A 57,671-nucleotide genomic window follows, 5' to 3' on the forward strand; every position below is an offset into this window, starting at 1 on the left:
CTGCTTGAAGTGCTTTAACTGCATCTTCGAAATTGAATTGATTTGTCATGTGTCATTCCTGTTTTTACTAGTTTACTGAAATGACACAGATTTTTGAACACTACCGTATTCATATAATTACGGTACATATCGGCACGTACCTTTTGAGATATCCAATTTTGATCTAATTGTTTATTCGAATAATTAAATTCATCACTCCACTCTAGGTGCCATTGACTCAGGTTTATCATTTCATCATTGGCTAGTAACGTTTGAGAAAAGGATAAAACAAATAAAAATACGGTAATAATATTTCCAATTACAATTTGTTTTTTCATGCTAATACCTATTAATTTCCACTCTATTTAGTTCTATAAAAACTAAATAATATGTTTGAGTTAATAGGTAATGTAATAAACAAAAATAAGTGACACTTATTTTTTATATTAAAAATAAGATAATGAAAAATTATTAGCAGGAAAGGCTTTACTTATTTAACTTGAACTTGGCATAAAATGAGTACGTCCATTATCAAGAGTTCATGTTATTTAGCTTTTTTTGCAACCTTTTATATTTTGTTTACGTTAATAGTTATGAAAACGGTAACAACCTAATATTTACTACCGTATTAACAATGAATAAATTCAATATATAAAGGTGTTTTTATGAAAATTAAATTAATCTCAATCGCAGCAATTTTAGCCCTTACTACAGGATTTACAGTAAGCGCTTTTGATACACACAACACAGCAACCGATGTTAAAAAGTCAGCATTTAAACACGGCCATAAAATGAAACATCACCATAAAGGTAAACATCATATCAGCGAGATAGTTCGCGACTATATGTTACAGCAAGGTGATATTACCCAGGGTGAGATTGACCTTCAAAAACTTGAACGTGAAACAACACGCTCTGAATTAAGAGCCTTAAAAAAGGCTGGGGATACTGAAGGTTTAGCGATTAAAAAAGCTGAATTAAAAGCTAAGTATGAAGCTCGTAAAACAGCCATGAGGTCATACATTGATAACCATGAAGAACTAAAAACATTGATTGAAGAAAAGAAGAAAGAATTTCGTTCTAAAATGAAAGATCGTACAGAAAAAAGAGAAGCGCAAGTGAATGACACTACTGCAAGTTAATATTTAACTAGCACTTAACGAGCAAAATGGAAAACTTTCATTTTTGCTCGTTAATATTTTTTGTATTTCCTTATAATTTTTCCCTCTACATATCCCTAAAAATAAATCACTGTAAATACTATTTATTCATCAAGCCATTTTTCTTTAATACTCAAAATTTTATCTAGTTCATTTTCTATTACAATAACCAGTTCTGGATCAAAGTGTTTACCGCTTTGGCTACGTATATAATCCATAGTTTTTTCAACCGACCAAGCTTCTTTATAAGGACGTTTACTCGTAAGCGCATCAAACACATCCGCCAAGGCAACAATACGACCTTCAATAGGAATTGCTTCACCTTTTAATTGATTTGGATAACCGGTACCATCCCATTTTTCATGATGGGTCAACGACACTACTTTTGCTAAACATAAAAGCTCTGAATCTGTTTCACCTAAAATTTCAGCGCCTATTTGAGGGTGAGTTTTCATAATAGAAAACTCTTCATCGGTAAGCTTTCCAGGCTTGAGCATTATACTATCAGCAATACCTATTTTACCTATATCGTGCATGGGAGCAGCGTTAAGAATATTTTCAGAATGAGCTTTAGATAGTCCATAAGATAAGGCGATAACTTGTGAATAATGACTCATGCGCATAACATGCATGCCCGTTTCATTATCTTTATATTCAGCCGCTCGCCCTAAACGCTGAATAATTTGTAAACGTGTTCGTCTTAGTTCTTCTGCATGAACTAACGATAAATGTGTTTTTACTCTAGCCCTAACAACTGCAGGCGACACAGGCTTAGTGATATAATCTACGGCACCTACTTCAAAACCTTTTGTTTCATCTGTATCGTCGTTCAAGGCTGTAACAAAAATAATAGGAATAGATTTTGTTTTATCTAAACTTTTAAGCTTAGAGCACACTTCAAAGCCTGTCATACCGGGCATCATTACATCAAGTAAAATAAGATCCGGTAAGTCTTTCTCTGCAAAGTTGATCGCATCTTCGCCATTTTTAGCAAAAGACAAACGATAACGCTCTTGAAGAATTTGTTTAAGCACCCGTAAATTAGTAGGTTCGTCGTCTACTATTAATACTTTATACTGATGCTCTTTCTCATTTCTCATTTACCGCTCCATTGCCTTTTACTTGGGTTATTAGCTCTTGCATTAAATGTTTTGCACTTTCATACTCAAAATCATTCATTGCTAGTATGACTTTTTGACTTAATTCGTATATTGATGGATAAGCTGCGTCACTTAAAGCTTTAAGTAAAGATTCATCAAAACCTTGTCGTTCAATCATTTTTTCAAGTTTGTAGAGTAAATTTAACCATTCACCTTCAGTTAATTTCACCCAATTTTCTTGTGTTTGCTCAATACTGTCAGCACTTTCTTTTTCAACAATAAACTCTTTTAAACTATTTAATGTTAGCTCAAGATCTTCTATACATACACGACACAAAGCTTCATCTTTCTGATTGGCCGATTGCTCAATACTTGAAAAAATACGATGTAATTTAGTTAAGGCTAAATTACCAGATAAGCCTTTAAGTTTATGGCTTTCTTCAGCTAATTTTTTCCATTGCTGAGTTTTACATAAATTTATTAACTCTTCGGTTATATCACCATAGTTTTTAACAAATAAACTAAGTTCTGTAAGTAGTTTTTGTTGGGAACCCCATAATGCCACACCTTTTTCACAATCTATTAATGCAGAAGGAGACACTTCATTTACGTCAATTATTTCAGTGTGATCAAATTTAATTCCTATTGAACGAGCTAACTCAATATAAATTTTATCGATATCTATCGGTTTACTTGCAAAGCCATTCATTCCTGCACTTTTAGCTGCACGTTTATCATCTTCAAGTACACTAGCCGTTAAAGCAATAATAGGGATATTTGGAATGTTATTATTCGTTTCATATATTCTTCGAGCTTTTGCCGTAGCTAAGCCGTCCATAACGGGCATTTGAATATCCATTAGCACGGCATCGAATGTGTGTTCTTCCATATGCTGTAAAGCTTTTTTTCCATCCAAAGCTGAAATAACACTATGTCCATCGCGCTCTAAAAGCCTTGTAAGTAATTCAATATTTTGCAAAATATCGTCTACCACTAAAATATTAAGTGGAGGTAAATTAATTTTGGTAACGGGTTTAATTAGCACCTTACTTTTTGATGTTTTAAGTGGAATTACAAAGGTAAATGTAGAGCCTTTATTTTGTTCACTAACCGCAGAGAGTGTTCCTCCCATAAGCTCAACTAGTTGTTTACTTATAGTTGTACCTAGCCCAGTTCCCCCATAAATACGACTCATAGAAGCATCTGCTTGAGAAAAAGCATCAAAGACTTTATCAAGCTGCTCAGGAGACATTCCAATACCTGTATCTGTTATCGAAAATTCAACGGCATTATTTTCCACGGGTTTTACACTTAACGTGACCTGCCCTTTTGCCGTAAATTTTACTGCATTGCCAATTAAGTTAGTAAGTACTTGGCGTATTCTATCTGACGCTCCGTGGTAAATAGGAACAAGTTGCGGCGATATATCAAGCGATAACGCTAAACCTTTGTGTCTAGCTTGGAGCCATAAAGTTGAAACTACCGTATCTATTTCTTCAATAAGTGAAAAATCTCTAAACTCAAGTTCAAATTTACCTTTGTCCATTTTAGCACTGTCTAAAATGTCGTTAAGTAAATGCAGTAATGACTTGGCCGACTGATTAATACTTTTTAAATGTTTCGTGTCTGATGTTTCTTTAGCTTCGTCTAACATGATGTCGCTAAAACCAATGATGGCATTCATAGGCGTGCGAATTTCATGACTCATATTAGCCAAAAATGAGGTTCGTGCTGCGACGGCTTCTTCAGCTCTATTTTTTTCATTGACTAACTCTTCTTCCATTTTTTTACGATCAGTAATGTCCATGATAAAACCGTCTAACCAATTCATATCGCTCGATGAGCTATTTATGTAACTACCGTACCCCAGCATCCACTTAACTTGGCCAAAACGGTCAATAATACGATATTCTAAACGGAAACTTTTTTCGCCAAGCGCCATTATGTCTGCAATCCCCTGTATATCATCAGGGTGTACAAGGTCTGCAAAGTTAATTTTAGGATTAGGTAATATAAAATCTGCAGCAGGATAACCTGTAATATTCTCAACGGCATCACTAATAAAAATCGTTGGCCAATTGCCTGATGCTAAACAACGGTAAGCTATTCCTGGAATGTTAGTAATAAGAGAGCGATATTTTTCTTCGTCTTCTTGTCGTTTACGCTCTAAATATAGTCGTTGGCGTATGTCGGTTACAAAGGCAATAAAAAAATTATTATTATCAATTTTCACATGCCCTATTGATAACTTTACAGCCAGAGTTGAGCCGTCTTTATGTAAAGCTTGAATATCTCTTTCTACGGCCACGGTTGTCGCTTTATTGGTTTCTAGAAAACGTTCAAAGTAATTTTCATGTTCAACTTTAAAAACTTCTGGTGCTATAACGTACACATTTTTACCAACCAGCGCTTCACTAGACCAACCAAGCAGACGTTCCACCGCTTTATTTGAGCTAATAACCGTACCTTGCGAGTCAATAGTTAAAATACCGTCAGCTGCGGTATCCATCATTGCGCTTAATCTAACTTCTCTATTTCTTGCCGTTGCAGATATATCTTTGTATTTTAAAAGTATATTAGCGCCTAAAACTAAAGTAATAATAACAAAGGTTGCAACCGTGACTAAAACAGCCAAATACATTGAAATATCTGAAGACTGATCTGAAAGTTCAAAGCCTGCAGGGCGTACAAAGCGAGCTGCAGCCATTCCCGTGTAATGCATACCAGCTATAGCAGATCCCATTACAATACTCGCCAAAAGAGATATTGTTGTATCACCTAAATAGCTGAATCGACTATTGCGTAATCGGGTATAAACCCACAAAGAAAGCATAGCTAAAACTGCTGCAACAACAATAGATAAGGAAAACATACGTAGGTCGTAACGCAGTAATAATGACATTTCCATAGCTGCCATACCTACGTAATGCATGGTACCTATGCCTAAGCCCACTAAAGTACCGCCCACGACTAATTGGCCCCATGTGATTTTGGAACGAGTGATCATATTAAGTGTTAACCACGACGCTAAAACACTAGGTAGCATAGAAATTAACGTTAATTGAAATTGATAGTTAACCGGGGTACATAACTGAAAAGCAATCATACCAATAAAGTGCATTGACCAAACACCACCGCCCAATGCAATACTGCCAATTAACAACATGAATTGATGCCAAAAATCGGAACGATTATTAGTGGCATGCGAGGCTACATGCATTCCCATAAAAGAAGAAAAAATAGCTATAGCAATAGATAAAACAACTAACCAAGGTTCAAAGTTTCCAAAAATGAGTAAATTATCTGAAGGGTACTGAAAAAGAGCTGAAATAGTATCGAGCATGTAATAATAGGCCTTTATGTTGATATAAAGATAATAGACTATTAAAGCCTTTTTATAAAATTTAGAAAAATAGAAACTACATTGAAATTTTAGTCTCTTACTTAAGTTATCGTCCATATGGTTAATTTCTTAAGCTTAAATACTGACTAAATCTTAATAAGATATTGCGTTAAAAATAACGATATACATATATTATTAACGACAAATTTAGCATAACTATAATCAAACAATAATTTAATAAAAATTCGGTATAAATTAACTTTAACGAAAATAATTCAATAAAACGCTATTACATCCTTTAATTTCTGTATTTAATAAGTATAGTAAGCAATATAACCACCTAATTTAACTAAAGTAATTTATATTGCTTAATGAACCGCTGTTGAGGTAAATAATTTTTGAAAAAGTTAGACGATATAGATTTACGTATTTTAACTCTGCTCTATAACAACGCAGACATTAATAATAAAGACTTAGCCGCTAAAATAGGCATTGCCCCTTCTACTTGCTTAGAGCGTGTAAAACGCCTTAAATCTAGCGGTATTATTAAAGGTTCATTTATCGAAGTTAATCTTAAAAGTATTGGTGGCAATATAGAAGCAATAGCCGCGATTCGTTTACAACCATATTCTGAAGAAATTGTGAATAAGCTTCGTGATGATTTACTTCAATTACCTGAGATTATTAGTTTATATCATATGGGGGGGAACTACGATTACTACATACATATGTCGGTAAGCGATAGCGAACATTTAAGACAATTTGTTTTCCAGGAAATCACCTCGCGTGATGAAGTACAAACGGTTGAAACCTCTTTAGTATTTGAGCACAGTAGAAGTTCAGTATTACCTCAGTTTGACGATTAATCTTAATTCTCTTCAATGGTTTATTACCCACTTTACCCTTATTAGAAACAAAAAACGGAATAACTTATCATTTAAACTTAATAAGTTATTCCGCTTTATTTTAGCTATCGACTATTACCAACTAACGACGTTCGTGATGACCGCCTCGTGAATGTGATTGCCCTTGACTCCTTGTCGATGAATGAGATCTACGAACTTCTGTACGTTGTGTTCTTTGTGGCTTAGAGCGCGTTTGTACTGTTGTTTCTCTTTTTACAACACGAGTTGGCCTAGTTTCTTTAAATACGGGTCTTTCAGTTCTGTGTTGCACTGTGCTTTCTTTACGTACCACTGTCGTTTTGTTTACAACACTACGCGGTGACGTCGATTTATGTGCAGGTAAAATATTACGCGTTTTAAATTTACTTTGTAATGCTTCATGCTTGGTTATTTTATGACTCTTATCTTTATAGCGTTCACCTTTATACTTAACAACTGGCCTGTTACTACTTTGATGAGTTCTATAATCCTTTTTATGTGGATAAAGTTTAGGACTATTGTAGTGTGTAGTTACCGTTTTATGCACAACTGGACGATTACTTGTATATCGTTTGTTTACAGCTTTATTACGATAAGTTACACCTCTTCTATGTTGTGGGTTATGTACCCATCTGTGTGCATAACCACTACTAACCATTTTTCTTTTAGGTGTATAGTGACGCGTATTTCTATGATTGATAACAACTACGTGTCTATTACTCCAATGGAAGTCACTAAAAAAATAGTTCCACGAAATATGTATTCCACTGTGCCAGCCAAAAGGTCTACGATGTGAGTAACTAACCCTATGTCCCCAATCCCAATATATTGGTGGGTTTAATGACCAATGCCAATGTCCGTATACCTGACGAGTATCATAATAAGGTACGTAAACCACTTCTTTTTGAATAGGTTGAATAATAATATTTTTATCTTCGCGACTTACTTTTACATTTTCCATTTTGTCTAAGTTACCAGCTTCTTGTGCTTGGTAACGTAAGTCTTGAATAGCCTGAAGAACATTTTCTTCACTTTGTAAAAAAGCATCACCTAATTGTTGGGTCCAACTTAAATCTTCACTCAAGCGCTTAAGCACTTGAGGAAAAATAACTAATGCTTTTATTGAAGGTTCCCAATCTTCATCTTCTAATTTATTTTCTATTTGAGATGTTGATAGATCTTTGTTTTTTGTGATCCAACGATCTGCTTCAACCACTTCAATAGGATAAGTTGATGCTATAAGAATATGCGTTAATAAACTGTCAGGATATAGCGCAACAGGTGCTAACATTTGAGCTAACTGCGCTTCGTTAAATTCAGTGTCAGTCGAGATTTCTTTGGCACTTAATGTGGTACTTAATAAACTAAACGTTAAAGTAAAAAATAATCCGATACCTAAAATTAATTTTTTCATTGTTATGTCCTTTAGGGAAAATACATTACATAGGCTATATTAAGGAAAGTAAACTGAACACTTCCTGAACAGAAAAGTAGAGATGATTTTTATTTATGGAAAGTCAGTACAAACAATGCGCCACCTAAAGCGGAAGAATTTTGAATAGTAAGTTCTCCCTTATAGCTACTCACTAAGTCTCGCACTATAGCTAAACCAATACCGTGACCTTTATCGTAAGTATCGGCACGTGTTCCTCGCTCTAAAATAGCTTTTCGTTGTGACTCTTCAATACCTTGTCCGTCGTCAGCAATAGTAAAACGTAAACAATGGGCATTAAAACTTACGTCAAAATCAATACGTGATTTAGCGGCTTTGCAGGCGTTGTCGAGTAAGTTGCCTAAAATTTCCATTAAGTCAGCTTCGTCACCTTTAAATAAAGCTTTTTTTTGTATATTAACGGATATAGTTAAGTATTTATCTCGGTATATTTTATTCAGGGTATTAACAAGTTTGCTTGTGGTTTGTTCAACACTAACACCTAAATGCCAAGCAGATTCTCCCGCACTTTGCGCTCTTTTGAGTTGATGCTCTACCATATTGCTGATATTACTTATTTGCTCTTTAGTTTCTTGTGGTAGCGCTTGTTGGCTTTGAATAACAGCCAAGGGTGTTTTTAAACTATGCGCTAAATCAGATAAGGCATTTCGATACCGCTTACGCTGATTTTGCTCGGTACTGAGTAAAGTATTTAACTGAGAAGTCACTTGTTCAAGTTCTAATGGGTAGCTTTTTTCAAGGGCGTTTTGCTTGCCTTGTTCCACTTGTTCTAACTCAACAGTTAAAGTGTTTAATGGTTTTAATGTCCATTTAAGCCAAATGAATTGCGCAATAATAAAAATAACAATAAGTAAAATTAACCATGTCCAAAGTTGTTGCTTAAAACCGTTAGTAATTGCAAGAAACTCAGCTTGGTTTTTAAAAATATGTAACGTAACAGGAAAGGCTTGTTCTAATTCGCCAAAACTTACACTAATGCTGTAAGCCATATGCGGCTGATTTTCTATCAACATTTCGGTAAATACAGAATTACCTATTTTAGGCGACGGTAAATCATTACTAAGGTGAACACCTAATAATGAATCTGATTGCCATAAGTTTTTTGAAACACGTGTAGGTTGAGTTTTTTTATCTTTAAATGCATCTAAGTCTATACTTGTTATTTGTGCGTAAAGACCCGATTGAATTACGTTAAATTGATTTTCAAGTAACATTTCTGGCATAACGAGTTGATTATCTTCCACTTCAGCTACAGAGAATATTGAGTAACTGTAAGCCCGTAATTCATTTTCTAGCGCACTTTGCAATTGATCGTTAAACGCATTACTCAACGTGATACCAATCACAGGTAACATAACCACTACCATAAACATAGCGCTTAGCGTAAGGCGTGCTTTAAGGGATTGTGTTAACCAATGTTTAGTCGCATGAAGTTTATTGAAGATATTCAATTTTCACTGCTCAAATTAAAGTAATAATAGAGAAAAAGTTGATTGTAGATTTAATGGCATAACTACCCGTTAAACTGTAAAAGCTTTCATTTTATAACCTTGGCCACGTAAGGTTTCGATAAAACCATATTTACTTTCAGGATCCAGTTTTTTACGCAAGCGTCTGATAAATACTTCTATTACATTCGAGTCTAAATCAAAGTCTTGATCGTAAATATGTTCAGTTAAAACTGTTTTCGATTTAACTTCATTAATATGTAACATAAGGTATTCAAGTAATTTATATTCATAACTACTTAAACTTACGTCACTACCATCAACACTTACTGACATGCTTTTAGTATTGATACTAATAGGTCCATTTTCTATTACGGGGCTTGCTTGCCCTACCGAGCGTCTAATAAGAGCGTTTAAACGCGCTGTTAGTTCTTCAGGATGGAATGGCTTAGTTAAGTAATCGTCTGCACCAGCGTCTAAGCCGGCAACCTTATCTTGCCAACTATCACGTGCCGTTAATACAATAATAGGGAAGGTAAATTGTTTATCTCGCAAAGCTTTAATTACGCTAATACCATCAATAATAGGTAAACCGATATCAATAATTGCCGCATCGTAAGGATGTTCCGTCCCTTGAAATAAACCTGACTCACCATCACTTGCTACATCTACTGAGTAGTTTTCAAGCATTAGCTGTTTTTTTAAATTACCTTGTAATTCCAAATCATCTTCTACTAAAAGTAAACGCATATTATTTCCCTTTATTATCTACCCTTTACTCGGCCTGACTTTGCATCAACCGTAACATTAATAATATGACCATCATCTTTTATGACTTTAACTTTATAACCTGAACGCCCATCATTTTTAACTTTTAGTACCTTGCCGCCTACTCGACTTTTTACAATACGGGCTGCTTGACTAGAATTTTGAACTTTATTTTGTTTAGACGACGAACCATCTGCTCTTATAAATGGCACACCATCTCCAGCCAAGGCAAACACTGGCAAAGAAGAAAATAAAATAATGGAAATAACCAACACAAAGGCTGTAGTGTTTTTCATTGTGCTCCTCAAAATCTTTTAGAAAGCTTTCTAGCAATAGACTCATAATAACAGTGTAAGAGATTGCCTCTTCTAAATAAACTAAAGCTTTTCTTTAAGCTATGTTAACAATAAATAACTGAACCATAGCTGAACGAATAAAAGCTTTAAAATGTTCAGGTTACGTTCAGATTAAATGAGTTTTAATAGCATCATCAAAAATGCTCAGTGAATAAAATTAATGCAATAAACGAGCTTTTAAAACGATTAAGGATGTTTGTTATGAATAAAAATTCAATCACATTAAATACAGAAAAAAAACCAACACAACAAAAAACTATGCATAAACTTCATATAGTAAAAGGCATTGCGCTTTCATTGGTGGTTTTAGGGTTTATTGGTTTTAGTATTAACAATGTATCTGCTGGCGAATTAAGCCAAGCGAGTATTTCGTATGGCGGTAAAACAAATCAACTTGACGACGACACGCGTAATTTAGTCATTGCACAAAACAGCCATTCAAAAGTTTATGACCAATTAATTGGTAAAGCTAAAACAAAAACCAGAGATCAAGTCATCGCTGAAAAACAAACAATGCCTGCGACCAAATCAAAAAAATTTAATGGGGTTGAAAAAAGCTTTGCACCTTTCAATACGCGAGTTTATACACCTGAATTTACTGTATACGACGCTACTTCGTTTCTAGAAGATGATATTGACGGCGATGGCTATTACCAAACTTTTGGTGTGGTATTTGATGTAGATGTATATAACCCTAACGGTAATGAAAACAGCGTAATTTATGCTGAGCTATACATCAGTTCAGACGGTGTTAACTGGGAACATTACTACACTACGGACGATTTTTTAATTCAAGGAAGTAATGACTTAGATCAGTTTGAAGTGATCACCACATTTGCTGAAGGTTACCGTGCTAATCATTACGATATTTTAATTGATATTTACGAAGTAGGCTTTGCCGATATTGTTGCAACTTATAGCTCTGACGATAACAATGCGCTTTATGCACTACCTTTAGAAAGTGCTGAATACGATCGAGTTTATGTAGAAGAAGTAGTGGTTCATGCGGGTAGTAATTCGATACCTTTTGTACTATTTATTGTGTTAATGACTTTAGTAAGAATAGTAAAAGTTAGATCAAAAAAAGGCACAACAACAAAATAAGTTAATTAACCTCAACTCGGGTTAATGAATGTTAGATAATGAATTAAAAATCTTATTTATCAAAATCTTAATCTGTATCGTTGTTTTCCTAAGTTATATTAGTCTCTCAACATTGATATTTTTGTGTATAACAAGGCGAATTTTTCTATCTAATAGCTGGCTATTAGTAATAAATTCGACGAAGTTAGGCATAAAAATAACTTGTTGAGTAACTTTGCTTATCCCGAGCTGAGGTTAATTAAGTAACACTCAAAAACTTTATAAAAAAATCCCGCTTATTATTAAATAATAAGCGGGATTTTTTATTGATTAAACCGAGTTAGATTTTAAGTAAATATGATAAAACTTAACCTTTTAAGTCATCAAAAAAGCTTTTTACACTATCAAAAAATCCTGACTCTTTAGGGCTATGTTTGCTATTAGTTCCCATTTTAGTTTCAAGCTGTCTTAATAAATCAGCTTGGTCACCAGAAAGGCTAACCGGTGTTTCTAATACCACTTTACACATTAAATCGCCTGTTACATGACTACGTACTGATTTAACACCTTTACCACGTAAACGGAACATTTTGCCTGTTTGTGTTTCTTTAGGTATTTTAAGTTTAACTTTACCAGCAAGTGTCGGTACTTCAATTTCACCACCTAATGCTGCAGTAGTAAAGCTGATTGGCATTTCGCAATATAAGTCGTTTTCATCACGTTCAAAAATCTTATGTGCTTTTACATTAGCTTGAACATATAAGTCACCTGCAGGTGCCCCATTCTCACCTGCTTCACCTTCACCCGATAAACGAATGCGATCACCCGTATCAACACCCGGTGGAATTTTAACTGATAACGTTTTGTTCTTCTGTACACGACCTTGACCATGACATGAATTACAAGGATCAGAAATAACCTTACCTTGACCATTACACGTCGGACATGTTTGTTGAACAGCAAATAACCCTTGGCGCATTTGCACTTGGCCATGACCATGACAAGTAGAACACGTTTTTGCACTGCTACCTTTTTTAGCACCACTACCATCACATGGCTCACACGCCACATAAGTAGGCACTTTAATTTCTAACGTTTTACCTTTTACGGCTTCTTCAAGCGTTAGTTCTAGGTTATAACGTAAGTCAGAACCACGTTGCTGACGTTGACGTCCGCCACCACGGCCACCACCAAAAATATCACCAAAAATATCACCAAAGTCTTGAGCACCACCGAAGCCGCCGCCAAATCCACCGCCGCCACCGTGACCACCTTGTTCAAACGCTGCATGACCATATTGATCGTAAGCTGCACGTTTTTGATCGTCGGTTAATATTTCATAAGCTTCTTTAACTTCTTTAAACTCTTCTTCTTTACCTTTATCACCTTGGTTTCTATCCGGGTGAAGTTTCATAGCTAAGCGTTTATAAGCTTTTTTAATATCTCTTTCAGATGCATCTTTTGATACACCAAGTACTTCATAGTAATCGCGTTTTGACATAGTGAATTCTTTTACTTACTTTATAGTTAATACCAATTTTCTTAACAACTTTTATCTGTAAAGATAAAACGGGTCGTTGTACCCTTTCGATTAAATTCGGCTAAGAAAATTAGAATTAATATTAAACGGTTAACATAACAAAGCGCCGATATATCGACGCTTTGTAATTGAGTAAAGTTCAACAATATTGTTGATGATTCAGATTAAGCTGTTTCTTTTAAGTTCAAGGAGAAGGCACGGAGCTTAGTTCACTAAGTGAGTACCTTCGACAAAGAAATTAGAATGAAACAGCGACAGCTGAATCTATCAACTTATTTGTCTTCTTTTACCTCTTCAAACTCAGCGTCTACAACATCATCGCCAGCTTGACCAGCATCAGATGCTTCTGGAGCTTCGCCACTTTGTGCTTGCGCTTTAGCTTGAGCAATTTCCATTAACTTAGCTGAAGCTTCAATTGCCGCTTGTTGTTTCGCGTCAATATCTTCTTTACTATCGCCTTTAATTGCTGTTTCAAGCTCAGATAATGCAGTTTCGATCTTCTCTTTATCTTCAGCAGGTAAATCATCACCAGCTTCAGTAATTTGAGTACGAGTTGCGTGAATCATACCATCAGCTTGGTTACGAGCCGTTACTAGTTCTTCAAACTTTTTATCTTCATCAGCGTTAGCTTCTGCGTCACGTACCATTTGATCAACTTCTTCATCAGATAAACCAGATGAAGCTTTAATAGTGATCTTCTGCTCTTTACCTGTATTTTTGTCTTTCGCCGTTACATGTAAAATACCATCAGCATCAATATCAAAAGTTACTTCAATTTGAGGTGTACCACGTGGAGCAGCATCAATACCTTCAAGGTTAAATTGACCTAAAGATTTGTTTGCAGACGCTTGCTTACGCTCACCTTGTACAACATGTACAGTTACTGCTGACTGGTTATCTTCAGCTGTAGAGAATGTTTGTGACTGTTTGGTTGGGATAGTTGTGTTTTTATCGATAACTTTAGTCATCACACCACCCATAGTTTCAATACCTAGTGATAATGGTGTTACGTCTAATAATAAAACGTCAGTTACATCACCAGCTAAAACACCCGCTTGAATCGCAGCGCCCGCAGCTACCGCTTCATCAGGGTTAACATCTTTACGAGGTTCTTTACCAAAAAAGTCTGTTACTGTTTTTTGTACTAGTGGCATACGTGTTTGACCACCCACTAATATCACATCGTTTACGTCACTAATAGATAAGTCAGCATCTTTAAGTGCTTGTTTAAGCGGTTCTAAAGTCGCTTTAACCATGTCTTCAACTAATGATTCTAATTTTGCACGACTGATCTTAATGTTCATGTGCTTAGGACCAGAAGCATCAGCAGTAATGTAAGGTAAGTTTACATCTGTTGATTGTGCTGACGAAAGTTCACATTTAGCTTTTTCAGCGCCTTCTTTAAGACGTTGCATTGCTAATGGATCTTTTGTTAAATCCATACCTGAATCTTTCTTAAATTCAGCTACTAAGTAATCAATTAAACGGTTATCAAAATCTTCACCACCTAAGTGAGTATCACCGTTAGTCGCAAGTACTTCAAATGTGTGCTCGCCTTCAACTTCATCAATTTCAATAATTGAGATATCGAATGTACCACCACCTAAATCGTAAACAGCAACAACTTTATCGCCTTCCTGTTTATCCATACCATAAGCTAATGCAGCAGCAGTAGGTTCGTTGATAATACGCTTAACATCTAAACCAGCGATACGACCAGCATCTTTAGTTGCTTGACGTTGTGAATCGTTAAAGTATGCAGGAACCGTAATTACGGCTTCAGTTACTTCTTCACCTAAGTAATCTTCTGCAGTTTTTTTCATTTTCTTTAAAACTTCAGCAGAAACTTGTGGTGGAGCTACGTTTTTATCACGAGCTGTAACCCATGCATCACCGTTATCAGCTTTTACAATACCAAATGGCATGATGCCGATATCGCGTTGAACTTCTTTATCTTCAAAACGACGACCGATTAAACGCTTAATTGCGAATAATGTGTTTTTTGGGTTAGTTACTGCTTGACGTTTAGCAGGTTGACCAACTAATGTTTCGCCTTCTTCTGTGTAAGCGATAATTGAAGGAGTTGTACGATCCCCTTCTGCATTTTCAATAACACGCGCTTTACCGCCATCTAGTACAGCAACACAAGAGTTTGTTGTCCCTAGGTCAATACCAATTATTTTGCCCATCTTTAGGATCTCCGAATACTATTATAAAAAATATGGTTTAATCTTTCGATGAACAATTAGTGGGGGCAGTAAAAAGTGTTTTCAATAGAAAAATTAAAAAAAAGTGTTTTTTTTGAAAGAAAATATGAAAACTACGGTGGAATGCCGACAATAGCGCAAATAAAGAAAAATAATTAGATCAAAAAAGCCAAACAATTTGTTTGGCTTTAATAATAAAACTTGATATTACAAGTTAATTAAGCGCTAGTATCAACACTCGCTGCTTTTGAAACCATTACCATTGCAGGACGAACTAAGCGACCATTTAATTCGTAACCTTTTTGCATAACAGCAATAACAGTATTAGGCGCTACACCTTCTACTTCTTGCATAGACATAGCTTGATGTAACTCTGGATTAAAAGGTTGGTCTTGAGGATCAACAACTTTAATACCAAATTTATCTAATCCAGCTAATAAACCTTGTAACGTTAACTCAACACCTTCACCGATAACTTTTTGCTTCTCGTCTTCAGCATCAATGCTAGCAATAGCACGTTCTAAATTATCAACGGTTGGTAATAATTCAGCCGCAAATTTTTCTAAAGCAAATTTACGTGCTTTTTCTACGTCTTGTGCTGCGCGTCTGCGTACGTTATCGACTTCAGCTTTAGCGCGGATCACAGAATCTTTTTGATCAGATACTGTCGCTTGCGCTACAGATAAAGCTAATTCAAGCTCATTAATTTTTTCTTGCTCTTCACTAATGTTCTCAGCAGCGGCTTCAAACTGTTCTTCAACTTGTTCTTCAGCTTGTTGAACGATTTCATCAGCTAAAATTTCTTCAGCGCTTCTATTATCTGTTGACTCATTTGTCATGAAAAACTCCAAGGTAAAACGTACTTTTAATAAAGTATATAAACGTAATTTAAAATATAATTAAGGCTAATTATGGGGATTTGTTTCCACGATTCAAGCTCAAATGTGAATCATTTATAAAAAAGTCGACTTTACAATGAGATAAATACCAGCGAAACTTTGTATACTACTTCGCATAGCCTAGCTAAATTATACTAAAAAACACTATGTCTCATTTATATAAAACCGTAGGATTAATTGGTAAACCTCAACATGAAGGTGCGAAAGCAACTATTGAGGCATTACATGAATATTTACATTCAAACCATTATCATGTGGTTGTTGAGCACTCTGTCGCTCAATCGGTAGATATTAAAAATATGTCTGTTCATCCGTTAACTGAGATTGGTGAATTAGCAGATCTTGCCATTGTAGTTGGCGGCGACGGTTATATGCTAGGCGCGGCTAGAGTTTTAGCTTGCTACAATATTGGTGTAATTGGTGTAAACCGAGGTAATTTAGGTTTTTTAACAGATTTATCCCCCGATAATGTATTAGAACCCCTTGAAGCTATTTTAAAAGGCGAGTCACGATCTGAACAACGCTTTATTATTGAAGCAGAAGTTTACCGACACGGTAAACTGAAAAGTTCTAACAGTGCCGTAAACGAAGCGGTTTTACATGCAGGTAAAGTTGCTAACATGATCGAATTTGAAGTGTATATCGATAATAGCTTCATGTTTAGCCAACGCTCAGATGGCTTAATTATTTCTACACCTACAGGTTCAACCGCTTATTCGATGTCGGCAGGTGGACCTATATTAACACCCAATTTAAACGCTCTATCATTAGTTCCCATGTTTCCACATACCTTAACAAGTCGGCCTATTGTGGTTGATGGTAATAGTGAAATTAAATTAGTACTCGCAAATGAAAACTACGAAAATCTGCAAGTAAGTTGCGATGGTCATGTAATTTTATCTGTAATGCCTGGTGATGAAGTTATTATTAAGAAAAGTGAGAATTCTATTCGATTAATTCATCCACTTGATCACAACTACTTTACTGTATTACGTAATAAATTAAGCTGGGGCAATAAACTGTATTAAAACCTGTTTAACCTGAATTCGGATTATTTATTCTTTACGTCTACACAGCTGAATAATTTTTCAGCTGTGTAACACTCATAAATTCTTATTTCCTTAGCCATAAATTCCTTCCTACTTTAATATAGTATTCAAATAACGAACGATTTGATTAAAGAACCAACTAAGTCGAAAAAATATCATAAAAATGACATAAACTAGTTGCAATATTCTTTAACAATCCTTAGTATACGCCTCGTTCTCAGGGGACAGGTTTAAAACCTACTTTTGTTAACTTTCTTTAGTAATAGAAATAAAAAATTACTGGCTTGTTTAAGTTTTACTTAAACCATTCGGACGCGGGATGGAGCAGCCTGGTAGCTCGTCGGGCTCATAACCCGAAGGTCGTCAGTTCAAATCTGGCTCCCGCAACCAATTCTTTATATTAATTAGAATCAAAATAAATTAATGATGGGATATACGACCTTGGTCGTCAGTTCACTCTTTTCAAAATAAGTGGCTCCCGTAACCAACTTTTTACTCAAGTATAAAAGAGTTGTTCTTCTAAAGAGAATTAAAACCTTTAGGGCTTTCTTCTTATTTCTTAAGAAGTTCATTCGGACGCGGGATGGAGCAGCCTGGTAGCTCGTCGGGCTCATAACCCGAAGGTCGTCAGTTCAAATCTGGCTCCCGCAACCAATTCTTATATTAATTAAAATTACAATAAATTAATGATGGGATATACGACCTAGGTCGTCAGTTCACTCTTTTCAAAATAAGTGGCTCCCGCAACCAATTTCTATTTAAATACTCAAAAAAATACTTTTAACTTTTAGTCACGACTTATCGTCAGTTCACTCTTTTCAAAAGCGTGATATTTACGTAAATAGTTTGCTCTCTAAAACATAAAGCTTGAGCTTTTTTAATTCTGGTTAATCTTTCTTTACTGAAATCGGAATGGCGTTATTCGTTATATTTTTAAGTCCAAGTGAATTTACCGATACACTCGTTGCTTTAGATGATTATGCATGCACTTGACTCACTACTGTTGCAACACCAGCAGCACAACTAAGTTTTAAAAAAGCCTGCTTATCTAACTTCATAAGTTTTCCTTTTTACCTACTCATTCACCTATGTTCGATGACGAAGGGCTAAAACAATAATCCTTTACGGTAAATCATTAGAAAATTAGGTTAAGCAACCATTAGAAAATTAAAGAAAATTCTCCTTTAACGATTTAACTAATTTTGGAACACCGTTTGCTGCGGTATCTTTAATAACAGTAAGGTTTGCAACTGACTCTAGTTCTAAGTTTGTGGCGGGGTCTACATCAATATAATATACAGGAACCTTAGGTCCTATAAACGACACTAAGCCTGCCGCAGGATAAACTTGTAAGGATGTTCCGATAATAATAAATACGTCTGCAGACATTACTTCAGCTATCGCATTGTCTAGTTTATCAACCGCTTCTCCAAACCAAACAATATGGGGTCTTAGTTGACTACCTAACGGACATCTATCTTTTAAAGTTATATCCCCTAAACAATCAAAAGTAAGATCGGGGTTAGCTGAACTTTCGCTTTTCAGTAATTCACCATGTAAATGAATAACGTTTTTACTGCCAGCCCTTTCATGTAAATTATCGACATTTTGCGTAACAATAGAAACGTTTGCGTATTTAGCTAATTCAGCTAAAGCGAGGTGACCTGAATTGGGCGATACATTATATAAATGTCGTCTTCTTTCATTGTAAAAATCAAGAACCAACTGAGGATCTTTATGCCAGCCCTCTAAGGAAGCAACCGTTAAAAAGTCATGGCCTTCCCATAATCCATCAGCATCTCTAAAGGTATTAATACCACTTTCTTCGCTCATTCCAGCGCCAGAAAAAATAACAACTTTTTTACTCATACATCTAATCGTTCATATTCCATTATTTTTAATATAATAAACGTGAATTAGCTCTGATAGCAATTGAAGTATTATATTCTATTAGACTTTTATGTTTTTATTCCTTTAAAGCAGGAATATCTTCATTAAGTATACGTTTACGCCATTTTTGCCAATTTTCGTTCAGCCCGACACTTGCCCAGTAAAGACATGGCACAAAGACTAAGGTAATAATAGTTGCCGCGATAACACCATAAGCTAAAGACACTACCATAGGGATCAAAAACTTAGCTTGAACACTTTGTGCTGATAGCATAGGCATTAAGCCAATAAAGGTAGTTAAAGATGTTAATAAAATTGGCCTAAATCGAGTTTTACATGCCAGGAAAACAGCATCTTTTGCGTTTTTACCTTCTTTAACGAATCGATTAATTGCATCAACTAATACGAGGTTGTCGTTGATAACAACACCTGAGGCAGCCAAAATACCTAACATTGAAAACATGCCATAGCTTACATCATGAATAAGATGTCCTAATAAAGCACCTAAAAAACTAAAAGGTATCGCTGACATGATCAGTAACGGTTGGCTGTAAGAACGAAATGCAATAGCCATTAGCATATAAGCGACCATTATAGCTAAACCTTCTAGCACAATAACGGTTTGTTGAAATTCGTCTTCTGCCTGCATTCTTTCGCCACGACCAAAACCTACCTGCGGGTGTCGCTTTTGCCATTGAGGTAGAAAGTTATCTTTTATGTCGTTTATCATGGCAGCTCTATCATCGCCAGAGTATTCCCCGTAAACATAACCCGACTTGTAACCGTCTATTCGTATAATACGTTGTATGCCAGCATGAATTTCTAAATCAACAACCGCCATAAGGGGAATAGTTCGGCCGTCTCGACTTCTTATTTTTAAATGATTTAACGTTTCAATCGACTCACGCTCTACTTGCGAATACATTACTTTAACTTTTACATCACCACCTACTTTAGGCAGTCGTTGAACTTCTTGACCAAAGTAGGCTTGTTTAATTTGTTTACTAACTTCTTTAATACTTAACCCTAATGCTTCTGCGCCAGGTTTTAAATGAAAGATCATTTCCTGACTGCCTTTATCCATATTATCTCGTAATAAATAAACACCTGAATAAGTCGCTAAATGTAGTTTAAAGTCTTCTACTGCATCTTTTAATGCTTCAATATTTTGCGAATTAAAACTAAAACCAATTTTAGGTTCTTGTGTGTTTAGAGTAGATTTAAGTTCGATTTCTTCCGCATCAGGTATATCACCAATAAACTCTTGCAGCTTGGCTGAGGCTTCTTCAATATTCATCGCCCTTTGCTCAAAGCTTACTAATTTTATTTCACTAACAATGCGTGTTAAAGATAGCTGTGTGTATGCATGTTCAACCAGTTGCGGATTTTCCATGGTTTCAACATAATTTAAGAGTGCTTGTTGCCCTAATTGAATTTGACTAAGCACTTGCAACATACGTTCGTGCGTTGCTGTGGGAGGTAGATTTACTATCAGCCTTATTTTGTCGTCGGCTATTTGTGGCATAAAAGACTTATGAATATAGTTATTATTTAACAAACTAAGCCCGATAAATAAACTACCAATAAACAAAGCTAAAACGCTGTGTTTGTACTTATAGCTCCATGTAAGTAAAGGCATATAGATATGTTGATTCAGCCATTCTAAACTTCCTGCAAACTTAGCTTGTATACGCACCAACTTTGATTGCTTCGCATTAGGATCTTGGTGCTTCAAGTGGCGAAGATGCGAAGGTAAAATACATAAAGCTTCAAAAAGTGAAAACAATAAAGACAAAATAACAACGGTGGCGATAGCACGAGTAAACTCTGCGGTATTACCTGGTAAAAAAGCCATAGGAGCAAACACCACTACCGTAGTTAATACACCAAACAACACAGGTTTTGCCACTTGAGCAACCCCTTCAATTACCGCCTCTTCTCCGTCTAAGCCAGCTTCATGACTTAAATGAACGCTTTCACCAATAACAATAGCATCGTCAACCACAATACCTATTACCATTAAAAAGGCGAAAAGTGAGATCATGTTTAGCGATACATCAAAGGTAGGTAATAAAGCAAAGCTAGCAGCAAAGGCTGTACCAATACCAGCACTTACCCATAAAGCAATTTTAGGTTGTAAAAAGAGTAAAAGTAGAACAAACACTAAAGCTAGACCACTTAACGCATTAGTAAAAATAGTAGATAAGCGTCCTTGGTAAGCTTCGTTCCAATCAGACCAAATGGTAAGTTTTACACCGTCAGGTAATTGCGCATTTTTTTTATTAACAAAGTCATGAACGTTCTTAGACATGCTAGGAATGTCCATGTAATCACTGTTCAGCACATCGATTAAAATGGCCGGTTCGCCATCAAAAGTAGAAATAAAATGTGTATCTGCCAAACCGTCTTTTACCTGAGCAACATCACGAAGATATAAGGTAGCGCCATCTTTATTTTGCCTAATAACAATGTCTTCAAACTCTTGCTGCTCGTCTGCTCGGTTTCTTACCGACAACATTAATACGCCAGCTTCGTCACGAACAGTACCAGTAGAAATATTAATAGAAGAGTTACGAATGGCAGTAGAAACTTCATCAATGGTAATGTCGTAGGTAGACATTGCTTCTTCGGTGACTTCAATAGCGACTTCGTATCTACCTTCACCTTTTAAAACTACACTAGAAATCAGTGGTAAAGCTGAAACTTGCTGACGAATTTGATGGGATAAAGCAGCTAAAGTTTCTCGTTCCATTTGCCCATGCAGTGCAATGCGGATCATTTCTTTACGATTTGTTCTTTCTGTTACAACGGGACGTTCTGAGTCACTGGGCAAGCCGTTAACCGAATTTATTTTTTCTCTTATTTCTTCGGCAAACTTACGCTTATCAACTCGTTCTTTACCGGTAACGGTTATTGAAGCCTTGCCTTCTAAAGCTCTTGATACAACACGTTTAATACCTTCAACGTTTTTAATCGCGTCTTCAAAACGCACAATAATTTGGTCTTCAATATCTCTTGGGCCTGCGCCCGGCCAGCGCATATTAATGTCCATAATGGCCATTTTTTCAGTCGGGAAAGGTTCTTTTTCAATACTGTAAAAATAGCTAACTAAACCAGCAACAATTAAGCTAACCATGGCAAGGTTAGCCGCGATAGGATTTTTTACCCACCAACTAACAACTGACCTCATGCTCCTAGCCCTTCATTGGTGATTTGTTTTTTTCTATTTTTCTTATTTTTGTTCTTTTTAACCGCGGTGTTCGTGTTTATTTCTTTTCTGTTTGCATCATCCGCTGTATTTGCCTGTTGAATATCTATTTGCTGTTTATTTTGTAACGGCTTAACAGGCATACCCGGTGTGGGCGCAACTAAGGCTGAAATAATAATATCGGTATTGTTAGCTATGCCTTTAACCACAACAGATTGATCGTCTCGGTGGATCAGTTCGATCGTTTTAACTTGTAGGTTGCTCTCTTCGTCAACGTACCAAATTCTATTACTTGATCTGACGGCAGTCCGAGGCAAGGTGCTTGCGTTGTGAACTACACTTCCTTTGATTTTTCCGTTGACAAATAACCCAGGTAAAATATTACTTTTATTTTGATTTTGATGAATTTCAGCAATAACGTTTAAGGTACGAGTACGTGGATCAAATTGACCAGAAGTACGAACAATACGACCTTGCCACGACAATATTTGATTACCCATTTCAGCACTAAAAGTAACATCTACACCTTTGTTGTAATCTTCTTGATAAAAGTCGATAGGCAATTCTAAAATAGACAATTGTTTGCCATTTAAAGCTAAGTTTACTTCCATTATTTCAGCATTATAAATAGAGGTTAGCGTAGTGTTTCGGTTAATTTGTTGACCTACATTTACGTTTTCGCTTCTTACTACACCAGAAAATGGCGCTAAAATTTCTGTACGCTCTAAATCTAACTTGGCTTTGTCTAACTGTGCTTTAGCTGATTTAAGCTCTGCTTCAGCATGTTCTAGTTGTGGCAACCAACGGGCTAAATCGTTTGCATTGTCACGTCCTAAATTAACTAACTCTTGTTTAGCAACGTTAGCTTGCGCTCTAACTTTTTCTAGCTGTTGTTTAGCTTGTGCGACTTTAGCTTCACTTTGAATAACATTTAATAAGTAATCACTATCATCTACTTTTAATAGCAACTGGCCCTTATTCACTCGGCCACCTTCTACTAAGTTAGCGGCAACAAAAAGTAATCGCCCTTCTACTTGGCTGCGTAAATCGACTTGTTGTTTTGGTTTAACTTCGCCTTGGCTGTAAGCAAAGAGTTGTATGTCTTGCAGGTGCGATTTTTCAACAAACACTTTAAGCTTTTTGGGTTTGTAGTTATTTTTTTCAGCAACCGGCTTAAATACATCTAATGCGTATAATGTCGTTAAAATAAGGCTTACGATAACGATAAAGGGAATTGAGTCGACAAGTTTAACTTTTAACATAATTATATAGACTTAGTTAATGATTGAGGTACGCCTAAGGCGAGAATAAGTTGGATTCTATTTTTCAATCGAGCTGTTGATAATACCATCAGATCTACTTCTACTGCGGTGCGTGTTCGTTGTGCTGATAACAATTCAAAGCTATTTGTTACCCCCACGTTATACTGATCTTCTGTTTGCCTTTCTGCTTCTTTTGCTTCATGAAAAGCTTTTTCTAATAATTCTTGACGACGGCTTAATAAACTTTCGTTTTGAATAGCGGCTTCAACTTGTTGCCAAGCATCTAACAGCGTAGCTTTATACTGCTCAAATTGTATTTGTTGCTGTAAATAAGCTTTTTCAGCTTGCTTACTTAACACACCTTGATAAAAAACAGGTTGTACTAATGAAGCTGTTAAAGAACCTAGCCAGTAATTGATATCGAATAATTCACTGGCATCTGCGCGTCTAGCATCGTAGTTAAAATTAAGTGTTAGTTTAGGTAACATTTTTTTCTTGGCTACGTCCCAACTGTATCCCGCAGCAATTAGTGTTGCTTCTGCAGCTCGAACATCAGGTCGATTAAGTAAAATATCTTTAGGAGCTAATAAATTAATGCCTTGTTGTAATTCAGGTAAGGTAAGTTGTAGATCGAGTTTTTGTTCTGAGTAATTACCAAGTAATAAATTGAGTCGGCGCTTAGCTTGCTCACGTTTGTAATTTATTCTTTTTTGGCTTTCTAACAAACGGTACAAATTGGTTTTAGCATTACGTATATCAATACCTGTAGATAAACCATTATCTAAACGTGTTATCGACATATTTAAACGACGTTTTTGATTCTCTATATGATTTCTATTTAATTTAAGTAAATTGTTTTGTTCAATAACTTCTAAGTAAGTTATCAACACCTGCGATTGTAACGACTGCCTTGCAGCAACAAGTGCAAACTGTTGGGCTTTAGCTGTCCATGTTTTTTGCTTTTCAGTGCTGGCTAATTTTTGCCATAAATCGAGCTCCCAATTAACACCAACACCTAACGTTGCTAATTGATTAGTCGATTTAGTTAAATCACCACTTGACGATAAACTTTGATTAACACGTTTAGAGGTTTGTAAATTAATTTCAGGCCACAGAGATCCCGAAGCTATTTCGTAATCAGTGATCGCCTGCTTTACTCTAAGTGCGGTAATACTTAATTGAGGATTGTTTTTTTCAGCCAGCTGCAATAATTCTTGCGCTTGCGTTGGTAGTTGCATACCCCATTCTAAATCTTCACCTTCAGGTAAAAATTGTTGTGACTGGTTTAACCAATTGGTCGAAGCCAAGTCAGCAAGATGTGAAACTGAATGTTTTTGTTCTTGGCTAATATTAGCACTACAACTTGTTAATGAAATAAAAAGGAAAATACTAACAACTTTAATCATATTTGCACTTAAGTATAACGTTTGCCTTAAAATACATTTATTTCTCAATTTGCACAATTGAGCATATTTAAACTTTATTGATTTAATTTGATTTAACATCTAAGAAATCACTCATACTCGAACTTTTACTATCAAAATTCGATTGAAAAAATAAAAATTCAACCATTTAAATATCACCACTTACTTATAAAATATCTGTTATTAATCTGCAGAAAAAGCAAATACCGTTGCAGAATAAAACGGGGTTGATGGCGATAATACGTAAGTTTCAAACAGCGCTTGTGCAGGAGCATTAGGTAGCTGAGACGTTTCTATACAAAGGCCCTGATGGGGTTTTGATGGAATATTATTTTTACCTATAACGCTGTTATTTAAGTAATTAGCGCTATAAAGTTGAGCACCTTGCTCAGTAGTTGATATTTTTAAAGAGCGCCCAGTTTTTTGATGATATAAATGCGCAATATCTGTTAATTCACCACGTTTATTTTTAGCTAAAAAATAATGATCATAACCTTTACCAATTTGTAACTGTTTGTGATTTTTTAGTATGTCTTGACCCACAGTTTTAGCTTGTTGAAAATCGAAAGGGGTATTTGTGACGTTTATAAATTTTCCTGTTGGAATAGACTCAGAATTAAGCTCAAGCATAGTTTTAGCATTAAGGGTAAGTTGATGATCAAGGATGTCGGTATTTCCATTACCTGATAAATTAAAGTAACTATGTTGAGTTGGATTAAACAATGTGTCTTTATCTGTTTTTGCCCTGTATTCAACAATAAGTTTGCCGTCTTGAGTGACAATATAACTTACTTTAGCGTGTAATTCGCCGGGATAACCTTCGTCACCATCTGGGCTTATTAAGCGTAAATGTAGAGCAACGCTATGATTCTTTTTTTCTGTTTCAGCTTGCCATACTTTTTTATCAAACCCTTTAAGACCACCGTGTAATTGATGTGGGGGACGGTTAATATTTAGTTGAATAGTTTTATCGTTTATTGTTGCCATACCATTTTCGATACGATTAGCATAGCGTCCTACTAACGCTCCAAAAAAACGATTTTTATGTTCATAGTCAGCTAAATTGTCGTAGCCAAGTACAACGTCTTGCCAAATGCCATTACGATCTGGCACTTCAATATTAGTGATTATCCCGCCGTAATTAATCACTTTAACGCGAATACTGTTGGTAATTAATTCATATTGCTTAATTAGCTCACCAGAGCTTAACGTGCCATAGTCTGAAACAGTAATACTCGTATTTTTTGGTTGAATAATATCTGGCGAAAAACTACAGCTAATAACACTTAGTGATAGTAAAAAAATAATACACTTAACCATAATTCATACTCGCACACCCAGTTAAAATTGTTATAAAAATCATTTATTTAGCTAATAAAAAAGCGAGAACTAAGCAAAATAACATAAGCTTAATTCTCGCTTTTATCGTATCTGTTTATAAACAGAGTACCGTTATTTTAATGCTTTAATTTGATCAATTTTAGCTTGTAACATTTGCGCTAAATCTGGATGTTGTGCAACCACATTATTTTGCTCTGCAGCATCTTTTGATAAATCGAACAATTGAGGTTCAGCTTGTAAGCCATTTTCAATTGCGGTTTTATTTGCTAACCAATCAGGTGTTGAGCCACTAAATGGTGCAATGTATTTCCAGTCTCCGCTACGAATAGATAAAGTAAACGACTCTTCTAACATATCTTCACGACCAGCTATTGTTGAATCCAATAAAGCAGGTAAAACATTTTCACTGTCAATTGCTTCACCTTCAGCTAATTCAACGCCAGCTAATTCAGCAAGTGATTTATAAAAATCGATATGGCTAATAAGTGCGCTGCTTTCGCCTGACTTTTTCAAACCATTTGGATAAGTCACTATCATAGGTACACGAGTACCTGACTCATAAGCACTATATTTACCGCCTCTATATCCACCTGATGGATCGTGATCACCAATAAGCTCTACTGATTGATCAAAATAACCATCGTCAACAACAGGGCCATTATCACTTGAGAATATAATTAATGTATTATCGTAAATACCTTGTTTTTTAAGTTCATCAACAACTTTTCCTGTCATCCAATCCATTTGCAATATCGCATCGCCACGAGGCCCCATACCTGATTTACCGGCAAACATTTTATTAGGTGAACGAGGTACATGAATATCGTGAAACGGGAAAAACAACATGAAAGGTTCATTTTTACTTTCTTGAATAAATTTAATGGCTTTATTAGTAAAAACAAATGGGAAGTCTTCATCGACCCATTCAGCAGATTTACCACCAGCCATCCAACCAATACGGCTTACACCATTAATGATAGAAGCACTATGTTGTAAATCCGCAGTTTGTTTTAATAAATCTGGACGTTCAGTGCCAACCGGACGGTCGCCAATACGTTCTTTATAACTTACAGTGATAGGATCGTTTTTGTCTAAGCCAACAACATGATGGTTTTCTAGATAAACTGTAGGTACGCGGTCACCGGTTGCTGGTATTAAAAAGCTATAATCAAAACCTAACTCCAATGGACCCGGTTTTACCGCTTCATTCCAATTAACTTCCCCTACGCCTAAACCTAAATGCCACTTACCAATAACCGCTGTTTTATAGCCAGCACGTTTTAACATTTTAGGTAAGGTTGGTTTGGTATGATCAATAATTAACGGTGCATCTCCCGGAAGAATTGCCGCGTTATTACGAAAAGCATATTGTCCCGTTAACATAGAGTAACGAGACGGAGTACACGTTGCCGCTGAACTGTGAGAATCAGTAAAACGGATGCCTTCCTTGGCCAAAGCATCTACATTAGGTGTTTGGGCTTGTGTCATGCCATAACTACTTAAATCCCCGTAACCTAAATCATCTACATAAAAAATTACAATATTAGGCTTACTGCTTTTTTGTGATTTTACACTCACCAGTGGATTTTGTTTTTCATCTTGTGCTGCTTGACCACTATCAGACTTCATTTCAGAACAAGCCGTAGTTAACAAACAAGCAAAACCAACACAGGCTAAAGATATAAGAGACTTTTTGGTTATCATACAAACCTTCACTATTTTAATTTACATTAATGAAACTTAATTTGCTCAATATACTACCGCACCACCTTATAATTTTCCAGACAAAATAAAATCAGCGCTATCCCTAATAAAAAACCAGCTTAAAAAAATAAAACTTAACATTTATAAAACAACAACATAAAACAAAAAACACCAACAAAAACACCCAATAAAAAACAAACAAAAAAGACAAGTTTAGGATAGCGCTATCTAAAAATATTACTTTATTTTTATTTTTGTTTTACTATCTATATAACAGCATAAATCAGGAAAGTTAAATAATGAAAACACGTTTTCAATACACCACGGGGCTACTCATATTAAGCCTACTAACAAGCATGCCATTATTGGCAAGTACTGAAGCTAAAAAGCCTAACATTCTTTTTTTATTAGCTGACGATTTAGGCTACGGTGAACTTGGCAGTTACGGCCAACAAACCATTAAAACGCCAGAAATAGATAAGCTAGCAGCTCAAGGTTTAAAGTTTACCGATTTTTATGCTGGGAACGCCGTATGTTCTCCTTCTCGAGCAGTACTGATGACAGGTAAGCACGCTGGGCATAATACTATTCGCGGTAACAAAGGTTTTTACAAAAAAGATAACCGTTGGGGCCGTGTTTCATTACGCAAAGACGAATTAACCCTTGGTCAAATGATGCAAAACGCCGGCTATCAAACCGCCTTTATTGGTAAATGGCATTTAGAAAATCCAAATGATTTAGATACATGGGCTTATTCAAGAGGCTTCGATTACGCAGTGCAAGAACAATGGCAACGTAACGACAGTAAAATATATTTTGATGAAACCGCTCATTGGATCAACGGTATTAACGACAAAAAATTATACGACTATACAAAGTGGGACAACATTGACGAATTTCGTACTAACTTTGCAACTGAATACTTAGACACAGTAAGAACAAAAGATAAGCCTTTCTTCCTTTTTATGTCGTACCGCACACCACACCCTCATGAGCCAATGTTAAGAAACAAATCAATGTTTGCTGACAAAGACTGGGCTGAAGCAGAAAAGCATCACGCTAAAAAAATAACCCTTTGGGACAAACAAGTAGGCCGCCTGATCAAACATTTAGAAACCATTGGTGAACTTGAAAACACACTAATCGTATTGACCAGTGATAATGGTGGCCATGGCGAAGCCAATCATGATTATAAATTTTTTAGCAGTAATGGTTTATTACGTGGATTTAAACGTGACCTTTACGAAGGCGGAATACGTGTTCCTCACATAGCGGTATGGCCTAACAAAATAAAACCCGGCACAGTTAGCCATCACATTGGTGGCTTTCAAGACTTTATGCCAACCTTCGCTGAAGTTGCTGGCGCTAACATCCCTGAGGTAACCGATGGTATCTCTATTTTACCCACCTACTTAGAGCAACAAAGTAAACAAAAACAGCACCCTTACCTTTACTGGGAAGAACAACGTAATAAAAATCCTAAAACAGGTATATTAAAAGCGATTAGAGAAGGTCAATGGAAAGCAGTACAAGTTGGCTCTGAAGGAAAAATTGAAATATATAACTTAAACGATGATATTTCTGAAGCTCAAAACTTAGCGACTAAATACCCTGAAAAAGTAAAACGCTATAAGAAGCTATTTAAAGAATCATCAACTTATAATCCTAACTTTCCTTATGCGAGTACAAGCGACTAAGTCTGCTTTGATTAAAGGGGATCGCTTTAATCAGGTAATCATTCAAATCAGCATAAACAATCACGTAACTACCCAGCTTACGTGATAACTTTCTATTAATTGAAATAGCCCTTCCCTTCACCATAAAATCCAATTAACTTTAGTATTGAAATACGGCGATAAAAAGCAAAATGTAGCCTAATAGATAACTAACCCACACTCGGTATAATCGATTTTATAATTTGATGATTATTTGCTGATTTATAAATAAAAGATGATAAACATGAATAGCATCCAATTAACATGACTGTAATCCTCATTTTTAAATGACCTCATCATTAAAAAGATATTTGTGAAAGAAAAATAAAATGTTCGGAGCTATTGATTATCGCACTGTTTATTGTGAGCTGTTTTGTATAGGTTCATCACAAACCACCACATGAATACATCTTAAACATGTTCAAGCATTCTGTTAGAATAGTCGGCTATTAATTAAAGAATCCCGAAACGCATGTCAGAATTTAAAGCATTTTCACTTTTACCGTCAATTATTGATCGCGTTACTCTTAAAGGTTATACGCAGCCCACACCGATCCAAAAAGAATGTATTCCTGCTCTTATTAGAGGCTTTGACCTTCTTGGTATCGCGCAAACGGGAACAGGAAAAACAGCGGCTTTTTCATTACCTATTATCAATAATTTTGGCCAAAATAAAATTGATATCAAAGCTAAGAGCACGCGTTCGCTCATACTAACGCCCACACGTGAACTTGCCTCGCAAATAATGCAAAACATTGATGACTATTCTGATGGCTTAGAGCTTAAAACCAAAGTGGTTTATGGTGGTGTAGGTAGACAAGCACAAGTTGACGCTATCGCACTAGGGCTTGATATTTTAGTGGCTACCCCCGGTAGATTATTAGATTTAATTGAAACGGGCGATATAAACTTTGAAGCATTAGAAGTATTTGTATTAGATGAAGCAGATACCATGCTTGATATGGGGTTCTTTAACGATGTTCAAAGCATCATATCTAAATTACCAAAGAAGCGGCAAACACTGTTATTTTCAGCAACTATGCCAGCGGAAATAGAGATACTTGCACAAACCATATTAACAGCTCCAACCAAAGTTCAAATTGCTGCGGAAACAGTGACTCTCGACTTAGTTAATCAAAGCGTATACCACCTTGATAAATCGAATAAAGTACCTTTACTCTTTAATATTCTAACAAAGCCTGAATATGAAAAAGTGCTGATCTTTTGTAAAACAAAATATGGCGCTGATATCATTGTTAAAGCACTAGAAAAAGAATCAATAACTGCCGCTAGCCTTCACAGTGGAAAAACACAAGCCGTTAGAGAAGAAGCCTTACAAAACTTTAAAGATTCTACGTTAAGAGTATTAGTTGCAACAGATGTAGCAGCTCGTGGTATTGATGTTGATAATATTACGTTAGTTATTAACTATAACCTTCCTGAAGACCCCAGAAACTATATACACCGTATTGGACGTACTGCTCGCGCAGGTAAAAATGGCAAGGCTATTTCGTTTGCGGTAGAAAATGATGTAAGGCAATTAACGAATATTGAAAGCAGCATAGGGAAAGCTATTCCTGTTGTTACAGAACAGCCTTTTCATAAAGAGTTTTCAAAAGCCCCTATACAAACTAAGAAAAAGAAAACGGTTAAAAAGTCAAATATAACCAGAACAAAAAGAAGCAGATCAAAGAAAAAATAAGTATCAATGTGCTTGGGTTGCTGAATCCCCTTAAAGCGTTCATTACTTTTAGGCATATTTCTAACGGCTTAATTTCGACAACTGACATATTCTCAATAAAAATAGATATAAAAAAGGCCCTACTGAATGTAGAGCCTTGTACTTATTATTTTAGAGTTTTTTTATTTAAAATACTCGTGTATATACCTAAAAACTATCAGTTTATTTTGTTTTTAAATAGCTAACTCTTGCATCAAACCAACTAAAAATAGTTCGTTGTCGCCAGTTTTCTGCTGGATCTTTTACGTTTTTACCTGGTTTTTTCCATTCTTTTCTAAATGGAATATCAAATGTTACACCCAGTGCATCGTGTAGCTGAGTTGCTATGTTTAACATTGTTAATATTTGCGCCGTATCAGATGTTTTTGCAATAACATTTTGTAAATCAGCTACGGGTGGTTTACCTGCATTAAGTGCTAAATATTGAATAGCGCGAGCGCGATTTAACATGTTGCTATCTGTTTGCTTTATTTTTTCAATTAACGGTAATAAAGCTTTAGCCTGTTCAGCAAAGGTAAGTGTACTATTTAATGCCCAATATCTCTGCCATTCGTTTGTTGAATTTAAGGCCTTTTTAAGCCCTTCTTCTGCTTTGCTATAAGGCATTAAACTCAAGTCAGCTGTTGCTATTAATGTTTTAATTTCATCTTTGCTTTGCTCACCAAAACCAATCACGTCTTCTTTGGCTTCTGTAGCTAAATGATATTCAGGATAAAAACCAAGATCTGGCATGCTTTGTAGTTGGTTTTGTAGGGTATGACGCATTTCTACTAAGGTGTTTTTAAATTCAGGTAATTGAGCTAAGTCTTTTGTTTCATAAAAGTCGTCTTCTACGTTATATAACGATTCAACCGCTTTTGTTTGAAAAAACTGGCTTTGAACGTCGTTTAGCTTTCCTGCTTCGTATAAATCTTTCCATTCTTTGTAAGCTGCTTGCTTGTAGCGATAACTTGCAAAGAGTCCGTCAGGGTTAAATGGTAGGTAATGACGTATGTATTTGTATTTACCTTTTCTGTAGCTTCTCACCATGTCGTATTTTTCGTCGAATCGGTCAGCAAAGGCAAAATGTGTATCGCGTTTATTCAGCTCTGGTAAGCTAAGATCTTTTGATAAAAATGGCTGTCCGTCTTGTAGCTCTGAACCTTGTAACCCCGCTAACTTGAGTAAGGTGGGAGCAAAATCGATAAAGTTCACTAAACCATCGACACGAGTTTCAGACTTACCTTGTAGGTCTTCATGAAGTAAATAACGGAAGTTTTTTGGAACACGTACAACAAGCGGTACATTTAAGCCACGTTCGTAGATAAAACCTTTACTACCAGGTAATACACCACCATGGTCACCAAAGTAAAATACAAAGGTATCTTCTAAAACACCTTCATCTTCAAGCTGTTTGATAATAACACCAATTTCTTCATCCATTTGTTGGTGTAAGTCTAAATAGCGTGCATGAGTGTATCTAAACAATTCTGTGTCTGGATGAATTGGCGCTAAAGCGACATTTTTAGGATCGTGCTTTGTTGGATGCTCTTTAACATCTGATGCTGGAAAGTGTAATTTGTGTTCATGTGTTGTTTTCCAGCTTTGCATATGAAAGAAAGGCTGGTTAGGTTTACGATTACGCCAATCGGCACCTTTTACTGAAGCACTCCAGTGTTTTTCAGGTTCAACAAAATTATAATCTTCTTTGTAGTTATTAGTAGTGAAATACCCTGCTTTAGTTAAATAATCGCTTATTGTGCTTAAACCCTCAGGTAAGTTGATATTTTGGTAAGGACGATGATATTCCATAGCCAATTTAGCTGGATATGCGCCTAAGGCTAAGGTAGTACGTGCTGTTGAACATACAGCTGCGTTAGATAACGCATTATTAAATACTAAGCCGTGTTCAGCTAAAGATTCAATGTTAGGCATTTCTGCCCCTTTTGGATTATATAACTTTAAGTAGTCTTTAGAGTTATCTTCAGACACTAACCACACAAAGTTAGGTTTTTTTTGCTCTACTTGTGTATTTGATTCTGCGTTTACGCTATTTTTTGTATAGCCACTAGCTGATACAAGCAAACAAGTGGTAAAGCCTGCTATAAGTAGTGGTAGTGCTTTGTTATTTTTTAATAAATGTTTCATGTTTTAATCTCAAATATTTTATTTTATTGAACCATCATTTTTTAATGTAGTTTCTGATTTTTTGTCTGCTTTAATGACTTGTTGATGTTCGCCAATGTATTGATTATTTTCTAATACAACATTACGGCTATTTACAAATTCAAATAAAGGTCGGTTAGGATGAAGTACCGGTTTATTAATGTTTTTCTTAATAATATTATTACGAATTTCTAAACCGTCTACGCGATCAGCCCAAATAATTCGGTGGCCAAAACTGTTTATTGTGTTGTTTTCGAAGCGTATATTTTGGTCGTATAGCTCGTCTTGATTAAAGTTTTTCCCAAGCCTTGGGGTTATATACATAACAGCATGTTCTGCACCTGCGTAGGCAACATAATCGAAGGTATTATTTCGAATAAGCACATCTTCAACTACGCCAGACTCAAACCAATAATAGGTTTCCCCACGAAATAAAATAGCTGACATCATGGAAGAAAAGTGATTATTTTCAATTACGGTTTTTAGTGGTGTTTTTAATACGATGTTTCTTGCTCTGTGGTTGCTTATACTGGTTCCACGCATAGTAAACGTTGGATTCCATGTTTTATTTTCAAGTAAGTCGTTTTCAACTAACTGTTTAGGTAATGGCTGCTCGAAGGTAATTTCAGTATACAATTCATTGATGACTTTGACTGATTTTACAATGTTGGTTGTTGCACGTTTTACACTAGGTTGATGGATGAACCACATTTCGTCGCCAACACCTGCAAACTCAAAACCGAGTTGTTCAAAATGGCCAAACTTTATTCTTACGGTGTGCTCATTTATCACTTTATCTACTAGCGTATAAGTGCCGTGTACATTGGTTCCATCGTCAAGCATATTTTCAAAACGACTATTTTCAATCAATATGTCGCCTTTACAATTAGCAAAATGTGTTGCGTCTGCCGTTGATGAAATAAGTCGTTGCGCGCCGTTACGAAGGTAAACCCCAGAATTTAATATTTTGATATTGTCTGTTCTTTCAAACAAAAAGCCCATACCTAATGCGTGATGAACAATCACATTGTTAAACACGACATTTTTGGAATTTTTAGTTTGAAAAGCTGGAGCATAACGATGCGTTTCACGATCGCCTTTAGAGCTGGTTAACGATCCTATTGGCGGGTAATGCTTAAGTTTTTCATAAATTCTGAGAACGCCATTACCTAAGTCATCAACTTTTTTGGGTGTACTTTTTAAATCAAAACCACCGTGGACAACACGTTTTTTTTCTTTTTCCCATGCTAAAGTCGAACCTAGGTATTCATAATTAAAACCGTCTACATCAGGAAAACGGATCTGATTTTTTTCAACTTTCCAAGTATGACTGCCCGTCCATGGTTTAACGTCGCGATAGCCTTTTTCTTTATTTATCGCAATAATTTCAGAGACAAAAGTAAATGGAATATCCCAATCAATAGTTAAGTTACTTACGTTAACTTTATTATTGTTATACAACTGAAAAGGTGCCATTTGACCATGAAAAATAAATTCAGCGTTGTTACCTTCAATTTCTACTGAATTAAAGTTTTCTAATGCAAACGCTATTTTTTTCATACCATTGCCATGATTAGTTATGGCTCGGTATTTACTTAAAGCGTAATCCGGTAAAAATTTGTAAGTACCTTTTTTGAAAACAATTTTCAGGTCTTTATCTACCACCTTTTCTAATGCGGCACGCACTATGGGGGTCATGTCTTCAGTTGTATGTTCAAAAATCAAGGTTTGTTTAGCATAAGCATTTACTGCGCTAAGCGCTAAAGCAGTTATGACAATAGTTATTATTTTAGTTTTCACTGCATCTCTCTGAATTATTTTTTAAAATAGTGAGTGATCATTTGTTAAAACAATTTTAATCACTTTTAAATGGAAGCAAGGGCAAATAATATGGATGTATTTGCCCTACTTGATTTACTTACTGATTTTTTACACGATATATATTTTCTAATTTTTCGTAATATGAGTTTTTAGGTTTTGGCATATAAGCAGGCCATTCAACTGGAGGATATACTTGATCGCCTCTTAGCTTCAACGTATCGGAGTTACGTTTTCGGTAGCTTTCACACTGTGCACTTACGCAATATTTACCCCACATATCGAGTACTTCTTTAATCGCTTTGTCTGATTCTGGATAAGCGCCTTTATCATCAGTTTCAGCAATCCAGTTGAGTAGAATTTGACGATGACGTTTTAATTCTGTTGCGTATTCAGGCAATAAAGCTAAATTATGAATTTGATGTGGATCAGAATCTAAGTCGTATAGCTCTTCTACTGGTTTAGTAGCTGAAAAATAAGCTGCTTGTGCAGGTGTTAGTTTACCTTGTTCAAATAAAGCATGAAATTCCATTGAAAAGTCTTTTTTATCGCGATACTGAGGTTGAGCGCTTGAAAGTTCAGGATGAAATTGTCTAATGTAGCGATACTTTTCAGTGCGAACAGTTCTTGAACGATCAAAAGTATGATCCATTCGATCTTTAGCAGAAATTAAAAATTCACGGCCTGTAAACTCATCTGAAAACAAGTTTTCTCCATCATAGTAATCTGGAGCGGTGATACCTGCCAGTGCTAAGCTGGTAGTTGGAATATCTAAACCGCTAACAAGTTCGTTACGGACTGCACCTTTTTTTCTAAGTGATTTGTTACCCGCTGGCCAGTTGATCACTAAAGGCACTTTTACGCCGTCTTCGTATAGCTCTTGTTTATGACGTAATAAGCCCATTCCGTGATCTGAAAACCAAAATATTGCGGTGTTTTCTAGTATATTGTTATCAGCTAATTCTTTAAGTATTTCAGCTAATTCTATATCAGACATAACTTGCGTTCGGTAATGTTTTGCCCATTCATAACGTGTTGCTGGTGTATCGGCATAATATGGAGGGAGTATCATTTTTGCCGGATCAACTTTAGGTACGCCTGCTTTGTCCATATGAGGAGTATTATGTTTAGCGCCTTTAAGTTGTATTTGCCCGAAAAATGGTTTGTTTTTTAATTGTTTAGCCCAATCAAATTTTTCACCATCGTGAGCCCCTTGAAAGCCAGCAAAACCTTTATGGGCATTGTACAACTTGCTTCTATCGTATTTAAAATTGTAGTCGTCTTTACCAATGTTAAATGTTTGATAACCGGCATCAATAAATAATTCAGGTACAGTTTTATAACCTTTAGGTAAAAACATACCGTTATAACTTGAACGATATGAGCGATGTTCGTGAACCCCTAATGTTGTTTGATATTGCCCAGTAATTAAGGCTGAACGTGTTGCTGAACAAACAGGAGCTGGCTGATTTGTATTCGTAAAACGAACGCCCGTGTCTGCAAACTGTTTTACGTTAGGTGTTGATACGGTGTAATCACCCCACGCGTTATTCCAAGCGTTTTGATCTTCTATGTAAATCCATAAAATATTTGGGCGCGCTTTATTGACTTGCGGATTTTGCTGTTGAGTTTGAGCTGCGTCTTTATTCACACACGCTGTTAAGCAGATAAGTGCAACACAACCTATAATTTTTGACCACATTTTATTTACCTTAAAATAATAATGCACAGTCTAGCTAAACGAGACTATGCCAAACGAATTAACTTTTTAATTAATCAAAATTTTAACGATCGATACCTGAACATGAACGACTTTCATCCATTAACACACTCTATTTTTAACAAGATCAGGATGTTGCTCCGTTAGGTTATGTTGTTCGCAAAGGTCAGTTGATAAGTCTTAATGTTCAACAACCTCTTTATAGCCTTTTACTCGATTACTTTTAAATAAACGTCTTATTTTCCATCTATCATGGCTTGAGGCAATTGCTTACCTTGTGGAAATTCTCAATATAAGTAATCATGCAACGTTGGTATAGCCAACACTAATTGATTAAACTTTATATTAAACATACATGTATATTATTTGATCAAAAGTACTTCAAGAGAGCTTTTTATTTCCTTATCTTTTTCGATAATAGATCAAAAACAAAAAAGGAAAGCGCTATCCTTATTAAGTTAAACTTATTTAAAAAAAGTGTCAATTAAATACTTTAAGCTAAATGTAAGGAAAAATAACAAGTAGTAATCAATGCCATCTTAAAAGAATTTTAAAGCTTAATTTAATAAAAATAATTTTTTGGCAATGTAATATTGGTTATCACAAAAATAATAGCGCTCGCCTATTACATAAAAACATCCGTAAAATTAAAGATATTAAATCTTTAAAATTTTGAAAAAATTGGTATAAATTAATATTTGTGTTAATTTAATTAACAGCTATATTTATCCCCCCAAAAATTAAGAAAACACTCTTTTTATGATTATATTGCGCTACCCTAACGTACGCTAAGATACAATAGAATATGGTTCAATCTGATCTAAACTCTACACATCAAAACGTACTACTCAAACAAAAAATTTTATTGGGTATAGGTTTTCTTGGGATATTTTTCTCTCACCAAGGGATTGGTATTTTAGCTATTCCTTATTATCAAATGACACTAGGTGTCGATCCTTTCTTTTTAGCTTTAGCCATGAAAATTCCAGTATTTATAGCTAGCTTCATTGCCCCTTTAATTGGCCATTGGTCTGATAAATTAGATACCCCTTGGGGAAGACGGCGACCATTTTTATTTGTGTTTCCTTGGTTATCTTGTGTGGTATTTGGCTTTATCTGGATGGTACCTACACATTGGAATGAAAGTCAGCAGCTTTATTATTTTGTTGTAATGGCCTTATTGTTCAACTTATTTGCTGCCTGCTGGACATTACCTATGAAATGTTTAGCTTATGAAGCTTCAGTTGATTATCACGAACGAACCCGCGTAATGGCGTTTGTGACTTATTTCCTTAAATTTGGCGGTATAACTTACCACTGGATTTTTCCATTAGCTAAATTAAGTATATTTGGCGGTATCGTTATCGGTATGAAATTTGTTGGCTGGGGAGTCGCTTTAATTGGTTTAGGTTTATTTGGCATGTTACCCGCCCTATTTTTAAAAGAAAGACACTTTGAAAAAACAAAAGTAGAAAAAAAACAGCCTTTATTTGCAAGTTTAAAAGCCATAGTAAAAAACAAAAACATGAAAATTTTACTCGGTTTAATTGCTATACAACTAACTTTAGGCAGCTTTGGCGCCAGTATGGATTACTACGTTTTAGTTTATTATATGAACGGTGGTGATGTGGGAGCAGGAGCTACATCTAAAGGGATACTATCAACCTCTTATGCTTTAGCTGGGGTTATTGCTATATATGTTTTAACCACACTCTCCGCGCGTATTGGAAAAATAAACACAATGAAATGGGCCTACCGTATTACCTTGGTTGGCGGTGTCGCTAAATGGTTTATTTATCAACCGGGTAACGACTGGTTCTTAATTTTAGATGCTATTTTATGTTGTGCCATATGGCCTTGTATGGGGGTAATTGTTTCTTCTATGATTGCTGACCAAATAGATGCCGATCAAGCAGAACATAATGTACGACGTGAAGGACTTTTTGCTTCGTTACAATATTGGATTATTGCTATTTCTGGCTCAATTGCTTTTATCAGCTCTGGCTTGATGTTAAACCTGATAGGCTTTGATGCGTTACAAGGTGGTGAACAAACAGAAAATTCCATTTTAATGATGAGGATACTTTTAGTAGGAGGTACTTTAGTTTCAGCGGCTATTGGTTATTTACTTCTTAGGCAATACGACCTTGACGAAGAAAAGTTTAGCGAATTAAAGCAACGCTTAACAACTAAAAGAAAATAAATCAGCCATAATAAAGCGGCTTAAACTCTCCTTACATTTAACTAAATATTTTACTTATACCCTTTATCATTCAAGATGCAGGTTTCAGTGGGAACTAAAAACAATTTAGGCACAGATTTTACGTTCCAAACAAAATCTAAGATCTACATCCCATGTATGCAAGGCATTAAGTTTACGTCATAGTTATTCTCGGTAACTACTCCTGCGTTACCCTAATGTCCTACATCCGTATAGTAACCTGACTAAAGTTAATAACGCGGCATAAATTGTTTTTAGACCCATCGAAGAAGCGTTTGAGCAAAATCACTTCATCAACAATGTTTTTTATAAGGGAGCGACCATTATTACAAATCATTGCCTTGAATTGATATCGCTCAAGCGCTCTGAAATAGCCTCTTGATTGGTAACGGGTATATAGACAAAAAATTAATATAAGAAGAACTTATATTGACATTTTTTTTCACACTTGCTCTATACAATAGATGACCCACTTCTTTATTGTATAAAATTATGATCTACCGTTTATTGCTTTCTGTAATATTGATATGCCTCACATCGAGTTGTATTGGATTAAATAATACCGCATCACTAGCCACCAACTTTCAAGTTAAAATAATTAACCATCAAGGTCTACCTATAGCTCATGTCGAAGCTAAATGGTTAAATACAAATCACCATGTAAAAAGTGATTTACATGGTGATATACAGTTAACACTTCACAAAGATACTAAATACTTAATCCTTCAAGCTGCGGGATACGATATTAAAAAAATACACATTAGTGATATAAAACAGAATACAATTGTTATGAATCATCCTAATGAACAATTTACGGAAAAGCGAAAGAAAGAGCTTTTTGATTTTAATTGGAAATTTAATAAAGGGGATGGAGAATTCTCTACTCCCAATTACAACGATACGTTGTGGCGAAAAATCAATCTGCCTCATGATTTTAGTATCGAAAGTGATTTTGATTTGCAAGCCACAGAAAAACATAGTTATTTACCTGGTGGTATTGGCTGGTATCGAAAAGAATTCACTTTGCCTGAAACAGACAAAAACAAAACAATTCAAATACAATTTGACGGAATCTATTTAAATGCAAAAATATGGCTTAATGGTCAACTTATAGGGCAACAACGAGAAGGCTACACAAGTCGTTACTTTGATTTAACTTCTCACATTAATTTCGGAGAACAAAATATTCTCGCGGTAAGGGTTAATAACGACACTTCAAAGGGCCCTAATAGCCGATGGTACACAGGTTCAGGTATTTATCGACATACTTGGTTAATAAAAACAAATAAATTAAGAGTTAAAAACTGGGGAACCTTCATTACAACCCCTGTAGTTAATAAGCAGGAAGCTACGGTAAATATAGAAACTACTATTATTAATGAACATAAAACAGATCAAAACTTCATATTAAAAACATTAATCAAAACAGCAGAAGGAGATGTGGTAGCAACAGTAAATAGTTCAGTGTTAGTTAACGGAAAATCATCAACCCCAATCAAACAAAACCTAGCTATAAAATCTCCTGAAACATGGTCAATTGAGTCTCCTACACTCTATTATGCACAATCAAAAATCATCCAAAACAACGAACTGGTAGACGATTATATAAGCTCTTTTGGAGCGCGTACTATTAATTTTAGCCATGAAAAAGGGTTCACGCTAAATGGTATAACCACAAAAATTAAAGGTGTATGTGTTCACCATGACGGTGGTTTGGCGCTTGGTGCAGCGGTTCCTGAAGCCGTATGGGAACGTAGATTAAGAAAGCTCAAATCTATAGGTGTCAATGCAATTCGTACCGCTCATAATCCAATGGCTCCTGAATATATGGATATGTTAGATCGTATGGGCTTTTTAGTTATGCACGAATTTACTGATAAATGGGAAGCTCCTTACAATCCATTTCATATTAAAGACTGGCAACAAGACTTTGCTGCAACGATTGATCAACATAGGAACCACCCATCGGTTATTATTTATAGTGTAGGAAACGAACATGGTGATGCAGGAGATAAAGCAGTTCAAAAACATCTAGCTACACTAACTGATTTTGTGCGTAAAAAAGATCCAAGCCGTCTTGTTACTTCAGCTCTTGAACGGGGTAAAGACGGTAATCTTGATATCAGAACTGACGATTTACTGGCTGCAGCAAAACACCAAGATGTTTTTGGTATGAATTATGGTGAACAGTGGTATAGCGAACTTGAAGCAAAAAACAATAATCTAGTATTTATTGGTACAGAAAGTTATCGTTATTACATGAGTACACAAACTAAACGTAATGCATTTATCGAAAATAACCAATGGTTATACTATCTAAATAAACCATATATGACAGGATCATTTATCTGGGCCGGTATTAGCTATATGGGAGAAACAGATATAGCGACCGATTTAGGACTATTAGATACCAGCGGGTTTAGCACCCCTAGTGCACTATTATACGAAAGCATGTGGTCGGATAAACCTGTTGTTAATATTGCTGTATACAAACAAGATCCTGATGAACATGGTTTAGATACTTCAACAAAGAAACGAACTGGTATCGACCGGTTTCCACAATGGAAATATCCTAACTTAGTTATAAGTTGGGATCATCATGAAAAAGAATCCGTTGATATAGTTACTTATGCTAATACTGAAATAGTAGAGTTGTATGTAAACGATACATTTATTGGCCGTCAACGTACTCTTGATGTTCCTAACCGTATAATGAAATGGAGAAACGTGCCTTGGTATCCAGGCGAAGTAAAAGCGGTAGGGATCAGCGGTGGAAAAATCATTGCAGAACAAAAAATCACCTCAACATCAGAACCTAAAAAAATACATTTAACTACTGATAAATTGTATTTAAGCTCAAATCAACAAGATGTAGCACAAATAGAAGTGCAAGTAACTGATAAAGAAGGTAATAAAGTACCACATGCACAAAACCTGCTATATTTTAGTGTTAAAGGCAAAGGTAAAATGCTTGGAGTTAGTAACGGTAACGGCTCTTCAAAAAATATGGATGTTCAGTTGCCCGTATATGAAAAAAACAAAGAATATGCATTTGAAGGACGCTTATTAGCAATATTACAAGCAAACGATACACCAGGAGAAATAACACTAACCGTAACAGGAAAAAATCTAGAGCCAGCCACGATCCAAATTTTCACACGTTAAAGTTTAATCAAATTTCAAGTTTACTGGCTTGTTCTATTGGCCAGTAAATTTCTATTACCTCAGTTTCATTAATTAATATATACCCGTTATCAATCAAGAGGCTATTTCAGAGCGCTTGAATGGTTATGGGTATATACCCGTTATCATTCAATATGCAGGTTTCAGTGGGAACTAAAAACAATTTAGGCACAGATTTTACGTTCCAAACAAAATCTAAGGTCTACATCCCATGTATGCAAGGCATTAAGTTTACGCCATGGTTATTCTCGGTAACAGCTCCTGCGTTACCCTAATGTTCTACATCCGTGTAGAAACCTGACTAAAGTTAATAACGAAGCATAAATTGTTTTTAGACCCATCGAAGAAGCGCTTGAGCAAAATCACTTCTGCGTTAATGCTTTTTATAAGGGAACGACCATTATTACAAAGTATTGCCTTGAATTGATATCGCTCAAGCGCTCTGAAATACGCATATTGATTGGTGACGGGTATAGTTGGTTTTTTAAGAGGGATTTAATAAATTATATAGTAAGAGTAAATATAAGAAGAGTGCTGACCATAACAGCTATTAAGAAAATTAAAATATGGCGGTGAGGGAGGGATTTGAACCCTCGAAGGCTTGCGCCTTACACACTTTCCAGGCGTGCTCCTTCGGCCACTCGGACACCTCACCATTTGAAAACTTGTTTTACTATTTATTGCTCTGGAAAAAGCAGCGCTATGGTAGGGAAATTAACAACATAACGCAACTACTAAGTGTTTTTATCCTATTATTTATCAATAAAACACTTAATTTCGACTAGCGGCTAATTCTGCATTAAAATTTAACATTCGATTTAAAGACTTTAATGCCCCTTCACGTAAAGACATATCGACAAAAATTTCTTTACCTGAAGAATCTTCTAGAGCTTCTTGTATTGCTTTAAGGCCATTCATTGCCATCCAAGGACAATGTGCACAGCTTCTACAAGTAGCGCCTTCACCCGCTGTTGGCGCTTCAAAAAACTCTTTATCAGGACATAACTGTTGCATTTTATAAAAAATACCGCGGTCGGTTGCCACAATAAACTTATTATTAGGTAAATCTTGAGCGGCTTTAATCAATTGGCTTGTAGATCCTACAGCATCAGCTAAATCTATAATATCAGCAGGTGATTCAGGATGAACTAATATTGCAGCATCAGGATGAAGTGATTTCATATCACTTAGTGCTTTCTTTTTAAATTCGTCATGAACAATACAGGCTCCTTGCCACATCAACATATCGGCACCGGTTTGCTTTTGTATATAAGCTCCCAAATGACGGTCTGGGCCCCATAAAATCTTTTCGCCTAGTGAGTCTAGGTGTTCAACAATTTCTAGCGCACATGAAGACGTGACAATCCAATCTGCTCTCGCCTTAACTGCTGTAGAAGTATTAGCGTAAACCACAACAGTTCTATCAGGGTTAGCATCACAAAATGCGTTAAATTCTTTTATTGGGCAGCCTAAATCTAAAGAACATGTAGCTTCCAGATCAGGCATAACAACTGTTTTATTAGGTGTTAATACTTTTGCTGTTTCCCCCATAAATTTAACCCCTGCAACAATCAATGTTGTTGCAGAATGATTATTACCAAAGCGAGCCATTTCAAGCGAGTCTGCTACACAGCCACCTGTTTCTTCAGCTAATGCTTGAATTTCAGGGTCCGTATAATAGTGAGCAATAAGTACAGCATTTTTTTCAATCAATAATTGTTTAATTCGATCTTTATACTCTACTTTTTCATTAGGTGATAAAGGTAAAGGTTTCGCAGGAAACTGAAAATCAAACTCTACAGCTAAATTAGATTGTGACATGAATATTCTCGAATTGATGATTGAATTTAACGCTGAAATTATACGGTAATATTATTGTAATGTGTATAACGCGTTTAATTATCTTATAGTATTAGATTCTATAGCTTGACCATTTTCATAAGCGATGAGATATAGATAAGTAATTAAAATGTAATAGTTGAATAGATATGGAAGGTTGTATTTGGAAGTATATATTTGAAATAAGAAAAGAATTGGTCGGTCGTGAAGGATTTGAACCTTCGACAAATTGGTTAAAAGCCAACTGCTCTACCAACTGAGCTAACGACCGATTTAAAACTCCCAAATGAATATATTCACGATCTAATACTTTAAGTAAAGAGAAAGTGGTCGGTCGTGAAGGATTTGAACCTTCGACAAATTGGTTAAAAGCCAACTGCTCTACCAACTGAGCTAACGACCGAGATATATTCTACAAATGCCAACCACATACCTTGGTAAAGTAAGTGGTCGGTCGTGAAGGATTTGAACCTTCGACAAATTGGTTAAAAGCCAACTGCTCTACCAACTGAGCTAACGACCGACATTTGTTTGCGTCACACTACTCGTCTGACGCGCCGCATATAATACTCATAATTTCTTTTAGTGCAACAACAAATTTAATTTTTTTCAACATATACGTTTGTTTGCATAAAAAGAAAGCAAAAAGGATAAGGAACCAGCAACTTTATGGCAAGTTAGCCAATCTTGGTTTAGCTAATTTCGCTGCACTAGATGTTGGGTACTTAGCAATAAGTTCTTTCAATAAGTTTTTAGCCCTTGTCATATTGTTTAATTTTTCTTCAACAATAGACAATTTAAGAATAGAATCACTTCTTTTTGGCGAATCTTGAAATTGATTATAAACAATTTCAAATTCAGTTTTAGCTGCGGCTAAATCATTTTTATTAAAAAGTAACTGCCCTAACCAATAATGAGCATTGGCCGCATAAGCAGAATTAGGAAACTTTAAATTAAATGCTTTAAATTCTGGAATAGCTTCTTCATAACGCCTTTCTTTCAATACTAGATTGACTGCCCTATCATAGGCTTCATTTTCTGGTACGTCTGAACTATAAACAACGTCGTTAACATTAGACGCATTGTAAGTTGGCGTAGCTACTGGTGCTGGAGTGGTTAATGCTTGCGACACTCGTCTATCAAGCTCTTGATATAGTTCGCGTTGGCGCTCTAATACCTGACTTAATTGATGGGTATGCAGCTCTGTAACACCACGTAATTCATTCAGTTCATTTTGTAAATCATCTAATTGCCTTTGAACATTAACTTGAGCTTTATTACGAGCATCCATTTTTTGCTCTAGGCTATCAATTCGTTCAGAAATACTTTTAGATGACGAGTTTGAACTACTATGCTGGCTGATATCTACAACTGGAGCTGGCTCCGCTGCCAGCACACAAGATGTGCTAACAGACAGAATCATTCCAAATAAAACTTTATTCAGTTTCATTTACATTCCTGATTAGTAAACTAATACTGCACGACGGTTTTTAGCAAAAGCACTTTCACTACGATCTTTAACCATCGGCTTCTCTTCACCATAACTAACGATAGAAATTTGAGAAGAAGAAACACCCATATTTTCTAAATAAGTTACAACAGCTTTAGCTCTACGCTCGCCTAATGCAATGTTGTATTCTGGAGTACCACGCTCATCAGCATGCCCCTCAACCAATACGCTTACGTTAGAGTTTTCAGTTAAAAATTTAGCATGAGCATCTAAAACTGATGCAAACTGGCTGTTTAATGTAGACGTGTCAAAATCAAAATAAACGATATGCTCAGAACGTAACGCTTCAAGTTGTTGACGTTTTTGTTCTGCAATTTCAGCTTCACGTTGTGCAGCTGTTACTTGAACATTGTCAGTTTGTGTGTCGGTAGATACTTGTGTGTTTGTATCTACTTGGCTTTGTCCTTCAGTTTCGTCAGAAGTAGAGCTACATGCAGCTAATGCTAACATGGGTAATGCAACAGCAAGAGCTTTAACAGTTTGATTCAAGCGCATTTTATTATTCCTTATGTTTCAATAAATTTACTTTTGTTTTATAAAAAAGGTGACCATGCGGGAGCTTTTACTTCCCCATTTTTAACAGGCAATCTAGCTTTAAATCGCCCATCAACAGATACTAAACTTAATACCTGTCTGTTGTTATGTAAGGTACTGTATATAATCATCCCGCCGTTAGGTGCAACACTAGGAGATTCATCTAAACGAGTTGTCGTTAATACTTGGAAAACATTAGAATTAAGTTCTTGCTTTGCCAAATGGTACTGACCTCTTGTTCTATTAACCATAATCAACTGACGACCATCGGGCGTTAACGAACCACCAAGATTCATTTCGCCATCAAATGTAAGACGTCTTTTTTTACCGTCGACTAAATTTACGCGATAAAGCTGAGCTTTTCCACCCCGTTCTGAACTAAATATCAATGAATTACCATCAGGTGACCAACTTGGCTCAGTATCTATAGCTCTATGACGAGTAATTCGGCGTAACTTTTTACTTGCAATGTCCATTACGTAAATCTCTGGATTACCATCTTTAGATAACACCATGGCAAGTTGTTTACCGTTAGGCGACCATTTAGGCGCACTATTGATACCTTTGTAAGATGTCAACATTTTGCGTTGACCGCTGTAAATGTCAATACTAAATATTTGCGCTTGATGATTTTCAAACGTTACATAAGCTAACTGGCTACCATTTGGGCTCCAGCTAGGTGACATTAATGGTTCTTTTGAACTTAATAGAACATGTTCATTAAAACCATCGTAATCAGCTATAACTAATTGATACGGATAATTACCCGTATCTCTAACAATGACATAAGCAATTTTAGTTAAAAATGCTCCTCGAGTTCCTGTTAACTTTTCATAAACGACATTACTGATGGTGTGAGCATAGCGTCTAAATTGACTTCCAGTAATTTCAGCTGATTTATCAACATAAATGTGGTCAGTCGCTTTGACAAGCTGTCCGTTACTCATCATTTGTGTTTTACCACCCGTAATTTGGCCTCTAATAACATCAACAAGCTGATATTTAATTAGATATCGGCCAACAGACACTTCACTAACTTCACCAACTAATACGGCTTCTACACCTTTATTAGCCCATGAGGAATAGTCTATTTGGTGAACTGAGTTAGGTCTTTGCGGAAATGAAGCAGCTGAAATAGGGTTAAATTTACCGCTTCGGCGAAGATCGTTGCTGATCACACTAGATAAGCTTTCAGGCATTACCCCAGAACCATTCCATTTAAATGGAAGCACTGCGATAGGCCTTGCACTATCGACCCCTTCTGTTATTACAATTTCTAAAGCGGCAAATGCTTTAGGTGTAAGGCATAAAATAACTAACGCGATAAATATATTAAGTTTTTTCATATGAATATTTTATAATCTACCTAGTAAATAATGGTTAAAATTCCGGAACTACCGTTAAGCTAATGGTTCTCATCTCTTTAAAAACTTCAGGGTCTTTAGAAACAGGTAAAGTACCCGCTTTATATATAGCTGTTTTAGCTGCCGCACAAACCGTCGGATTACCTTGGCCTAATTGAACATTAGTCACAAAACCTGATGGTGCTAGACTTATAGTTAATTTACAAGACTTTCCTTCCATTGTACTTCTATCTGTAATTAAGTTTCGGATTATCGTTTGTTTAATTAAAGCAGTATAACGACCTATTTCCGTCATGACTTGTTGTCTTCTGGCTTTTTGTCGTGATGCCATTTCTGAAGCCATTTGCTCTGCCAACAATTTATCTTGTCGTTCACGTTCTTTAGCTAGCTGCTCTTGACGTTTTTTCTCTGCTGCTCTTTTCTTTCTTAAGTCTTCTGCTTTTTTAGCTTCAGCTTGTTCTTTTAAACGTTTTGCTTTTGCGTCAGCTGCCGCTTTTTCTGCTTTTTGCTTTTCAGCTACTTTTTTCTTACGTTCTTTTTCTGCTGCAGCGGCTTTAGCCTTAGATTTTTTAGCTTCAGAATCTGCCTTTTTCTTTTCTAGTTCTTTTTTCTTACGTTGCTTCTCTAAATCTTTAATGCGTTGCTCTTCTTTAGCTCGGTTCTTTTTAGCTGAAGCAACTTGTTGTTCAAGTTCTTTTAATTTACGTGCATCATCAGCCTTTTGTTGCTTAATTTTTTTAACTTGTTCTTCCACTTTACTTTTATCAACAGCAACAGCTTGAATAGGCTCCATGGGTGCAGGAGTGGGAGTAGGTTTCGGCTCTGAAGTAAAATCACCTAAAAATAAGAAAATAGCTAATACTAAATGTAGAGTCACACTCAAGAGTAATGCAATAGAAAACTTTTTATCCACGTTATTTTTTCTCCTCAGAGTCAGTCATAAGACCAACCGAAGGCACACCAGCTTTCTTTTGTAATAAAACCATTAATTGAATAACAGCATCATAAGAAACTGCGCCATCGCCATTAACAACTACAGGAGTACCTGGCTCGACTTCTAAATGTGCAGCAACTAACGTAGCAACTTCTTCTGCTGACATAGGTTCATTTTTACTTGTTCCTACCGCTAAATAATACTTTCCATCAGCATCGACTGAGGCAACTAAAGGTACTTTACTATCTTTATCTAGTGGCTCTGAATCAGCTTTGGGTAAGTCAACTTTTACCCCCTGAGTAATTAAAGGTGCTGTAACCATAAAAATAATAAGCAATACCAACATTACATCGATATATGGAACAACATTTATATCAGCAACTTTACGACGTCTAGCTCTTTTATACATAAGGTAAACCTATTAACTCAATTATTCTGACGTTGCTTGACGTTGTAAAATACTCGAAAACTCATCCATAAAATTACCGTAACTATTCTCTAGTTTCTCAACTTGGTGACTAAAACGGTTAAATGCCATTACAGCAGGAATAGCAGCAAACAACCCCATTGCTGTTGCAACGAGAGCCTCAGCAATACCAGGAGCAACTTGTGCTAACGTGGCATTTTCTGCAGTTCCTAAAGCAATAAATGAGTTCATTATGCCCCATACCGTACCAAACAAACCGATATAAGGACTAATAGAACCAACAGTTGCCATAAAAGGTAAACTTTTTTCTAAACCGTCAACTTCTCTAGACATAGCAACACGCATTGCTCGGTATGTTCCGTCAACAATCGCATTAGAAGAAGTGATGTTACTTTTTCTTAATTTTGCAAACTCTTTAAAACCAGCAACAAATAAGCTTTCTATACCTGTTACCTTACTACGTGCTGAAATTTCATTGAACAATTTACTTAGATCTGCTCCACTCCAGAATTTATCTTCAAAAACTTTTAATTGAGTTTGCGCCTCTTTTAAAATTTTTATACGTTGAAAGATCATTGCCCAACATGCAACTGAGAATCCGAGTAAAATCAACATAACTGACTTTACTAATAAACTCGCTTGTAAAAATAGATCTAAAATAGAAATTTCAGCTGACACTTTTAAGGGCTCCTAATATGCTTTCGGGGATAGAACACGGTTTAGCTAATAGTAAATTAACACAAGCAATACGAATTTTAGCAGTACATATGACTTGTTGATTTTTCATTATTTTTTGTTGAAAAATCAAACTAGCTCGTTTAATTTCACTAATTTCAGAAACAACAACAAGTGCATCATCAAGTTTTGCAGAAGCAAGGTTATCCATTTCAACCTTTCTGACTACAAATCCTAAATTTTGTTCTAAAAAAAATGATTGATGTATATTTAATTTTCTTAACCACTCTGTTCGTGCCCGCTCAAAAAACTTCAAATAGTTTGCGTAATACACTATGCCACCTGCGTCAGTGTCTTCATAATAAACGCGTATTTCAAATTGATCTTTGGTCTCTAACATTAAAAACAGTCACTTGTGTATAACATTTACGGCTAGGTTAATAAATTTATGGTTATACTAATAGATAACCCCTTTAAACAACAAGCGTTTAAACGCTTTGAGTTAAATATTTTTTGTTATTTAATCAATAATTAGCTAATTATTTTGTATCAATTTATTAATATGATTGTTAAAAACAACAAATACATTAGTTTTTCTAATGCAAACTTATAATTTAAATAGTTTGTGACATGATTTTAAAATAACTAGAATATCTCGTCTTTCTGATTCACAGATGAAAGCATCTAATTATTCATATTGATGGTGGGTAATTTTATTGGTGAAGAAAGTTTCTCTTTTGACATTTTGTATATTTATTCCCTCGAACAACTTATTATAAGTTGGCCCACATAATTATGTGGGCTTTTTTTTGTCTGAAATAAATAAGAATTGAAAAATAATATATGAGGATTATTGATTATCTTTCAGGTTTATCTAAACCAAAGTGTTGATATGCTAAATCTGTTGCAATTCTGCCGCGAGGGGTTCTTTGAAGAAAGCCTTGTTGAATTAAAAAAGGTTCGAGTACATCTTCAATGGTTTCACGCTCTTCGCCAATAGCAGCAGCCACGTTGTCTAAACCTACGGGTCCACCCATAAATTTATTTATAATAGCTTCCAATAACTTTCTGTCCATAATATCAAAACCTTGGTGATCAACTTCTAGCATATCAAGCGCTAAAGCTGCGGTCTCTTGGCTAACAATTCCATTAGTTTTTACATCTGCGTAATCTCGAACTCGTCTTAATAAGCGGTTAGCGATACGCGGTGTACCGCGAGAACGTCTAGCAACTTCAAAGCTGCCTTCATGATCTATTGTTAAATTTAAGAAATGAGCTGAGCGTTTTACAATTTCAGTAAGATCTTTCGTATTGTAAAATTCCAACCTTTGAACAATACCAAATCGGTCTCTTAGAGGCGAAGTTAATGCGCCAGCACGTGTCGTTGCACCTATTAAGGTAAAGGCAGGTAAATCTAACTTGATTGACCTTGCTGCTGGCCCCTCTCCAATCATTATATCTAATTGATAATCTTCCATTGCTGGGTACAAGATCTCTTCAACGACAGGGCTTAAACGATGAATTTCATCAATAAATAACACATCATTTTCTTCAAGGTTAGTAAGTAAAGCCGCTAAGTCACCCGCTTTTTCTAATACGGGTCCTGAAGTGGTTCTAATATTCACGCCCATTTCGTTGGCAACAATATTCGCTAATGTTGTTTTACCAAGTCCGGGAGGCCCAAAAATAAGTAAATGATCGAGCGGTTCTTCACGTTTAATTGCCGCTGAAATGAATATTTCCATCTGTACTTTAACGTGATCTTGACCGGTATAATCAACCAACATTTTAGGACGTATAGCGCGATCTATGGTTTCTTCTTCGTGCATAACTTGTGGTTCAATTAAGCGGTCAGCTTCAATCATTTCAATATTTCTCTGTAGTTATTTGGAGTTTTTCTATTAATATAAAAACTATATACCCGTTACCAATCAAGAGGCTATTTCAGAATGCTTGAGCGATATCAATTCAAGGCAACGCTTTGTAATAATGGTTACGAGTATAGTGTCAGTTTATAGCATGGCTTTTAGTGCATTGCGTATGATGTTTTCGCTTTTCATGCCTTTTTCAAATACCGACTTAACAGCCTTATCAGCTTGGGATTGATTATAGCCTAAAGAGATCAAAGCATTAATAGCATCGCCTCTCTCATCATTAACGAAAGTATTCTCAATTTTATTAGGTACTAAAATGTTATCGATTTCTGATGAGCTATTATCAAGTTGCCAATCTTTTAATCGATCGCGCATTTCTATCAATAATCTCTCTGCTGTTTTTTTACCAACACCGGGAATTTTAACTATGGTAGATAAGTCGTCATGAATTACGCAACTCACAAATTGATCAGCAGACATGCTAGATAAAATAGCTAAGCCTAATTTAGGACCAACACCGTTTACTTTCATCAAAAGTCTGAATAATTTACGCTCTGTTTTATTGGCAAAACCATACAGTAACTGAGCATCTTCTCTTACAACAAAGTGAATATAAACAATCGCTTCTTGGTTTATTTCAGGTAAGGTATAAATGCTAGTCATTGGCATAGTGACTTCATAACCAACACCATTACACTCAATTAATACTTCAGGCGCTGTTTTCTCAAGTAAACAACCTCGTAAACGACCTATCAAAACACTCTCCAGATAATTTATTTTTTCATACGATAACACTAGTTATATATACAGTAAACTATATAACTAGTAGATTATTACTAAAGTATTTATCTTAATCTTCCCCTAACCGTTTTAAGCCCTTGACCCGACATTTTACCTAACAGTTCGTGACTATGAGCATGGCATAAGGCAACAGCTAAAGCATCGGCAGCATCGGCTTGTGGTGTACCTGGTAGTTTTAATAAGGTTTTAACCATATGCTGAACCTGACTTTTATCTGCAGCACCTGTTCCTACAACAGATTGTTTAATTTGACGAGCAGAATACTCTGCAACAGAGAGACCTCTATTAGTGGCAGCAACAATTGCAGCCCCTCTTGCTTGGCCCAATTTAAGCGCGCCTCCGGGGTTTACGCCCATGAAAACTTCTTCTATCGCGAATAACTCAGGTGAGAATTGTAGTATGAGTTCTGAAACACCTGAAAAAATGGTTTGTAGCCGATCGCTAAACGGGTTATCTCCATCTTCTTTTGAAGTAGAAAATGCCTTAATACAACCACTGCCGAGATAAGTTAACTTACGACCTTCGGTTTTAATAACACCATAGCCGGTGATTCGAGAACCGGGGTCAATTCCTAGAATAATAGTCAAAAAATAGAACACCTTATTCGGATTAGATATTTATGTTTATACATAGGTAATATACATAAAAAATGCAGTTAAGATTTATCTTAACTGCATTTTATTTTCACTCAACATTACAGATAATAATTAACTATCAGTTTCAGTCTTTTTTTCATTAGGCAATATAGCAATACCCAATTCAGTTAACTGTGCTGGATTTGCTTGCCCTGGAGCGTTAGTTAAAGGACATGCCGCTGTTGTTGTTTTAGGGAATGCCATTACGTCTCTGATAGATGTAGCGCCTGTCATCAACATAACTAAACGGTCTAAACCAAACGCTAAACCAGCATGCGGTGGAGCACCGTATTGTAATGCTTCAAGTAAGAAACCAAATTTCTCTTGCGCTTCTTCGTCGCTAATACCTAAAATTCTAAATACCGCAGCTTGCATATCTTGATTATGAATACGAACAGAACCACCACCTAATTCACAACCATTTAATACCATGTCGTATGCATCTGATAATGCGCCAACAGGGTTAGCTTCAAGTTGTTCTGCAGTTAAGTTAGTTGGGGCTGTAAATGGATGATGAATAGCGTGCATGTGCCCGTCTACTTCTTCAAACATTGGGAAATCAACTACCCATAACGGCTTCCATTCACCTTGTAGCAATGCTAAGTCTTCACCTAATTTAAGACGTAAAGCCCCTAAAGATTCAGTTACTACGTTGTATGTGTCTGAACCGAAGAATACGATGTCGCCATCTTTAGCGTTCGCTCTATCAAGTAAAGCGTTAACAGACTCTTCAGTTAAAAATTTAAGGATTGGCGATTGTAAACCTTCAAGGCCCGCGGCTCTGTCGTTCACTTTTAACCACGGCATACCTTTAGCACCGTAAATACCTACAAACTTAGTTAAGTCGTCGATGTTTTTACGTGAGAATTTAGAGGCGCCATCAGGTACACAAATTACTGAAACACGACCTTTAGGATCATTAGCTGGACCTGAGAATACTTTGAATTCAACGTCTTTTAAAATATCTGCAACGTCTACAATTTCTAATGGATTACGTAAATCTGGCTTGTCTGAACCAAAACGTGTCATCGCTTCTGAGTAAGGCATACGTGGAAACTCACCTAAATCTACATTAAGTAGTTTTAAGAAAAGCTCACGGATCATCTTTTCAGTAACTTCCATCACTTGATCAGATGTCATAAATGACGTTTCAATATCTATTTGCGTAAATTCTGGTTGGCGATCAGCACGTAAATCTTCATCACGGAAACATTTTACGATTTGGTAATAACGTTCCATACCCGACATCATCAACAATTGTTTAAATAATTGTGGAGATTGTGGCAATGCAAAGAATTGACCTTTATGAGTACGGCTTGGTACTAAGTAATCTCTTGCGCCTTCAGGTGTTGCAGCCGTTAGAATTGGCGTTTCAATATCTAAAAAGCCTAGGTTTTCTAACGATTCACGAACTGAAGCGGTAACTTTTGCACGGAAACGTAAACGCTCTGTCATTTCAGGACGACGTAAATCTAAGTAGCGATATTTTAAACGTTGCTCTTCAGAGTTTGTTTGGTTTGAATCCAGTGGCAATGGAGCGGCTTTGTTTAAGATGTTTAGCTCTAAACCAAGTATCTCGATAGCACCAGTTGCCATATCTTTATTAATTTGACCTTCAGGACGTGCACGCACTTTACCTTTAATTTGAACACAAAATTCGTTTCTTAAGGTATTCGCTTTAGCAATAACTTCTGGTAAGTCTGGATCATAAACAACCTGAACCATACCTTCCCTATCTCTTAAATCTAAAAAGATAACTGCGCCTAAATCACGGCGACGATTAACCCAACCACAAAGAGTAACTTCTTGACCAACATGAGATTCGTTAACCTCACCACAATACATAGTACGCATTTAGCAATTCCTGAGCATTTGCACTTGTGATTAATTCACAAGCTAATGAATATAAAAATTGGCGATATTATATAGTAATGAGTCGCAATGTCACCTCTGTAAGGCTAATAAAGTCAATGGCGTAAGGATAATCAAAATAGCAAATATCAAGGTGAGTTAATTAATCGTGCACTGTTTATGGTTTGCCTTATAAATTTCAGTTAAAATAAGCGCAATAAAGCTATTTTCTTAAAGATTTTGCATGATAAATTCTGATACTGATCTCATTTTTTCAAGTAAGAAAGCTCAAATACAAGACTTTGCCTTTGATAAGCAAGTTGTTGAGGTTTTTCCTGACATGATTTCGCGCTCTGTACCTGGTTACAATACCATTATTAATACTATTGGTAATTTGAGTAAAGAGTACGCGCAAGCTAATACCAACATTTACGATTTAGGGTGTTCATTAGGTGCTGCAACACTGGCGATGAAAAAGTCGATCACCGTAAAAAACTGTTCAATTATAGGTATAGATAACTCTTCAGCTATGGTTGAACGTTGTAAAATGCATGTCAATGCGTTTAAAGGAGAGTCTCAAGTTGAAATTTGTGAAGGTAATATTTTAGACATTGAGCTTAAAAATGCTTCTATGGTCGTGCTTAATTTTACGCTGCAATTTATCGAACCAGAGGCACGCAAAAACCTCATTCAAAAAATTTATAATGGTTTACAACCCGGTGGCATATTAGTGTTATCTGAAAAATTAAAAGCTTCAGATAATGTGTGCAATGAACTATTAATCGATTTACACCATAATTTTAAAAGAGAAAATGGTTACAGCGAATTAGAAATCGCTCAAAAAAGAACGGCGATTGAAAATGTAATGCGCCCCGATACTTTAGAAACCCATTTATCTCGCCTTAAAGACTCAGGTTTTAATCACGTAAATCAGTGGTTTCAATGTTTTAATTTCATGTCACTTGTTGCAATAAAATGATCTCATTTAATAAGTTTTACCAATTAATCGCACAAAACCGTTTAAGTTCTTGGCTCAATGTTTTACCAGCCCAATTAACCACTTGGCAAAAAAGTGAGTTACATGGCGAATTTGCTCACTGGGAAAAAACTTTAGATGCGCTACCTAATACTACGCCATCATCAATCGACTTAAGCAATAGTGTAACTATAGGCGAAGAAAGCGATATTAATAACGGCGAATTTAAACGCATTGAAAACCTACTTAAAAAGTTTAAACCTTGGCGTAAAGGTCCTTATCATATTCACGGATTACACGTAGATACTGAATGGCGTTCTGATTTTAAATGGGATCGACTCGCTCCACATATTAGTGATTTATCAAATCGATATGTTTTAGATATTGGTTGCGGCAGTGGCTACCATTTATGGAGAATGCGTGGAGCAGGCGCTAAGTTTGTTGTAGGCATAGACCCGACCCAACTATTCTTTATGCAATTTAATGCTGTTAAACATTTCGCACAAGACGATAACGTACATTTATTACCCTTAGGTGTTGAAGATTTACCTGAGCTAAAAGCTTTTGATACGGTGTTTGCTATGGGCGTACTCTACCATAGAAGATCGCCTATCGACTTTTTATATCAATTAAAAGCTCAACTGGTTAAAGGTGGTGAGTTAGTATTAGAAACCTTAGTGGTTGATGGTGATATTAATACCGTATTAGTACCCGGCGAACGCTACGCTAAAATGAGAAACGTTTGGTTTTTACCAAGCTGTGACGCTATGGTCGCTTGGATGGAACGTTGTGGATTTAAAAACATTAAAGTAGTGAATACCGACGTTACTGCCTTAGATGAACAACGTAAAACTGACTGGATTGATACAGAGTCTTTAGAAGATTTTCTTGATCCTAACGACCCCACTAAAACAATAGAAGGTTACCCGGCCCCTAAAAGAGCTATTTTTATAGCACGCACATAACTCCGTGTTATCACTGAAACACATACTATTTAACCCAATTTCTGGTTATTTACGTATCTGTTTCAGTGTTTAAACATCCAAACCTTTTTAACAATAAAATAAAAAGGTGATTAGCCCTTATAAATATTTGTTTAAAATATAATTGTATTGGCCATTACTTTTGATTTCAGCCACACCTTTATCAAACTTATCTTTAAGCTCTTCAGACTTAAACCCAGCAGAATATTGCTTTTCATCAAAAATATAATGTATTTTAAACGGATTTTGATACATCGTATTTTTATGTATTTTACAAAAATAAATAAAAATATTGAGATCCAAAATAATGACTTCAGCTTCGCCTCTAAATAACATATCAACTTGTTCACGTTGTTCTGCTATTTCTCTATACTGAGAAGAACTTGCAACGTTAAGGTTATATTCATCGCCTAAATGTTTACCAGCTCTTTGAAAAGCAGCAATAATTAACCCGTCTAAATCATAAATAGAATCAATAGTTAATTCTCTTTCCGCTAAAGATACCGCCACATTCTGATACGTAATATAAGGTTTTGAAATATACATCCCTTGATAAGAATAATTTGAAGGCACGATAGAGATAGCATCAGCATTTAATTGCTGAAAACCTAAAATAGTTCTAGATAA

Annotated in this window: 42 protein-coding genes and 6 tRNA genes (1 of these 48 running past the window's edge); 12 read left to right on the forward strand and 36 right to left on the reverse strand. The window is 35.8% G+C overall.

The annotated features are described in order from the left end of the window. Positions 1–14 precede the first annotated feature (14 nt). Complete coding sequence (locus B0X80_RS11885; RefSeq protein WP_077340537.1) at positions 15–317, reverse strand: hypothetical protein; 303 nt, start codon at positions 315–317, stop codon at positions 15–17. A gap of 327 nt (positions 318–644) precedes the next feature. On the opposite strand from B0X80_RS11885, the gene B0X80_RS11890 reads away from it, so the two are divergent. Beyond that, the gene (locus tag B0X80_RS11890) at positions 645–1,121 is read left to right on the forward strand and encodes a hypothetical protein (RefSeq protein ID WP_077340539.1); all 477 of its coding nucleotides are present in this window, start codon (positions 645–647) and stop codon (positions 1,119–1,121) included. A gap of 122 nt (positions 1,122–1,243) precedes the next feature. Here the strand turns inward: B0X80_RS11890 and B0X80_RS11895 are convergent, their stop codons facing one another. Then, the gene (locus B0X80_RS11895; RefSeq protein ID WP_077340541.1) at positions 1,244–2,239 is read right to left on the reverse strand and encodes a response regulator; all 996 of its coding nucleotides are present in this window, start codon (positions 2,237–2,239) and stop codon (positions 1,244–1,246) included. Further along, positions 2,229–5,582 carry an MHYT domain-containing protein gene (locus B0X80_RS11900; RefSeq protein WP_077340543.1) on the reverse strand — a complete coding sequence of 1,118 codons (3,354 nt, stop codon included), beginning with the start codon at positions 5,580–5,582 and terminating at the stop codon, positions 2,229–2,231. The genes B0X80_RS11895 and B0X80_RS11900 overlap by 11 nt, the downstream gene beginning before the upstream one ends. Positions 5,583–5,980: 398 nt before the next feature. Here B0X80_RS11900 and B0X80_RS11905 point away from each other — a divergent pair, with 398 nt between their 5' ends. Further along, positions 5,981–6,448 (forward strand): Lrp/AsnC family transcriptional regulator, encoded by a 468-nt coding sequence (locus B0X80_RS11905; RefSeq protein ID WP_077340545.1) that lies wholly within the window; start codon positions 5,981–5,983, stop codon positions 6,446–6,448. Between the two features lie 121 nt (positions 6,449–6,569). On the opposite strand, the gene B0X80_RS11910 is transcribed toward B0X80_RS11905, so the two are convergent. The 4 genes from B0X80_RS11910 to B0X80_RS11925 all read right to left on the reverse strand — a co-directional run bounded on the left by B0X80_RS11910 (position 6,570) and on the right by B0X80_RS11925 (position 10,431). Next, the gene (locus B0X80_RS11910; RefSeq protein ID WP_077340547.1) at positions 6,570–7,880 is read right to left on the reverse strand and encodes a DUF3300 domain-containing protein; all 1,311 of its coding nucleotides are present in this window, start codon (positions 7,878–7,880) and stop codon (positions 6,570–6,572) included. A gap of 89 nt (positions 7,881–7,969) precedes the next feature. Continuing rightward, on the reverse strand, positions 7,970–9,370 hold the full coding sequence (locus tag B0X80_RS11915) for an ATP-binding protein (RefSeq protein ID WP_245825451.1): 1,401 nt from the start codon (positions 9,368–9,370) through the stop codon (positions 7,970–7,972). Positions 9,371–9,439: 69 nt separating this feature from the next. Continuing rightward, positions 9,440–10,117 (reverse strand): response regulator transcription factor, encoded by a 678-nt coding sequence (locus B0X80_RS11920; protein ID WP_077340551.1) that lies wholly within the window; start codon positions 10,115–10,117, stop codon positions 9,440–9,442. Between the two features lie 14 nt (positions 10,118–10,131). Continuing rightward, complete coding sequence (locus tag B0X80_RS11925) at positions 10,132–10,431, reverse strand: PepSY domain-containing protein (RefSeq protein ID WP_077340553.1); 300 nt, start codon at positions 10,429–10,431, stop codon at positions 10,132–10,134. A 261-nt stretch (positions 10,432–10,692) separates the two neighbouring features. On the opposite strand from B0X80_RS11925, the gene B0X80_RS11930 reads away from it, so the two are divergent. Then, positions 10,693–11,595 (forward strand): choice-of-anchor H family protein, encoded by a 903-nt coding sequence (locus B0X80_RS11930; protein WP_077340555.1) that lies wholly within the window; start codon positions 10,693–10,695, stop codon positions 11,593–11,595. Positions 11,596–11,941: 346 nt separating this feature from the next. On the opposite strand, the gene dnaJ is transcribed toward B0X80_RS11930, so the two are convergent. From dnaJ to grpE, 3 genes are all read right to left on the reverse strand, one after another. Further along, complete coding sequence (dnaJ, locus tag B0X80_RS11935; protein WP_077340557.1) at positions 11,942–13,075, reverse strand: molecular chaperone DnaJ; 1,134 nt, start codon at positions 13,073–13,075, stop codon at positions 11,942–11,944. 311 nt (positions 13,076–13,386) lie between these two features. After that, the gene (gene dnaK, locus B0X80_RS11940; RefSeq protein ID WP_077340559.1) at positions 13,387–15,303 is read right to left on the reverse strand and encodes a molecular chaperone DnaK; all 1,917 of its coding nucleotides are present in this window, start codon (positions 15,301–15,303) and stop codon (positions 13,387–13,389) included. Positions 15,304–15,539: 236 nt separating this feature from the next. Then, positions 15,540–16,160: a nucleotide exchange factor GrpE gene (gene grpE, locus B0X80_RS11945; protein WP_077340561.1), complete on the reverse strand. Its 621-nt coding sequence runs from the start codon at positions 16,158–16,160 to the stop codon at positions 15,540–15,542. 206 nt (positions 16,161–16,366) lie between these two features. Here grpE and nadK point away from each other — a divergent pair, with 206 nt between their 5' ends. The 3 genes from nadK to B0X80_RS11960 all read left to right on the forward strand — a co-directional run bounded on the left by nadK (position 16,367) and on the right by B0X80_RS11960 (position 17,923). Further along, complete coding sequence (nadK, locus tag B0X80_RS11950; RefSeq protein ID WP_077340563.1) at positions 16,367–17,248, forward strand: NAD(+) kinase; 882 nt, start codon at positions 16,367–16,369, stop codon at positions 17,246–17,248. 334 nt (positions 17,249–17,582) lie between these two features. Further along, positions 17,583–17,659: transfer RNA gene (locus tag B0X80_RS11955), tRNA-Met, on the forward strand. A 187-nt stretch (positions 17,660–17,846) separates the two neighbouring features. Next, positions 17,847–17,923: transfer RNA gene (locus B0X80_RS11960), tRNA-Met, on the forward strand. A 513-nt stretch (positions 17,924–18,436) separates the two neighbouring features. On the opposite strand, the gene B0X80_RS11965 is transcribed toward B0X80_RS11960, so the two are convergent. The 6 genes from B0X80_RS11965 to B0X80_RS11990 all read right to left on the reverse strand — a co-directional run bounded on the left by B0X80_RS11965 (position 18,437) and on the right by B0X80_RS11990 (position 28,098). Further along, the gene (locus B0X80_RS11965; protein WP_077340565.1) at positions 18,437–19,138 is read right to left on the reverse strand and encodes an SIR2 family NAD-dependent protein deacylase; all 702 of its coding nucleotides are present in this window, start codon (positions 19,136–19,138) and stop codon (positions 18,437–18,439) included. Between the two features lie 97 nt (positions 19,139–19,235). Beyond that, positions 19,236–22,349 carry an efflux RND transporter permease subunit gene (locus B0X80_RS11970; RefSeq protein ID WP_077340567.1) on the reverse strand — a complete coding sequence of 1,038 codons (3,114 nt, stop codon included), beginning with the start codon at positions 22,347–22,349 and terminating at the stop codon, positions 19,236–19,238. Further along, positions 22,346–23,629, reverse strand: a complete 1,284-nt coding sequence (locus tag B0X80_RS11975; protein ID WP_077340569.1) for an efflux RND transporter periplasmic adaptor subunit — start codon at positions 23,627–23,629, stop codon at positions 22,346–22,348. Before B0X80_RS11975 ends, B0X80_RS11970 begins: the two co-directional genes overlap by 4 nt. Positions 23,630–23,631: 2 nt before the next feature. After that, positions 23,632–25,035, reverse strand: coding sequence for a TolC family protein (locus B0X80_RS11980; RefSeq protein ID WP_175623935.1), 1,404 nt, complete (start codon positions 25,033–25,035; stop codon positions 23,632–23,634). A gap of 201 nt (positions 25,036–25,236) precedes the next feature. Next, positions 25,237–26,373, reverse strand: coding sequence for an aldose epimerase family protein (locus B0X80_RS11985; RefSeq protein ID WP_077340573.1), 1,137 nt, complete (start codon positions 26,371–26,373; stop codon positions 25,237–25,239). A gap of 132 nt (positions 26,374–26,505) precedes the next feature. After that, on the reverse strand, positions 26,506–28,098 hold the full coding sequence (locus tag B0X80_RS11990) for a sulfatase family protein (RefSeq protein WP_077340575.1): 1,593 nt from the start codon (positions 28,096–28,098) through the stop codon (positions 26,506–26,508). 299 nt (positions 28,099–28,397) lie between these two features. On the opposite strand from B0X80_RS11990, the gene B0X80_RS11995 reads away from it, so the two are divergent. Further along, complete coding sequence (locus B0X80_RS11995; RefSeq protein ID WP_077340577.1) at positions 28,398–29,795, forward strand: sulfatase-like hydrolase/transferase; 1,398 nt, start codon at positions 28,398–28,400, stop codon at positions 29,793–29,795. 490 nt (positions 29,796–30,285) lie between these two features. Further along, complete coding sequence (locus B0X80_RS12000) at positions 30,286–31,515, forward strand: DEAD/DEAH box helicase (RefSeq protein WP_077340579.1); 1,230 nt, start codon at positions 30,286–30,288, stop codon at positions 31,513–31,515. 201 nt (positions 31,516–31,716) lie between these two features. On the opposite strand, the gene B0X80_RS12005 is transcribed toward B0X80_RS12000, so the two are convergent. The 3 genes from B0X80_RS12005 to B0X80_RS12015 form a co-directional block, all read right to left on the reverse strand. Next, entirely contained in the window at positions 31,717–33,681 is a 1,965-nt protein-coding gene (locus B0X80_RS12005; RefSeq protein ID WP_077340581.1) for a sulfatase family protein, read from the reverse strand. 18 nt (positions 33,682–33,699) lie between these two features. Continuing rightward, complete coding sequence (locus B0X80_RS12010) at positions 33,700–35,499, reverse strand: alpha-1,3-galactosidase-related protein (protein WP_077340583.1); 1,800 nt, start codon at positions 35,497–35,499, stop codon at positions 33,700–33,702. Positions 35,500–35,617: 118 nt separating this feature from the next. Next, positions 35,618–37,219, reverse strand: a complete 1,602-nt coding sequence (locus tag B0X80_RS12015) for a sulfatase family protein (RefSeq protein ID WP_077340585.1) — start codon at positions 37,217–37,219, stop codon at positions 35,618–35,620. A gap of 823 nt (positions 37,220–38,042) precedes the next feature. Between B0X80_RS12015 and B0X80_RS12020 the strand changes: the two genes are divergently transcribed. Beyond that, positions 38,043–39,440: an MFS transporter gene (locus B0X80_RS12020; protein WP_077340587.1), complete on the forward strand. Its 1,398-nt coding sequence runs from the start codon at positions 38,043–38,045 to the stop codon at positions 39,438–39,440. Between the two features lie 510 nt (positions 39,441–39,950). Further along, positions 39,951–42,623, forward strand: a complete 2,673-nt coding sequence (locus B0X80_RS12025; protein ID WP_077340589.1) for a glycoside hydrolase family 2 TIM barrel-domain containing protein — start codon at positions 39,951–39,953, stop codon at positions 42,621–42,623. A 585-nt stretch (positions 42,624–43,208) separates the two neighbouring features. Here B0X80_RS12025 and B0X80_RS12030 read toward each other — a convergent pair. From B0X80_RS12030 to aspS, 16 genes are all read right to left on the reverse strand, one after another. Further along, positions 43,209–43,296: transfer RNA gene (locus B0X80_RS12030), tRNA-Ser, on the reverse strand. A 116-nt stretch (positions 43,297–43,412) separates the two neighbouring features. Further along, positions 43,413–44,462: a quinolinate synthase NadA gene (gene nadA, locus B0X80_RS12035; RefSeq protein ID WP_077340591.1), complete on the reverse strand. Its 1,050-nt coding sequence runs from the start codon at positions 44,460–44,462 to the stop codon at positions 43,413–43,415. 213 nt (positions 44,463–44,675) lie between these two features. Beyond that, positions 44,676–44,751 (reverse strand) — tRNA-Lys (locus B0X80_RS12040). A gap of 56 nt (positions 44,752–44,807) precedes the next feature. Continuing rightward, a tRNA-Lys gene (locus B0X80_RS12045) sits at positions 44,808–44,883 on the reverse strand. A 44-nt stretch (positions 44,884–44,927) separates the two neighbouring features. Beyond that, a tRNA-Lys gene (locus tag B0X80_RS12050) sits at positions 44,928–45,003 on the reverse strand. A gap of 144 nt (positions 45,004–45,147) precedes the next feature. Then, positions 45,148–45,930, reverse strand: a complete 783-nt coding sequence (gene ybgF, locus B0X80_RS12055; RefSeq protein ID WP_077340593.1) for a tol-pal system protein YbgF — start codon at positions 45,928–45,930, stop codon at positions 45,148–45,150. Between the two features lie 12 nt (positions 45,931–45,942). Further along, positions 45,943–46,485, reverse strand: a complete 543-nt coding sequence (gene pal / locus B0X80_RS12060; RefSeq protein ID WP_077340595.1) for a peptidoglycan-associated lipoprotein Pal — start codon at positions 46,483–46,485, stop codon at positions 45,943–45,945. A 38-nt stretch (positions 46,486–46,523) separates the two neighbouring features. Then, complete coding sequence (gene tolB, locus B0X80_RS12065; protein WP_077340597.1) at positions 46,524–47,870, reverse strand: Tol-Pal system beta propeller repeat protein TolB; 1,347 nt, start codon at positions 47,868–47,870, stop codon at positions 46,524–46,526. 34 nt (positions 47,871–47,904) lie between these two features. Next, a complete protein-coding gene (tolA, locus tag B0X80_RS12070; RefSeq protein WP_089024874.1) occupies positions 47,905–48,801 on the reverse strand; it encodes a cell envelope integrity protein TolA in 897 nt (298 codons plus the stop codon). Between the two features lies 1 nt (position 48,802). Further along, a complete protein-coding gene (tolR, locus tag B0X80_RS12075; protein WP_077340601.1) occupies positions 48,803–49,231 on the reverse strand; it encodes a protein TolR in 429 nt (142 codons plus the stop codon). A gap of 21 nt (positions 49,232–49,252) precedes the next feature. Further along, a complete protein-coding gene (gene tolQ / locus B0X80_RS12080; RefSeq protein ID WP_077340603.1) occupies positions 49,253–49,927 on the reverse strand; it encodes a protein TolQ in 675 nt (224 codons plus the stop codon). After that, positions 49,917–50,324: a tol-pal system-associated acyl-CoA thioesterase gene (gene ybgC / locus B0X80_RS12085; protein ID WP_077340605.1), complete on the reverse strand. Its 408-nt coding sequence runs from the start codon at positions 50,322–50,324 to the stop codon at positions 49,917–49,919. The genes tolQ and ybgC overlap by 11 nt, the downstream gene beginning before the upstream one ends. Positions 50,325–50,781: 457 nt before the next feature. Next, the gene (gene ruvB / locus B0X80_RS12090) at positions 50,782–51,789 is read right to left on the reverse strand and encodes a Holliday junction branch migration DNA helicase RuvB (RefSeq protein ID WP_077340607.1); all 1,008 of its coding nucleotides are present in this window, start codon (positions 51,787–51,789) and stop codon (positions 50,782–50,784) included. Positions 51,790–51,936: 147 nt separating this feature from the next. Beyond that, positions 51,937–52,554 (reverse strand): Holliday junction branch migration protein RuvA, encoded by a 618-nt coding sequence (ruvA, locus tag B0X80_RS12095; protein WP_077340609.1) that lies wholly within the window; start codon positions 52,552–52,554, stop codon positions 51,937–51,939. Between the two features lie 89 nt (positions 52,555–52,643). Further along, positions 52,644–53,186, reverse strand: coding sequence for a crossover junction endodeoxyribonuclease RuvC (gene ruvC, locus B0X80_RS12100; RefSeq protein WP_077340611.1), 543 nt, complete (start codon positions 53,184–53,186; stop codon positions 52,644–52,646). 120 nt (positions 53,187–53,306) lie between these two features. Continuing rightward, a complete protein-coding gene (gene aspS, locus B0X80_RS12105) occupies positions 53,307–55,088 on the reverse strand; it encodes an aspartate--tRNA ligase (protein WP_077340613.1) in 1,782 nt (593 codons plus the stop codon). Between the two features lie 241 nt (positions 55,089–55,329). Here aspS and cmoA point away from each other — a divergent pair, with 241 nt between their 5' ends. Both cmoA and cmoB read left to right on the forward strand, forming a co-directional pair. Beyond that, positions 55,330–56,064, forward strand: coding sequence for a carboxy-S-adenosyl-L-methionine synthase CmoA (cmoA, locus tag B0X80_RS12110; RefSeq protein ID WP_077340615.1), 735 nt, complete (start codon positions 55,330–55,332; stop codon positions 56,062–56,064). After that, on the forward strand, positions 56,061–57,026 hold the full coding sequence (cmoB, locus tag B0X80_RS12115) for a tRNA 5-methoxyuridine(34)/uridine 5-oxyacetic acid(34) synthase CmoB (RefSeq protein WP_077340617.1): 966 nt from the start codon (positions 56,061–56,063) through the stop codon (positions 57,024–57,026). Before cmoA ends, cmoB begins: the two co-directional genes overlap by 4 nt. Before the next feature lie 117 nt (positions 57,027–57,143). On the opposite strand, the gene B0X80_RS12120 is transcribed toward cmoB, so the two are convergent. Next, positions 57,144–57,671: the 3' portion of a transporter substrate-binding domain-containing protein gene (locus tag B0X80_RS12120; protein ID WP_077340619.1), read on the reverse strand. It continues 228 nt past the right edge of the window; only the last 528 of its 756 coding nucleotides appear in the window; its start codon lies beyond the right edge, outside the window; its stop codon occupies positions 57,144–57,146.

It is taken from the genome of Pseudocolwellia agarivorans, assembly GCF_002000085.1.
Lineage (GTDB): Bacteria > Pseudomonadota > Gammaproteobacteria > Enterobacterales > Alteromonadaceae > Pseudocolwellia > Pseudocolwellia agarivorans.

Bases quoted from the DNA above. Each gene is read 5' to 3' on its own strand.
- B0X80_RS11885 (WP_077340537.1), bottom strand. From the start codon at position 317: ATGAAAAAACAAATTGTAATTGGAAATATTATTACCGTATTTTTATTT.
- B0X80_RS11890 (WP_077340539.1), top strand. From the start codon at position 645: ATGAAAATTAAATTAATCTCAATCGCAGCAATTTTAGCCCTTACTACA.
- B0X80_RS11895 (WP_077340541.1), bottom strand. From the start codon at position 2,239: ATGAGAAATGAGAAAGAGCATCAGTATAAAGTATTAATAGTAGACGAC.
- B0X80_RS11900 (WP_077340543.1), bottom strand. From the start codon at position 5,582: ATGCTCGATACTATTTCAGCTCTTTTTCAGTACCCTTCAGATAATTTA.
- B0X80_RS11910 (WP_077340547.1), bottom strand. From the start codon at position 7,880: ATGAAAAAATTAATTTTAGGTATCGGATTATTTTTTACTTTAACGTTT.
- B0X80_RS11920 (WP_077340551.1), bottom strand. From the start codon at position 10,117: ATGCGTTTACTTTTAGTAGAAGATGATTTGGAATTACAAGGTAATTTA.
- B0X80_RS11925 (WP_077340553.1), bottom strand. From the start codon at position 10,431: ATGAAAAACACTACAGCCTTTGTGTTGGTTATTTCCATTATTTTATTT.
- B0X80_RS11930 (WP_077340555.1), top strand. From the start codon at position 10,693: ATGAATAAAAATTCAATCACATTAAATACAGAAAAAAAACCAACACAA.
- dnaJ (WP_077340557.1), bottom strand. From the start codon at position 13,075: ATGTCAAAACGCGATTACTATGAAGTACTTGGTGTATCAAAAGATGCA.
- dnaK (WP_077340559.1), bottom strand. From the start codon at position 15,303: ATGGGCAAAATAATTGGTATTGACCTAGGGACAACAAACTCTTGTGTT.
- grpE (WP_077340561.1), bottom strand. From the start codon at position 16,160: ATGACAAATGAGTCAACAGATAATAGAAGCGCTGAAGAAATTTTAGCT.
- nadK (WP_077340563.1), top strand. From the start codon at position 16,367: ATGTCTCATTTATATAAAACCGTAGGATTAATTGGTAAACCTCAACAT.
- B0X80_RS11965 (WP_077340565.1), bottom strand. From the start codon at position 19,138: ATGAGTAAAAAAGTTGTTATTTTTTCTGGCGCTGGAATGAGCGAAGAA.
- B0X80_RS11970 (WP_077340567.1), bottom strand. From the start codon at position 22,349: ATGAGGTCAGTTGTTAGTTGGTGGGTAAAAAATCCTATCGCGGCTAAC.
- B0X80_RS11975 (WP_077340569.1), bottom strand. From the start codon at position 23,629: ATGTTAAAAGTTAAACTTGTCGACTCAATTCCCTTTATCGTTATCGTA.
- B0X80_RS11980 (WP_175623935.1), bottom strand. From the start codon at position 25,035: ATGATTAAAGTTGTTAGTATTTTCCTTTTTATTTCATTAACAAGTTGT.
- B0X80_RS11985 (WP_077340573.1), bottom strand. From the start codon at position 26,373: ATGGTTAAGTGTATTATTTTTTTACTATCACTAAGTGTTATTAGCTGT.
- B0X80_RS11990 (WP_077340575.1), bottom strand. From the start codon at position 28,098: ATGATAACCAAAAAGTCTCTTATATCTTTAGCCTGTGTTGGTTTTGCT.
- B0X80_RS11995 (WP_077340577.1), top strand. From the start codon at position 28,398: ATGAAAACACGTTTTCAATACACCACGGGGCTACTCATATTAAGCCTA.
- B0X80_RS12000 (WP_077340579.1), top strand. From the start codon at position 30,286: ATGTCAGAATTTAAAGCATTTTCACTTTTACCGTCAATTATTGATCGC.
- B0X80_RS12005 (WP_077340581.1), bottom strand. From the start codon at position 33,681: ATGAAACATTTATTAAAAAATAACAAAGCACTACCACTACTTATAGCA.
- B0X80_RS12015 (WP_077340585.1), bottom strand. From the start codon at position 37,219: ATGTGGTCAAAAATTATAGGTTGTGTTGCACTTATCTGCTTAACAGCG.
- B0X80_RS12020 (WP_077340587.1), top strand. From the start codon at position 38,043: ATGGTTCAATCTGATCTAAACTCTACACATCAAAACGTACTACTCAAA.
- B0X80_RS12025 (WP_077340589.1), top strand. From the start codon at position 39,951: ATGATCTACCGTTTATTGCTTTCTGTAATATTGATATGCCTCACATCG.
- nadA (WP_077340591.1), bottom strand. From the start codon at position 44,462: ATGTCACAATCTAATTTAGCTGTAGAGTTTGATTTTCAGTTTCCTGCG.
- ybgF (WP_077340593.1), bottom strand. From the start codon at position 45,930: ATGAAACTGAATAAAGTTTTATTTGGAATGATTCTGTCTGTTAGCACA.
- pal (WP_077340595.1), bottom strand. From the start codon at position 46,485: ATGCGCTTGAATCAAACTGTTAAAGCTCTTGCTGTTGCATTACCCATG.
- tolB (WP_077340597.1), bottom strand. From the start codon at position 47,870: ATGAAAAAACTTAATATATTTATCGCGTTAGTTATTTTATGCCTTACA.
- tolR (WP_077340601.1), bottom strand. From the start codon at position 49,231: ATGTATAAAAGAGCTAGACGTCGTAAAGTTGCTGATATAAATGTTGTT.
- ybgC (WP_077340605.1), bottom strand. From the start codon at position 50,324: ATGTTAGAGACCAAAGATCAATTTGAAATACGCGTTTATTATGAAGAC.
- ruvB (WP_077340607.1), bottom strand. From the start codon at position 51,789: ATGATTGAAGCTGACCGCTTAATTGAACCACAAGTTATGCACGAAGAA.
- aspS (WP_077340613.1), bottom strand. From the start codon at position 55,088: ATGCGTACTATGTATTGTGGTGAGGTTAACGAATCTCATGTTGGTCAA.
- cmoA (WP_077340615.1), top strand. From the start codon at position 55,330: ATGATAAATTCTGATACTGATCTCATTTTTTCAAGTAAGAAAGCTCAA.
- cmoB (WP_077340617.1), top strand. From the start codon at position 56,061: ATGATCTCATTTAATAAGTTTTACCAATTAATCGCACAAAACCGTTTA.